Raw genomic sequence first — 56550 nt, 5'->3', positions numbered from 1 at the left:
CAACGTCGAGATCGGTGGCAAGGGTCTGGTGCTGGCGCCAGTCTACGGCCCGCCCTTCGTGCGCGACAACGAGGGCGGCCGCCGCTATGCCACGATGGAGGACTTCCGCAACTTCGTGAAGCTGGGCTACATGTCCAAGTGGCTGCACCACTCGGGCGGGACGGTGTGCGAGCCGACGGACATCGCGGTGAACAAGCGCCACCTGGACATGCTGATGGCGCACATGACCCTGTCCGACAAACCCTATATGGGATCGGTCACGGAACCCGTGCGGGCCGAGGATTCGGTCAAGATGTCGAAGATCCTGTTCGGCGACGATTTCGTCGAACAGAACACCGTCATGACCTCGCTCATCAACATCAACTCGCCGCTGACCTTCGACAGCACGATGATGGGCGCGCTGGAGGTCTATGCGCGCCACAACCAGGCGGCGATCATCTCGCCCTTCATCGTCGGCGGTGCGATGGCGCCGGTCACGGTCGCGGGCACGCTGACCCAGGTGCTGGCCGAGGTTCTGGCCGGCGTCGCCTACAGCCAGTTGATCCGCAAGGGCGCGCCGGTGATCTTCGGGGCCTTCGTCACCTCGATCGACATGAACTCGGGCGCGCCGACCTTTGGCACGCCGGAAGCGGCGCACATCACCTATGGCGCGGGCCAGCTGGCGCGGCGCATGGGGCTGCCCTACCGCTCGGGCGGGTCGTTCTGCGGCTCGAAACTGCCCGACGCGCAGGCCGCATACGAGACCGCGAACTCGTTGAACATGGCGTTGCTGGCGGGCGTGAACTTCATGCTGCACGCCTGCGGCTGGCTCGAGGGCGGGCTGGTGTCGTCCTACGAGAAATTCGTGCTGGACGCCGACCAACTGGGCACGCTGCACCACCTGGCCAAGGGCATCTCGATGGATGACAACGGCCAGGCGATGGAGGCGATCCGCGAGGTCGGCCCGGGCGGCCATTATCTGGGCTGCGCGCATACCCAGGCGAATTTCAAGACCGCCTTCTGGCGGACGGATGTGCTGGATTACAAACCCTTCGAAACCTGGGAAGAGGAAGGCGCGCGCGACAGCGCGACGCTGGCCGATGTGCGGGTGAAGAAGCTGCTGCGCGACTATCAGGCGCCGGCGCTGGACCCGGCCATCAACGAGGCGCTTGCCGCCTATGTCGCCCAGCGCAAGGCGTCCGAGCCCGACGCCTTCGGCTGACGCGCGGGCGGTCACGGCACACCGCGAGGCACTGGAACGGGGGGCTCTGGCCCCCCGTTCGCGTGTCAGTTCCCGGGCAGCAGCTTGCCGGGGTTCATCAGCCCGTCCGGGTCCAGCGCGGCCTTGATCGCGCCCATGACGTCCCAGCCGTCGCCGTGTTCCTTGCGCATGTATTTGGTTTTTCCCAGGCCGATGCCGTGTTCGCCCGACACGGTGCCCCCCAGCCTGAGCGCGCGTTCGGCCATGTTCCCGGCCAGCCGCTGGGCCGTCGCCCATTCCGCCGCGTCGCCCGCGCGCGGCAAGAGCAGCGCGTGGAAATTGCCGTCACCCACATGTCCGACGATCGGCCCGGGAATGCCCGAAGCGGCGATCTCGGCCGCGGTTTCCTCGACCGCCTCGGCCAGGCGCGAGATCGGCACGCAGATGTCGGTCGTCACCGGGTCCGATCCCGGGAACGCCTGCAAGGTAAAACGATAGGCGTTGTGCCGCATGGCCCACAGGGCCGTGCGTTCCTCGGCCTTGGCCGCCCAACGGAAATCCTGCGCGCCGAATTCGGTGGCGATCTCGGCAAAGCGCTGCACCTGTTCCTCGACCCCCTGGGTCGATCCGTGGAATTCGACCATCAGGTGCGGGGCGTTCGGCCAGCCGGTGCTGGCCGCGCGGTTGAAGGCGGCGGCGGCGGCGGCATCGACGAATTCGATCCGCGCCATGGGAATGCCCGACTGGATCGTCGCGATCACCGCGTCCACCGCGCCCGCCATGCTGTCAAAGGCGCAGACCGCGGCGCGCACGGCCTCGGGCTGGCCATGCAGCTTCAGCGTGACCTCGGTAATCAGGCCCAGCGTGCCCTCGGCGCCGACGAACAGCGCCGTCAGGTCATACCCGGTCGAAGATTTCGGCGCCCGCGTGCCGGTGCGGATGACGCGGCCGTCGGCCAGCACCACCTCGAGCGCCAGCACGTTCGCGCGCATCGTGCCGTAGCGCACCGCGGTCGTGCCCGACGCCCGGGTCGAGGTCATCCCCCCGAGCGAGGCGTTCGCACCGGGGTCGATGGGAAAGAACAGGCCCGTGGACCGCAGTTCGGTGTTGAGCTGTTCGCGCGTGACCCCGGGCTGGACTGTGACCACCATGTCCTCGGGGGCGATGTCGAGCACGCGATTCATGCGGTTGAAATCCACGGTAACGCCGCCCCGGGGCGCCAGCGCGTGCCCTTCGAGCGAGGTCCCGGCGCCCCAGCCGATCAGCGGCAGGCCGGCGGCGGCGCAGATCCGCACGATCGCGGCCACCTCGTCGGTGGTTTCGGGATAGACCACGGCATCGGGGGGCATGTCGTTGAAATGGCTTTCGGACCGCCCATGCAGATCACGATCGGATTGCGAGCGATTCAGGCGTTCGCCCAGAAGCGTGCCAAGCGCGGCAAAGGCGTCGTCGGCGGTCGTGGTCATGTCGGTGCCCCCCAAGTGTCTGTCGGGGAAGCCTAGCGCGCAGCGGTTCCGCGCGCCAGCCGGTCGCGTCGCTCAGCGGCCGCAGAGATAGCCATAGGATACCGCGTCACGCCCCGGCGCGGTAAAGGCGATATGATCGAGCTGCGCACCATAGCTGACCAGCTCGATCGGCACCACGCTGTCGGGAGCGATGCGCATTTCAACGGTCTTGCCCTCGATCCGGTAGCTGACCGGCAACGCGACACCGCCGGTTTCCAGTTGCAGGAACAGACCGTAATCCAGCGTCACCGGGTCGCTGCATTCGGAGGGCGCGGTGCCCGGGCTCAGGCGAATCGGTTCGGGGCGCAGGGTCCAGCGGCCGACCAGGAAATTCGGCGGGGCCTGGTGGAAATCCTCGTAGTTGTTCAGGATGCGGTATTCGGTGAGGAACGTATCGAAGCCCTGCGCCTCGCGCACCTGCGTCAGATAGAGCGCCGGATCGCTTTGGCGCAACTGGCGGAAATAGGCCTCGGCCCGGCCATCCATGGCGTGCAGCGTGCCGAAATAGACGACGCCCGCCAGCAAAAACACCCCCGCCGACAAGATCTGAACCCGACGCGGGCGCTTCAGGCGCAGGGATTGCGGGGTCTTCATGTGCTCTCTCCGGTTCCGGTTTCCTGGGCCGCGGGGGGCGCCCGTCCGTCAGACCCTTTGCATCTTCGGCCGCAAAGGCGTAGCTGAAAGGCATGATGTCCGGGGCGGTCGGCGGCCAGCCTGACGGGACCATAGCCCTTACCGCCGAAAACGACAATTGCCGGACTCTGCCGATGACCGATAGCACGACCAAAGACGCCGACGCCCTGTTGCACGGTCCGGACGACGACCAGCGGCGCGTGTCCGTCATCGCACTGAGCCTGATCGCGGTCATCATCGGCGTCGTGACCGGCATCGGCGCGATCCTTCTGCGCTATCTGATCTCGGTCATTCACAACTTCTTCTTCCTGGGGATCTTCTCGTTCAGTTACGACGCCAATATTCCCACGCCGCCTTCGCCCTATGGGCCGCTGGTGATCCTGGCGCCGGTGGTGGGCGGGGTGATCGTGCTGTGGCTGGTGCGCAACTTTGCCCCCGAGGCCAAGGGCCACGGTGTTCCCGAGGTGATGGACGCGATCTATTACCGTGGCGGCCATATCCGCTGGCCGGTGGTGATGGTGAAATCGCTGGCCTCGGCGCTGTCGATCGGGTCGGGCGCCTCGGTCGGGCGCGAGGGGCCGATCATCCAGATCGGCTCGGGGATCGGGTCGGTGCTGGGGCGCGCCTTTCGTCTGCGGCGCTGGCAGGTCATCACGATGGTCGCCGCCGGCGCGGGCGCCGGTATCGCCGCCACCTTCAATACACCGCTGGGCGCGGTGATGTTCGCCGTCGAACTGATGCTGCCCGAATTCAGCGCGCGCACCATGCTGCCCGTGGTCATGGCCACCGGCACCGCAACCTATGTCGGGCGCCTGGCCTTCGGCATGGAGCCGGCCTTTCAATTGGCCGCGCACCAGCGCCCCGATCTGTTCGTGCCGCTCAGCGTGGACATGCTGCCGCTTTACGTGATCTTCGGCTTCATCGCTGGCCTGGCGGCATGGCTGTTCGTCAAGGTCCTCTACCGGACCGAGGACCTGTTCGACAGCTGGAAGCTGAACCCCTACGTCAAGAACGTCATCGGGATGCTGGGGCTGGGCGTGCTGTTCTACGTCTTGTTGCAGACCACGGGGCAGTATCACACCGAAAGCGTCGGCTATGCCACGATCGAGTCGATCCTGACCGGCCAACTCGCCGCGCCCGGCTTCCTGCTGCTGCTGTTCGCGCTGAAACTGCTGGCGACGTCGGTGTCGCTCAGCGCCGGGGCGTCGGGCGGGGTGTTCTCGCCGTCGCTGTTCCTGGGCGCGGCGCTGGGCGGGGCGTTCGGCGGGTTGCTGGACCTGGCCTTTCCGCACCTGGGTTTTCACACGGTGACCTTCGCGGTGATCGGCATGGCGGCGATTGTCGGGGCCTCGACCGGGGCTGCGCTGACCTCGATCATGATGATCTTCGAGATGACGGGCGATTACACGATCACCGTCGCCGCGATCATCGCCGTGGTCTGCGCGCTGGGAATGCGGCGCAAACTGTCCGAGGACGACATCTACACCACCAAGTTGACCCGCCGCGGCCACCACATTCCCCGCGAAAGCCGGTCGCACAGCTTCTCGATCCGCATCATCCGGGAACTGATGCAGCCCGTGGTCGCAGTGCTGGAACGCAGCGAACTGGGCGACAGCGGGCAGGTCGATACCGATCTGGGCCCCGAGCGCGTCTATGCCGTGGTTACCGAGGGGCGCAATGTCGTCGGCATCGTGCGCGTCCACCCCGAGGACCCGACCAAACGCCACGGTCCGATCATCGCGCCCGTCGGCTACGCGCAGGAGTCGAGCTTTCTGCAACACGCCATGACCCGCATGGCCGACCGCGATCACGCCGCGCTGCTGGTGTTGCCGGCCAAGGCGATCCCGCGCCCCGAGAACGTCATCGGCGTTCTGACGCGCGATGCCATCGCGGCCTCGGTGTTGCGCGACTATCGCACCTGACCGTCTGCGGCGCCGGGCTGGACGAATCGCCGGGCGTCGCTTCTAACTGGCAGTGAAAACCCCGGAGCGTGGATCCGGGCCGGTGCAGGGTTGGGGTCATGGTTCGGTCATTCGTGCGTCTTGCCAGCCCTGGGGGCCACTTCCGGCGATGAAGTTGCCCCTGACCGAGTCCGCCTGGCCCCATCGCCCGACCCTGCGCCAGACCTGGCGCACGCTGCGCCACAGTGGTCCGGCGCAGGCGCGGTTCTGGTTCATCGCGCTGATGATCGGCGGCCTGGCGGGGCTTGCCGCGCTGCTGTTCCGGCTGGGGATCGAGCGTCTGCAACGCGTGATCTACAACACCCAGGACGTCGCGCATCTGCACAGTTTCGCGGCCACGCTGCCCTGGTATCACCTGGTGTGGCCGCCCGCGCTGGGGGGGCTGGCGGTCGGACTGATCCTGCACCGGTTCACCCCCGACGGCCGGGTGCGCGCGGTCGCCGACGTGATCGAGGGCGCGGCGCTGCGCAATGGCCGGGTCGAGATCCGCGAGGGGGTGGCCTCGGCGGCGGCGTCGCTGATCACGCTGGGCACGGGGGGATCGTCGGGGCGCGAGGGGCCGGTCGTGCACCTGGCGGCAACGATCTGGACCTGGGTTGCCAGCCGTATCGACGCGGACGGCATCACCGGGCGCGACCTGCTGGGCTGCGCGGTGGCGGGGGCGGTGTCGGCGTCGTTCAATGCGCCCATCGCCGGCACGATCTTTGCGATGGAGGTGGTGCTGCGCCACTATGCGCTGCACGCCTTCGCGCCGATCGCCATTGCCTCGGTCATGGGCACGGTGGTGAACCGGCTTCAGTTCGGGGACGTGGCCGAGTTCACCTTGCCGGTCAACACCATGCTGGCCTTCTATTGGGAATTGCCGGCGTTTCTGATCCTGGGGCTGGTCAGCGGTGTCGTGGCGGTGGTGATGATGGTCGCGATCTTCTGGGTCGAGGACATCGGCGACGCCGTGCAGGCCCGCACCGGACTGCCGCGCTGGCTGCGCCCGGCGGTGGCGGGGCTGCTGGTCGGGGTGCTGTCCCTCGTCTCGCCGGCGGTGATCGGTATCGGCTACGAGGTGACGACCTGGGCCCTGACCGGGCAGTTGACGCTGGCGGCAGCCGTGGGCATTGCCGTGGCCAAGGTGGCGGCGGTGTCGATCACGCTGGGCGGGCGCATGGGGGGTGGCATCTTCTCGCCGGCGCTGGTGGTGGGGTCGCTGACGGGGCTGGCCTTTGGCCTGATCGCCACCGACCTGATCCCCAGCTTTTCCGGCAGCGCCACGACCTATGCCCTGGCCGGGCTGGGCGCGGTGGCGGCTTCGGTGCTGGGGGCGCCGGTTTCGACCACGCTGATCGTCTTCGAACTGACCGGCGACTGGCAGACCGCGATCGCGGTGATGGCGGCGATCTCGACCGCGACGGCGGTTGCCAGCCGCTTTGTGAAACGCTCGTTCTTTCTGTCGCAACTGGCGCGGCGCGATGTGCGCATCGCCGAGGGGCCGCAGGAATATCTGCTGCAAATGGTCGGCATCGCGCATGTCACCCACCGGCCGGGCACGCCCGGCACGCCCGACCTTGCCGCCTTGGCCGAGATGGTCGCGCAAGGCCTGTCGCTGGATTCCGGCGCCCGGCTCAAGTCGGCCCTGCGCCTGTTCGAGGACCGGGGCGCGACCTTGTTGGCGGTCACCGTCGCCGGGCCCGAGGGCACGCCGGTGCCGATCGGCAGCCTGAGCCACGTGGACGCGCTGAAAGCCTTCAACCAGGCGCTGGCCGCGACGGCAGCCGAGGAACACTCGTAACCGCGCCTAGTCACGGGCGAGCGGGTGGTGATCCATCACCAGCGCGCGCAGGCGGTCGTCCAGAACGTGGGTATAAATTTCGGTCGTGCCCAGGTCCGCGTGCCCCAGCAGGGTCTGGATCACCCTGAGATCCGCACCGCCGGCCAGAAGATGCGTGGCAAAGGCGTGGCGCAGCACATGCGGGCTGACGCGCTCGGGGTCCAGACCGGCGCGGGCCGCGACCTCTTTGACCAGGCCGTGAAAGCGAACGCGGGTCATGTGCCCCTCGGCGCCGCGCGCGGGGAACAGGAATTTCGACGCGGCGCCGCCTCTGGCGCGAAGCGCGGCCTCGGCCGCGTCGCGATGCGTCAGCCAGACGGCGGCGGCGGTGCGCGCGGGATCGGACAGCGGCACCATGCGGTCCTTGCCGCCCTTGCCGCGCACCATCAGCATTTCGGGCGCGCCGCGCAGTGCCGCATGGGGCAGGCCGACCAGTTCGCTGACCCTGAGCCCGGCGGCATAAAGCAGTTCGAACAGGCAGGCGTTGCGGGCGCGGGTGGCGGGGTCCGCGCCATGGTCGCGCGCGCAGTCCAGCAGCCGCGACACTTCGGACTCGGTCAGGGTTCCGGGCAGACGCCGGGCCCGACCCGGCCCGTCAATGCGCAGCGCCGGGTTGTCGGCGCGCGTGCCCTCGTCATGGGCGAAGCGGTAGAATTGCTTCAGGGACGACAGCCGTCGCGCCCGGGTCGCCCGGGCCATGCCCTCGGCATCCAGCGCGACCAGGTAGGATTCGAGATCGTCCTGTGTCGCGGTTTCCAGCGTGCGGCCGCGATCCGCCAGCCAGTCCGAGGCATGGCCCAGATCGCGCCCATAGGCCAGAAGCGTGTTGCGCGCGGCGCCCTTTTCGGCGGCGATCGCCTCGAGAAAGGCCGAGATCCATCGCGAGTCGCCGGCCCCCGGCATCAGCCGCGCCGCTCCAGCAGCAGGCTTTGCAGCGCCACCTGCCGCGCCGCATCCTCGAGCCCCATTGCCCTGAGCGCGGCCAGCCCCTGCGCCAGCAGGCGCGGGTCGCCGGGCCCGCCCAGATCGGCCAGCGTGCGCAGGATTTCTTCGCCCAGGCGGCCCTGGGCCAGACGGTCGGCCAGGCCATCGGGAAGGGGTGGTTCGGGGCCAAAGGCCAGCGCGACGGCCTCGGCCAACTCGCCCGGCATTTCGCCCGCGCGCGCCGGGTCCGTCCCGCGCGCAAGGGCCGCCAGAAAGGCGTCCTCAGGGCTGGCGCGCCCGGGGTCGAGACCCAGCGCCACAAGCTCGTAATCGTTGGTCAGCAGCCCCATGCGAAAGGCGATCGCGCGCGCGTCGGGCGGCAGGGCCATCTGCCCCAGGGCGCGCCCGAACAGGTCGGCGGCGGCGACCTCGAGCTCGCCGGCCTGGATCAGCGGCCAGGCGGCGACCAGTGCGCGGCCTGCGGCCTCGGCGTCGTTCGCGCGCAGGGCCGTGTCCAGCGCCTGAACCGCGCTGACCCGTTCCCAGATCCCGCCCGACGCCGCCGCCCGCCGTTCGGTATACAACCCCAGCAGGCGGTTGGGGGGCAGCGCGCCGGCCCGCACCAGGCGTTCGGCGCTTTCGATCTGCGCGCGCCAGCCGATGGTGCCGCGCAGGTCGGCATGGGCATAGGCCACCGGCAGGCCCAGGGTCGGGATCGCGTCGCCCGTCGCCTCGCGCAGGCGCCAGGTCAGCGGCTCGGGCGTGCCCGCCGGCGGAGGAAGCAAGGTGACCGCGCCGGGCAGACTGTCCTCGTCGTTGAGGAACTGCGCCAGCAGGTCGGCCAGATAGGGGGCGATGCGGCCGCTTTCGGTCGCCGCCACCAGGCGCGCGTCGGCGGCATCCCATTCGCCCGCACGCGATAGGCAGAACACCAGCGCCGCGTCGTCACCGATCGGAGGTTCGGGGCGCAGGACGGGCGGGCAGGCCGCGTGTTCGTCGCCCAGAAGCAGGCCGATGTCGAACCGCCTGAGCCTGAGCACGGGCTCGGGCGAATCCAGCGTGTCGAGCAGCGCCGCCGCCTGGTCGAGCGCACCGAATTCCACCAGCTTGTCGATCCGCGCCAACAGGAAATCGGGCGAGGCGCTGAGCGCGCCCGCGGTGGGCAGCGGCGCGGTGAATTCGGCCAGCAGCAGGCGCAGGCTGAGGTCGCGCAGCGCCGGCAGCATGTCGGTGGGCAGGTCCAGGATCAGGTCGGCCAGCGTCCCGGCGGGGGTGGGGCCCCAGATCGCCTCGGGCAGGCCGACACGGGCGGCGGGATAAAGGCCGACGGCCTCGGGCCGCAGGGCGTCGAGCGCGCGCACCGAGATCGCGCCCGCGTCGGCGCCCGCGTTGGGCGGCGTCACCGGATAGGCGCCGGGTTGCGGCGCGCTGCCGGACTGGCGCAGCCAGTCGATGGCGGACAGCGGCGATCCGCTTTGCGCCAGGCCCATGCCGGGCGCGCAGAGCAGCGCCACCGCCACCAGGGCGCAAGCCGAATCGACCAGGGTGCCCAGGCGCGCCATCGGCATCAGCCCTGCGGCAATTCGACCGGCAGGCTGCGCGGTTCGGGTTGGCGGCTGAGGTCGCCGAAATAGGCGAAGGCCAGGAACCCCACGCCACCCAGCAGCACCAGGAGCAGCACCAGGCGCAGCAGGTAGCCGATCACGCCGGGGCCGTCGTCGTATCGGGACATGGGGGTCGTATCCTTCGCTCTTGGTCCTCGTTCGGGCATGCACGCCACCCGTTCACGCGTTTTATAACTGGAACTCGGCGCGAGATCACGCCATTCAGGGACACAAAGCGAAAAATCGCCCGCTTGTGATGCGGGTCCGGGACGGGGTCATGCGTGCGACGCTGAAAAAGACGGTGGTCATGGTAGGGATGATGGGGGCCGGAAAATCCGCGGTCGGCAAGGCGCTGGCGACGGATCTGGGGGTGCCGTTCCTCGATTCCGACGCCGAGATCGAGCGCGCCGCCAATGCCACCATCGCCGAGATCTTTGCCCGCGACGGCGAGGCCTTCTTTCGCGACAAGGAGGCCCAGGTCATCGCCCGCCTGCTGGATGGCACGCCCTGCGTGCTGTCGGTCGGGGGCGGCGCATTCCTCAGGGCCGAGACGCGCGCGCGGATCTCGCGCGACGGGGTGTCGGTCTGGCTGAAGGCGGATATCGAAACGCTGTGGCAGCGCGTGCGGCGAAAGGATTCGCGCCCGCTGCTGCGCACGGCCGATCCCCGGCGCACCCTGGCCGAACTGATGCAGGCGCGCGAGCCGGCCTACGCGCAAGCCGACCTGACCGTGCTGACGACAGCCGATTATGCCATTGAAACCACGTCGCAAAAAGTGATCGAGGCGCTGGCCTCGCGCGCCGATGTGCTGACCCTGACCTGACCCCGGAGACCCGCCATGACCGCCCCCGCCGTCGATACCGTGCCCGTCCGATTGGGCGAGCGGTCCTATGAGGTGCGCGTGGGCCAGGGGCTTATCGCCCGCGCCGGGGCCGAGATCGCGCCGCTGCTGCGCCGCAAGCGGGTGGCGATCGTGACCGAGGAAACGGTCGGCGCGCTGCACCTTGCGCCGCTGCGCGCCGCGCTGGCCGAGGCCGGCCTCGCCGCCGAGGCGCTGGTGTTGCCTCCCGGCGAGGGGACCAAAAGCTGGTCCCATTTCGAACGCACGGTCGAATGGCTGCTGGAATCCAGGATCGAGCGCAGCGACATGGTGGTTGCGCTGGGCGGCGGCGTGATCGGCGATCTGGTGGGATTCGCCGCGGCGGTGATGCGCCGCGGCGTGCGCTTCGTGCAGATTCCGACCAGTCTGTTGGCGCAGGTGGACAGTTCGGTGGGAGGCAAGACCGGGATCAACACGCGACAGGGCAAGAACCTTGTCGGCGCGTTTCACCAACCCAGCCTGGTGCTGGCCGATATCGACGCGCTGGACACGCTGCCGGCGCGCGATTTCCTGGCGGGCTACGGCGAGGTGGTGAAATACGGGCTGCTGGGCGATGCGCGCTATTTCGAATGGCTGGAAACGCATGGCCCGGCGCTGGCCCGCGGCGACAAGGCGCTGCGGCAAGAGGCCGTGCGCCACGCGGTGGCGATGAAGGCCGGGATCGTCGAGCGGGACGAGACCGAGCAGGGCGAACGCGCGCTGCTGAACCTCGGGCACACCTTTGGCCATGCTTTGGAAAACGCCACCGGCTACAGTGATCGGCTGCTGCATGGCGAGGGGGTGGCGATCGGCTGCCTGCTGGCGTTCGACCTGTCGGCGCGGCTGGGCCTGTGCGCGCAGGAGGCCCCCGAGCGCGTCGCCGCGCATCTGGCCACGATGGGCATGACGCGGCGGTTGCGGGACATCCCGGGCGATCTGCCGGGGCGCGAGGCGCTGATCGCGCTGATGGCGCAGGACAAGAAGGTTCAGGACGGCCGGATGCGGTTCATCCTGGCCCGGGGCATCGGCGAGAGTTTCGTCACCTCGAACGTGCCGCGCGATGCCCTCGCGGCGCTGCTGGACGAGGCGTTGGGCGCAGCCTAGCCCAGGGTGCCGGCCTCAGGCGCGGGGGCGGCGGTTGATGAGGACAAGGCCGCCGATCAGCAAGGCCAGCGCGACAGGCGTGGTCGTGCCGACCGCCTCGCCCAGAAGGAGCCAGCCGAGCAGCGCGCTGAGCACCGGCGTGAGGAAGCTGAAGCTGGCGACGGTGCCCGCCTGGTAGCGGCCGATCAGCCAGAACCACAGCACGAAGCCGACGGTCACCACCCCCACCCCCTGAACCAGCAGCAGCACCGCCTGAAGCGCGTCGAAGTCGCGCACCAGTGGCAGGCCGAACAGCGGCGACAGCGCGCAGAGCAGGGGTGCCGAGATCACGACCTGCCAGAAGATCTGCGTTTCCGCCGCGCTCTGGCCGAAGCGGGTCTTGCGCGAGACGACGACGATGCCGGCCCAGGACATGCCGGCGACCAGCGCCGCCAGGTCGCCCAAAAGCCCGCCGTCGCCGCCGGTGCCGCCGCCGCGCCCGGTCAGCGACAGGACGACGCCGGCAAAACCCAGCAGGAAGCCCAGCAGGCGCACGGGGGTCAGCCGTTCGCCGGGGAACAGGAAATGCGCCGCCAGCGCCAGCCAGATCGGCATGGCGTAGAAGATCGACGAGGCGTGCACGACGCTGGTGTGATCGAGCGCGACGAAGAGAAACAGGAACTCGGACGAAAAGAGCAGCCCGGCCATCAGCCCCTCGCGCCACAGATCGGGGCGGAACGAGATCCCGCGCCAGACCATCCAGCCGCTGAGCGCCACCAGCGCCACGGCCGAGCGCGCACCCGCGAAGAAAGCCGGCTGCAAGCCGCCATTTCCCAGCTTGATCAGCACGTTGTTCACGCTGAACAGCACGGCGAGGCCGAGCATCATCCAGAAGCCGGCAGTATCGAGGGAGCGGCGCTGCAAAAAGGACCTCCTGGTGGTGAACCTGTGAATTATCGCCTCGACTGAACCGCGCGCGCGTGGCAGGGTCAAGCCCGTTTCGCCCGTTCGCGCGCCCCATGATCCAAGGACCACCGCCATGAATCGCCTGCAAGGCCCTTTGATGATGGTCCTGTCGATGGGGGGATTCGCGTTGCAGGACGCGCTGATCAAGACCCTCGCGCAGCGGATTCCCGCGGGCGAGATCTCGTTGACCATCGGTTTTGGCGGCGCGTTGGTCTTTGGCCTGATGCTGCGTCGCCGCCGCCTGCCCCTGGTGAGCCGGCAGGCCGTGCGCGGGGCCGTCCTGGTGCGCAACCTGGCCGAGGTCTTTGCTGCGACGTGCATGATCCTGGGTGTGGCGCTGGTGCCCCTCAGCGTCGTGTCGTCGATCCTGCAGGCGATGCCCCTGACCGTGACGCTGGGCGCGGCGGTGTTTCTGGGCGAGCCCGTCGGCTGGCGACGCTGGAGCGCGATCGTCGTCGGGCTGGTGGGTGTGCTGATGATCCTGCGCCCTGGGGCCGGCGGTTTCGACCAACTGGCGCTGATCCCGCTGGCTGCGGTCTTCGTTCTCAGCGCGCGCGACATCGCCACGCGCAAGGTGCCGCCCGGGGTGGCGTCCCTGCAATTGTCGTTCTGGGGGTTTCTGGCGCTGTTTCCCAGCGGCCTGCTGCTGCTGGCGCTGCGCGGCGAGGGGCTGGTCGCGCCCGACGCGCTGGAATGGCTGATGCTGCTGGGCGCGACGGTATTCGGGGTTCTGGCCTATGCGGCACTGGTGATGGCGACGCGCACCGGCTCGATCGCGGCGACCACGCCGTTTCGCTATGCGCGGCTGGTCTTTGCCATGCTGCTGGGGGTGCTGGTCTTTGGCGAACGCCCCGATGGATGGATGCTGGCCGGCGCTGCACTGGTGGTTCTGGCCGGGCTTTATACGCTGATGCGCGAGATCGCGGTGAAGCGGCGCTAACGGTGGCGGTAACCGGCGCCCGCGCCCTTTTATCGCCACAGTGCACGCAGTATAGAGGCGCCAAACCACAGCCATGAGGGGCGCCAGAATGACCACCATCCTCGATATCATCGGCCGCGAGATCCTGGACAGCCGGGGCAACCCGACGGTCGAGGTGGACGTGATCCTGGAAGACGGCACCATGGGCCGCGCGGCGGTTCCGTCGGGGGCCTCGACGGGGGCGCATGAAGCGGTCGAGCGCCGCGACGGCGACAAGGCGCGCTACATGGGCAAGGGCGTTCTGCACGCGGTCGCGGCCGTCAACGGCGAGATCGCCGAGGCGCTGGTCGGCATCGACGCGACCGAGCAGGTCGCCATCGACCGCGCGCTGATCGAACTGGACGGCACCGAGAACAAGGGGCGTCTGGGCGCCAACGCGATCCTGGGCGTCTCGCTGGCGGTGGCCAAGGCGGCCGCGGATGCGACCGGCCAGCCGCTCTATCGCTATGTCGGCGGCACCTCGGCCCGCGTGCTGCCGGTGCCGATGATGAACATCATCAACGGCGGCGAACATGCCGACAATCCGATCGACATCCAGGAATTCATGATCATGCCGGTGTCGGCGGACAATATCCGCGACGCGGTGCGCATGGGCTCCGAGGTGTTCCACACGCTGAAGAAAGAACTCAGCGCGCAGGGCCTGTCCACGGGGTTGGGCGACGAGGGGGGCTTTGCGCCGAACCTGTCCAGCACCACCGCCGCGCTGGACCTGATCCTGAAATCGATCGAAAAGGCGGGTTACAGACCGGGCGAGGATATCCATCTCGCGCTCGACTGCGCCTCGACCGAGTATTTCAAGGGTGGCAAATACGAGATGAAGGGCGAGGGGCTGAGCCTGACCTCGGCCGAGAATGTCGAGTATCTGGCGAAGCTCTGCGCCGCCTATCCGATCATCTCGATCGAGGATGGCATGGCCGAGGACGATTGGGACGGCTGGAAGATGCTGACCGACGCGCTGGGCGGCACGGTGCAACTGGTGGGGGACGATCTGTTCGTGACCAACCCCAAGCGGCTGAAGCGCGGGATCGATGCCGGCGTCGCCAATGCGATGCTGGTCAAGGTGAACCAGATCGGTTCCTTGACCGAAACCTTGCAGGCGGTCGATATGGCCCATCGTGCGCGCTACACCAACGTCATGTCGCACCGTTCGGGCGAAACCGAGGATGCGACCATCGCCGATCTGGCGGTGGCGACGAACTGCGGGCAGATCAAGACCGGCTCGCTGGCGCGCTCGGATCGTCTGGCCAAGTATAACCAGTTGATCCGCATCGAGGAAATGCTGGGCGAGGTTGCCGAATACGCCGGCCGGTCGATTCTGCGCGGCTGATCCGCTGCCCGGATCGGGTGAAGAAAGCCTGAGGGGCGCGTCCGCGGGCGCGCCTTTTTTCCATAAAATGCTATGTGTTAAGAGGGAGTTAAGCGAGCGGCGCTAGGATTGGATCGTGATCCATCCACGAGGTTCGCCATGACCAGCCTCCTGTCCCCTGTTTCGCCCGTTGGCGCGGTGTCGCGCGACAGCCCCGCGCCCTCGGTCACGCAAGGCGCGCCCCGGCCCGCCGCGCCGCTGGAAAGCGCCCGCGCGCCCCGGCCCGTCGATCCCGCGGGCTTGTCCGAAAAGGCGCGCAACCAGAATATGCGCGACCGTCCCGTGGGGCCGCCCCCCAGTTTCGATGTCAACGTGCTGGAGGATATTCGCGCCCGTCTGGCCGACTCGGCCGCGCAGGCGCCCGGGTCACGCTGGCCCGCCGACACCGGGACAGCCAGCGCGGATGACGCCGCGCTGGAACCGGCCGGCGACAGCATCGACGCGCCGCCGCCGCATCTCCAGGCGCAAACGACGCCGCCCCCGCGTCACCTGGACAAGAAGGTCTAGCACCCGCGCCGGTTTCAGGCGGCGGCGCCCCTCCCCGCGCGGTGGGGGCGGCGAGGGGCCGGCGGGTCAGGGTGCGCGGACATCCACGGACACGTCCATGGAAAGCAGGTCGCTGGATCGGCCGTGGAAGCTGCCCGTCACGGGTGCGACCTGCTGGATCCTTCGCGCGACGGCGACGGGGATGAGATTGGTGGACCCGACGGACCGGTTGGTCGGGTCGAACGGGATCCAGCCCGCGCCGGGCACGAACACTTCGACCCAGGCGTGGGTTGAGCCTGCCCCAGCCGAGCCGACCCAGGCCCCCGAGGGGTTGAACAGATAGCCCGAGACCAGCCTCGCACCAAAGCCGAGCGTGCGGGCGGCCTCGGCGAACAGCACGGCAAAGTCGCGGCACGATCCCCACCCCCTGTCGAGGGTCTCGAGCGGGCCCTGCGTGCCCTCGGTGTCGCGGCTCTGGTAGGAAATCCCGGCCGTGATGCCGTTGCTGATGTCTTTCAGCAAGGCCAGCGTGTCCGTCGGCCGCGCCATGACAAACCGTTCGACCCAGCGCGACAACCGGCCCGTGTCGTCGGCATATTGGGGCATGACGAGGGCGCCCAGGTCGGTCAGATCGTCGGGGGCATAGACGAACGGATACGTCGCCGCGTCGGCGGCGATCGGGAACACGGGCCAGACCGGCGCGCGCAGATCCACGCGGGTGCTCGACCGGATCGACAGCATCCTTGTGGGGACGGCGAACTGCGCCGTCGCAATCGCGTTGCCGGCCACGTCGTGCGACCAGTCGATGCGGGCGTCGGGCCGGATATCGAGGTCAAAGGACGCCAGGCTGAGATCGCGGGTCTCGCGCGGGCGCAGCATCAGCCGGTGCGGCCCCAGGGGGACCTCGGTTCTGTAGCGATACGTGGTCGCGTGCGTGATCGTGACAGAGGGCATCGGCGCGACCTAGGCCCCCCGTCCGCCCGCGCGGCGCCGGCCCTGTCCGCTGCCCTCGGAAACCGACGAGCGCCAGGCCATCGTCCCCTTGCACCGGGAACAGATCCGCTGGCCGAAGCCTTCGCTCCAAAAGCTCGCGCGGCATTTCAGGCAGACTCGTTCGGCGGCGACGTCGGCCGCCGCCCGGGTCACCCCAAAGGGGGTGTCGGCTGATCTGGTCGTCATGTCCGCTCCTCGCGTTTTCGCAGTCGTTCCATGTCGCCCAAGGCGCGCTGGATGAGTTTCTGAAGGCGTTCCTCGCGGGCCTCGGGCGTCGTCGCGTAGCGTTCCAGAAGAAAGCGCCATTTTTCCAGGACTTCGGCCCAGGTCCGCGCAGGCCCCGCCCCCATATGGTGGTCCAGCCTGTCCAGACCCGGTTGCGGCCCCAGCGGTTCCGGGCTGTTCGCGGGGCGCCGCCGCTGTTCGGTCCGGTGCCGTTCGGCGGCGGACCTGTGGCCGTCCAGGGGGATCGGGTCGTCGGTCATTCGCCGATCCCCGGCCGCGCACTTCCATAGCGCGGGTCCCCGGTTCCGGCGTCCATCCCGCGCCGGCGCGCGCGCACCGGGTGATCCGACGGGGGGGCGTAAAGGTCGCGCAGGTCCCGTTCGGCCACGTCGTCCGCCTGCATGACAAGACGGATCATCGGGTCCGCCAGCATTTCCTCGAGAAAGAAATCCCTGAGCGGCTTGCCGGTCAGCTTGTCCCGGGCGACCGCGTGCTCCAGGTCGGCAAGCGGCACGGTCAGCGTCCGGCTGAGCCCGGGATGCGAGGCGCGCGGCGGCAACCGGACCACCACGGACGAGGCCCATGCGCCCGGCCCGATCCAATCCGCAGGTTTCAGCCGCTGGGTCTCGATCTGGTATTCTCCGGCGGGAAGGGTCTCGTTGAACCGCGACAGTTGAAAGGGGCGCAGGAAGACAGCGGTCGTCTGGATCGTGGGGGGCATGTGGGCTCTCCAGAAGAAGGGGGGACCAGGTCGGCGGGGCGCAAACGCCGACCCACGAGGCCGACCGCGCGCCTGGATCGGGACGCGCTATCGCCCAAGCACGCAGGCTTCGCCCGCGCGTTGAAAGCCGCGATCACAGCGCCAGCGGTTCCCGGATTGTTCGAGATGCGCGTTTTCCGGCAGGTCGATCCGCACGCAGGTGTTGTCCACGGGTTCAAACCCCCGCTCACAGCGCCATCCCGGCCCATACGAGACGGGGTCCAGAAAGGCGTTCTCGGGCAGCGCCACGGGATCGCAGCGGCCCGCGATCTCGAAAAAGCCCCGCTCGCAGGCCCAGGCGTCGCCGTAATCGGCATTGGTGAGATAGCCGTTCTCGGGCACGGCGATCGGAACACAGGCGCCGGAACTGGCCGTGAAACCGCGCTCGCAGGTCCATCCGGTGCCCGAGGGGTCGTCGGTGAGATAGGCGTTGTCGGGCAGGGCGATGGGCACGCAGGCCTCGCGTTCCTGACGGTAGCCGCGCTCGCATTGCCAGTCATAGCCCGAGGCCCGCAGGAACGCGTGTTCGGGCAAAGGGATCGCCACGCACGCGGTTCCCCGGACGTCTTCATACCCGCGCCGGCAGGCCCAGCCCGATCCATAGGACCGGCCCGTCGCATAGGCGTTTTCCGGCATCGCAATGGCGACGCAGGCGGCATCGCTGACCCGGTAGCCCAGCGCGCAGACCCAGCCGCCGCCGTAACGCTGCGGCTCGGCGTGATCCGGCACCGCGCCGGTGCCGTCCTGCGCAAGCGCCGGGCCCGCCAGCGCGATCACCAGACCGGCCGCCGCCCACATCAACCGGCTGCGGCCCCGCTTCGGTATCCGCGCGCGGTCAGCGGCCGAGACACCGCTCATCCGTTGTCGCCCGTGGCCTGCGGATCGGGAACGGCATCGACATCGAGCGAAGCCAGGCAGGCCTGTGCGAGGTCGCGGTTCGGTGCGTCGGTGCCGGGCATCGTGGCCCAGCCGGTCGCCATCAGCACGTCGCGACGCCGGTATGCCTGGGCCTCGCGGATGCCCGCAAGCGCCGCGGCGCGGTCCGGGTCGGCCCGCGACAGGTCCAGACAGACCGGCACCATCGCCGCGACGACGTTGTCGCGCGACATCGCCACCGCCCTGTCATGCGCCGTGCCGCCGGTCACCCAGCCGCCCCAGCCGAAGCCGACGATGCCGAAAATCGCGGCGCCGATCACGGCGCCATAAACGCCGGGTTTGACCCATTCAGGGGTTTTCATAGGACTAGTCCTCCTGCGGAGAAAGCGCCGCCTCGCTGTGAAAGCTGGCCCGGGTCGCAGTCAGCTGCCGGTGCAGCGCCGTCCTTGTCGTCTGACGCAAGGGGCCCGAGGCCTGCCGTCACGCCGCCATTTGACCCCCGCGGCCCGGGGACCGCCGGCGCGGCCGCTTCTTGGCCTGCGGTTTCGGCGCGCCAGAGGTCCTTGCCTCCCACGGATGGCCGCCGGCGATCTCGACCCGGGTGCCCAGCACCTTTTCAATGGCCTTGAGTTCGCTCACCTCGTCGGCGGCGCAAAAGGCGATCGCGCGGCCGCTCTGGCCGGCGCGGGCCGTGCGCCCGATCCGGTGGACGTAGTTTTCCGGCACGTTCGGCAGGTCGTAGTTGTAGACATGCCCGACGCCGGGAATGTCGATCCCGCGCGCCGCGACATCGGTCGCAACCAGCACGCGCACCGACCCCGCCTTGAACGCGGCGATGGCCCGGTCCCTTTGTCCCTGGCTCTTGTTGCCATGGATCGAGGTGGCCGCGAACCCGGCGCGGTCCAGGTGCTTCATCAACCGTTCGGCGCCGTGTTTCGTGCGCGAAAAGACCAGCGCCCGGTCGTTGCGGTGCGCGTCCAGCAATTCGATCAGCAGGTCCTGCTTTTGGTCCTTGGCGACAAAATGCACCGAATGGGTGACCTTGTCCGCGACCTTGCCCGCGGGCGAGACCTCGACCCGGACGGGATTGTTCAGGTATTGACGCGACAGGTCGGCCATCGCTTTCGGCATCGTGGCCGAAAACATCATGGTTTGCCGGTCCTTGGCGACCATCGTCGCGATGCGGCGCAGCGCGTGGATGAATCCGATGTCGAGCATCTGGTCGGCCTCGTCCAGCACCAGGAACCGGGTCTGGCCCAGATCGACGGCGCCACGGTCCATCAGGTCGATCAGCCGGCCGGGCGTCGCCACCAGGATATCGGTGCCGCGTGCCAGCTTGTCGGCCTGCGCGTTGATCGACTTGCCGCCAACGACGAGTGCGATGCGCAGATCGGCCGTCATGCCCTGAAGGCTCTGGACGATCTGGCTGGCCAGTTCCCGGGTCGGTGCCAGCACCAGTCCACGGGTCGAGCGCGGCGCCGGCCGCTCTTGCTGTTTCGACAGCGCGACGATCAGCGGGATGCCGAAGGCGGCGGTCTTGCCCGTCCCGGTCTGCGCGATCCCGAGAATGTCGTTGCCCTGCAACGCCTGCGGAATGGCCTGTTCCTGGATGGGTGTCGGTTGGGTCAGCCCCAGGGCTTCGAGCCGCGAGACCATGCGGGCGCTGAGCCCGAGTTCCGTGAAAGTCATGTCGATCCTTGACCGGACCATGCGTCCGGCGTCGCCGAAACGCGCGGCTGCGCGTTCGGTCGGGGTGCACCCGGGGCGAACACTCCGGCACCGCATTGTGCCCAGAGCCGCCTTGGGCGGCGTCCCCCCTTCGTGATGTGGGAAAACGGTGCGTCACGGCCGGGGGCGGAAGTGAACCCGCCTGCTCACGCGGCAGAGCGATAACGCAAGGTCTACATGGTGACCCATCGACCCATTGTCAATGGCGCAGCGCCCGCCGCGCCGGTTCGGGGATGAATTTTCGCGCTTTCGCGGGCACACCCCTTGCAACGGCGGGGCGCAGGGCCCATGTGAGCCGCGTAATCGTTTTTCTCTGCGACCTTCTGCTTCCGTTCAACCGGCTTCAGTCGTTCTCTCAGTCTGACTTTGCCGGGCTGCCGCATCCTGTGGGCAGCATCTGAACAGGAGACCACGGATATGGCCAATGGCACCGTGAAATTTTTCAATTCGCAAAAAGGCTTCGGCTTCATCGAGACGGACCGCGGTGGCAAGGATGTGTTCGTGCACATCTCGGCCGTGGAACGCGCTGGCCTGACCGGCCTGGCCGACGCGCAAAAAGTGACCTTCGACGTCGAAACCGGACGTGACGGCCGCGAAAGCGCGACCAACCTCGCCCTCGCGTGAGGGATCGCGGTCGGTGGGCGCCGTCTGCGCGCACCGTCCGCCATCTGCGTGACTCACACAGGTCAGGGCCTTGGACCGTGCCAAACGGCATGGCCCTGACCGATCCCCGGGGCGCCGAATGGGCAGGCCGGGATGAACCGGCCGGCGCTCGCCGCCGCGTCTGAGCAGGGCACGAGGGTCGAACCCCGCCCTGGTGGGCCGATCCGACAAGGCCCCGATCTGACAAATCCGCGCACGGACCAGGTCCCGGCGACTGTCGCCGCAGGGCCCGTTTCGCGTGGCCCGGCGCGTCCCGCGATCATGGGCGCCTGAACATCCGGGCCGCCGTTCCCCCCGAAAGTTGTAAGGAAAAGGCAACAGGTCCCTTGTCAGCTAGGTGGATTGCTTTAGCCCCCTCTCGCCTCGATTGTGCAAGGCGGAAGTTCCGTAACGGACATCAAGACAACCAACTCAGGGAGGAGATCATGCGTATCTTGACGACCGTGGCCGGTATCACCGCCGCCTTATTGGCAGCGGGTAGTGCCACGGCCCAGGAACCACAGCACGGCGGACAACTCGTCGTCGGCGTGGTGCAGGGCGATCCCGATACCTTCGACTGCCACGCGACCCGTTCGATCGGTTCGCTTTACCGCCTCGCGCCGCACTACTCGACGCTTCTGCGCTACAGCTCGGTCAATTGTCCGGCCATCGAGGGCGACGTTGCCGACAGCTGGGAGGTTTCGGCGGACGGTCTGGTCTATACGTTCCACATTCGCCCCGGCGTGGTGTTCCACGACGGTTCGAGCCTGGATGCCCATGACGTCGAAGCCAGCCTCAACCGCGTGCGCAATCCCCCGGCCGGCGTCGTTTCGGCCCGCCAGGCGCAGTTCTCGGCCGTGGCCTCGATCGAGGCGACCGACGACCAGACGGTGGTCGTCCAACTGTCGCACCCGGATTCGGCGATGCTGGATATCCTCGCCGGTCCGTTCAACTGCATCTATTCGGCCGAACTGCTGGAAAGCGATGCCGACTATCCGGCGCGCCGGGTGATGGGCAGCGGGCCTTTCGTGTTCTCGGATTATCAGGCCGGGGCCTCGTGGACCGGAACGCGCTTTGACGGATATTACGACCCGGGCAAGCCCTATCTCGACAGCGTGCAACTGCTGAACATGGCGATGCCGGCGGCGGTCAACGCCATGGCGGCGGGTCAGATCGGCACCATCGTGCCCAGCCTCAGCCAGGCCGATGTGGACCGCATTGCCCAGATGCAGGGCGACAATGTGGTGGCCTATCCCGCCATCGACACGACGGTCTTCTTCAACGCCATCATGAACACGCAGCGCGCGCCCTTCGACGATGTGCGGGTGCGCCGGGCGCTGAACCTGGCCATCGACCGGCGGGCCGGGGCCGCAGCCCTGTCGCGCACCACCTCGGCCAGCGGCTACGGCGGCTGGATGCGCCCCGGTTCGGAATGGGAACGTCCCCAGGCCGAGCTTGAGCAGCTTCCCGGGTTCAACCCCGATATCGAAGCGGCGCGGGCCGAGGCGCGGGCCCTGCTGGCCGAGGCCGGTCAGGAGAACCTGAGCTTCACCTACCTGAACTGGAATCGTTACACTCCGATGGGCGTGTTCCTGATCGACCAGTGGCGCCAGATCGGCGTGACGGTCACGCAAGAGACCCTGGATGTGGGCGAATTCTTCGGCCGGCAAAACCGCGGCGATTTCGACGTGACCCTGATCGCCATCGCCGAATATTCGGACGATCCGACGCTGCGGTTCTCCAGCATGTTGTCGCACAGCCAGAACCCGCGCAACCTGACTTTTGCCGACGATCCGGCCTTTGACGCGCTGTTCCAGGCCCAGGCGATCGAAACCGATCCCGCCGCCCGCCGCGACCTTGCGCTGCAAATCGAGAACGAGATCATGGACCAGGCGCTCTATATCCCGCTCTTCTGGTCGGTTCGTCCGATGGTCGTGCGCGCCGATGTGCATGGGTTCGAGGTTCCGAATATCGCCTCGAACTATGTCGGGCTCGACTTTGGTTCGGTCTGGCTGAGCCAGTAACCCCAAGGCTGCGCGCCGGCCAGTCCGGCGCGCGGCCCTCCCTCGCCGTCCCTTCCCATCTTCCTTCCAGTCGGACGTGGCGCCCCCGGGCCGCCAGACTGCCCCGTCATGTCCGGTCCCCCCCCCCTTGCAGCAGACAAAGCGGCACAGGCGCATGAAACTCTTCGGCGACACACCAGAGGCTTCGGTCCGGCTGAGCCAGGACGCCCCTGGCGTCCTGCGGGTGACCCTGCACCAGCCGGCGCTACGCAACGCCATCGCCGCCGGCATGTGGCGCGGACTCGGGCAGGCGCTCGAGGCGCTGCGGTCCCGGCACGATCTCAGGGTGGTGATCCTTTGTGGCGCGGGGCGCGACTTTTCCTCGGGCGCGGATCTCAGCGAATTCCTGACGCTGCGCCGCGATCCGGCCGCGACCGAGGCCTACAATTTCCATGTCCGCGCCGCGGTCGCGGCCCTGGCCGCCCTGCCGGTGCCGGTGGTGGCCGAAATCCGCGGGGTCTGCATGGGTGCCGGGCTGGCGCTGGCCGCTCAGGCCGACCTGCGCTGCCTGGCCGAGGACGCGCGCCTGGCCATTCCCGCCGCACGGATCGGCGTCGCCTACGATCCCGACTGGGTGACGCGCCTGGTCGCGGCCAGCCGGGCCGAATGGGTGGGCGAGATGATCTATGCCGGGCGCGCCTATGGCGGCGCCGAGGCCGTGGCGCAGGGCTTTGCCGCCCGCGCGCTGCCAGAGGCGTCGCTGGCGGGCCATGTGCAGGCGTTGGCGGCCGACATCGCCCGGGGGGCCCCCCTGACGATGCGTGCGACCAAGCTGGCGCTGGCACCCGCGGCCCGCACGCCCGAGGGCGCGGCCCGGGCCCGGGCGGCGGCGCGCGCCTGTGATGACAGTGACGATTACCGGCGGGCTATCGACGCGCTCGGCCGCAAGGAAAAGGTGGAGTTCAAGGGACAATGACCATCGAGCAATCCGATCTGGCCGCCGATCCCTGGACCGGCAATCTGGCCAGCTTGCTGGAGGCCCGCGCCGCCCTGCAACCCCAAAGCGTCGCCTTGATCGAGGGCGCGCGCGTGCTGAGCTACGCGGCGCTGGTGGCGCTGGTCGGCCGGCTGGCGAAGGCCCTGGCCGCGCGTGGCGTGACCGCCGGCGACCGGGTCGCCGCGCGTTGCGAGAAATCGCCCGAGGCGATCGCGCTGTTCTTTGCCGCGCTCAGGCTGGGGGCGGTCTATGTGCCGATCAACACGGCCCTGACCCCCGGCGAGCGGGCGTATATCCTGGACGACGCCGGTCCCGTGCTGGTGGTCGCCTCCGCGCCCGAAGGGGACGAGGTCGCGCTCTTTGCCCTTTCCGCGCACCCCGAGGACGGGCCGCTGCCGGCGCCCGCGCCGGGCGGGCGGGCGCCTTCGGTCATGCTCTATACCTCGGGCACCACGGGGCGGCCCAAGGGTGCCGTGCTGTGCCACAGCAATCTGGCCGTGAACTTTGTCCTGCTGGCCCAGGCCTGGGGCATCACCCCCGAGGACGAGGTGCTGCACGTCCTGCCGGTGTTCCATGGCCACGGCCTGTTCCTGTCGGCGGCCTGCCCGCTGGTGGCGGGAGCGCGGCTCAGGCTGTTGCCGAAATTCGACGCCGAGGCGGTGATCGACCTGTTGCCCGGCACCACCGTGCTGATGGCGGTGCCGACGATCCACGCCAGGCTTCTGGACCATCCGGGGTTCACGCGCGCGGCGGTGTCCGGTGTCCGGCTGGTCACCTCGGGCTCGGCGCCGCTGCCGCTGGATGTGGCCGACGCCTTTGCCGAACGCACCGGAATGGTCCTGCTCGAGCGCTACGGCTCGACCGAGGGGGGGATGATCGCCTCGAACCCGCTGCACGGCGAGCGCCGGCGCGGCTCGGTCGGGCCGGCCTTTCCGCTGGTCGAATGCCGGATGGTCGATGCCCAGGGCGCCGAGGTGCCGGCGGGCGAGGTCGGGCGGCTCCTGGTCCGCAGCCCCTATGTCGGCCTGGGCTATTGGGCGGGCGACAAGGGACTGACGCCGATCGCCGACGCCGACGGCTGGTTCGATACCGGCGATCTGGTGAAACGCGACACCGAGGGGTATCTGTTCATCGTCGGGCGCGACAAGGACATGATCATCTCGGGCGGGTTCAACGTCTACCCGCGCGAGGTCGAGATGGCGCTGGAAACCCTGCCCGAGGTGGCCGAAGTCGCCGTGGTCGGCGTGCCCCATCCCGATTTCGGCGAAGCGGTGCTGGCCATCGTCGCGCTGAGGCAAGGCAGCGGGTTGCAGGCCCCGGCGATCCAGGCGCATCTGGCCGGTCAACTGACCGGCTACAAGCGGCCCAAACGCATCGAGATCCTGGACGCCTTGCCCCGCAACGCCATGGGCAAGATCGTGAAACGCGAGTTGCGCGACCGCTTCCTGGGGGTGTTTCAGGCGCCCTGAGCGGCGGCTTGAAGCACCTCGACAAAGACCGCGATCTCGCGCGCCGCGCGGCTGCCGGGGGCGACGATCTGGTGGATCGGCAGGCTGATCGGCGGTTCCACCGTCGTCAGCTCGACCAGTCGCCCGGCCCGCACAAGATCCATGACATAAAGCGCCGGGCCGCACATCAGACTGTCGCTGCGCGCCGCGACCTCGCCGATCATGGTTCCGTCCTGGATCTGCGCCGCGACCCGCAGGTTGCTCAGCCCGTGCTCGGCCATCGAAACGGCGACCATATGGGCGAAACGCTCGTCCTTGCGGGTCACCAGGAAAGGCCATTCCCCCAGATCGGCGATATGCAGGGGACCGCGGCGCAGCGCCGGGTGGCCCGCGGCGCAGAAAAAACCCAGCCTTTCGTGGCCGACGATGGTGCTGTCGGGGATCGGCGCGCCCTCGCTCGAGATGACATAGCCCAGGTCGGTGCGGTCGTTGGCGACCGCGTCCAGCACGTCCTCGAAATTTCCGGTCTCGACCACCAGTTCGATGGCCGGGTGCGCCGTGGTGAAACGCGCCACCGCATCGCTGAGAAAGGTCCGCGCCAAAAACCGTTGCGAGGTCAGGATCAGGCGCCGGCGGCGGTTGTCGCGGTTGGGTTGCAGCTCTTCGGCCAGCAGCGCGACCTGCTTCATCAGCTCGCTGCCGCGCAGATGCACCCGGTGCCCGGCCTCGGTCAGGCTGACCCCGCGGCCGCGGTCGCGCACGAACAGGGGCACCCCGATCCGGGTTTCCAGCGCCTTGATATGGTTCGAGACCGAGGCGCTGGAGATCGAGAAACTGTCGGCCGCCCCGGCGAAACTGCCGGTGCGGACCACTTCGAGAAAGACCTCGATCTGTCGAAATGTCGATTGCAGCATATTGCCCCCCGGGGTCCGGCCTTTATGCCCGTCCGCGGGGGGCTGCGAAAGAGGGTGTCAGCGGGCGACCCGGGTGACGAAGCGGGTGACCAGGAAGCGTTCGACCGCCTCGGCGCCGCCCTCGCTGCCCATGCCCGAGGCCCCGATGCCGCCGAACGGATGCTCGACCGGCCCCAGCCCGTGGTGGTTGATCGACAGCATCCCGCTCTGCACCTCGGCCGCCAGCCGGTTCGCCATCGCCTCGGACCCGGTATAGGCATAGGCGGCCAGGCCATAGTCCAGGCGGTTGGCCTCGGCGATGGCCGCGTCGGGATCGCTGAAGCGGTTGATCAGGGCGAGGGGGCCAAAGGGCTCGTCGTTCATCGCCAGCGCATCGGTCGGCACGTTGCCCAGCACGGTCGGCGCGTAGAAATAGCCCGCGTTGCCGATCCTGTGGCCGCCGGTGTGAAGCGTCGCGCCCCGGGCAACGGCATCCTCGACCAGGGCGGCCACGGCATCGACCCGCGACCGGGTGCTCAGCGGCCCCATCTGACTGGCCGGGTCCATCCCGTCGCCGACCCTCAGCGCCTGGGCGGCCTTGACCATCCCGGCGAGGAACCGGTCGTGGACGCCGTCCTGCACCAGGAACCGTGTCGGCGCGATGCAGATCTGGCCGGCGTTCCGGAATTTGGTCATGCCGAGGATGGCGATGGCCTTGTCGATGTCGGCGTCGTCGAAGATCAGGACCGGCGCGTGGCCACCCAGTTCCATCGTCACCGGCATCATCTGGGCCCCGGCCCTGGCCGCCAGCAGCTTGCCGATGCGGGTCGATCCGGTGAAGGTCAGCGCCTTGATCGCGGGGTGGGCGATCAGCAGGTCCGACACGTCCGGCGGGTTGCCGAAGACGAGGCTGAGCGCCTCGGCCGGGACCCCCGCGTCCAGCAGCGCGGCGACCACCATCATGGTCGATGCCGGCGCTTCCTCGGGGCCCTTCAGCACCACCGAACACCCGGCCGCAAGCGCCGCGCCCAGCTTGCGGGCGGCATGGTTGACGGGCACGTTCCAGGTCGAGATGGCCAGCACCGGGCCGACCGGGTCGCGCAGCACGGTCTGGATCGCACCCGGCACCCGGGGCGGAACCGAGCGTCCGAAGATGCGGCGGGCTTCCTCGGCGAAGAAGTCCAGCACCTCGGCCCCGACCAGGCATTCCATCGCCGTGTCGCCCAGCGGCCGGCCCTGTTCGCGCGTCAGGGCCTCGGCGATGGTGGCCTTGCGGTCGCGCAACAGGCCCGCCGCACGGCGCAGGATGGCGCTGCGCTCGATCGCCGGGACGCTGCGCCACAGATCAAAGCCCCGGGCGGCGGACTCGGCCGCGTGCCGCAGGTCCTCGGCGCTGGCCAACGGCACGCGGCCGACCGGCAGGCCGGTGGCAGGGTTCAGCACGTCCTTGTGGCAGGCGGTCTCGGCCACCCAGCCGCGCCCGCCCAGATGCAGCCGGATTTCGGGATACGAGGTCATGCCGCGGCGCTCCGGTTGGCGCCGGGGCGGGCCAGCGCGATCAGACGGTCAAGCTGATGATCGGCGTCGCCAAAGCTGGCGGCGTTGACCAGCAGGCGCTTGAAGAACCCCCCGGCCGGATACTCTGCCGTCATCCCCATGGCGCCGTGCATCTGGATCGCCTCTTCGCCGATCCGCCGCCCGCTGTCGGCGGCTTGCAGGCGGGCCGATGCCAGCACCCGGTCGCGTTCGGGGCCCTCCAGCATCTCCAGCGCGCGGGCGCTGGCGATGGCCATGGAGCGGGCCAACTCGTGCGCCAGCTTCATGTCCACAAAGCGGTGTTGCAGGGCCTGAAAGGCGCCGATAGACTTGCCGAACTGGCGGCGCGTCCTGAGGTATTCCGCCGTCATCGCCATCAGCGCGCTCATCGCGCCGACGCTGTCCGCCACCAGACCCGCGTCGATCCGCGCCACCATGTCGGCCAGCAGCCGCTCTGCCGCCGGACCCGAGGCCAGCACCGCGCCCTCTGTCGCGCCGTCAAGGGCCAGTTCGGCGCCGCCGCGCCCGTCCAGCGTGGCAAAGGGGCGGCGGGTCACGCCGGGTGCGGCGAGCGGCAGCACTACAAGCACCAGTTGCTCATGGTCATCGCGGGCCGACACCAGCGCGTGACTCGCCACGTCGCCGCCCATGACCGCGACCTTGCGGCCGTCGAGCCGCCCGTTCTGCAATGTGGTCAGGGCGGGGGTCAGGTCATAGCGGCGGCCGGGTTCATGGAGCGCGGGCGCCAGGATCGCGGTGCCCGCGGCGATCTCGGACGCCAGCGCGGCGGCGGCGGGTTGGCCCGCCAGCGCCCGGGCCGCGCCCAGATGGGTGTGGACATAGGCCTCGTTGACGCGGGCCTGGCCCAGGGCCTCGGCCACCAGAACGCCTTCGGCGATCATCGGCTCATCGGCATCGAGACCCAGCGCGGTCAGCCCGAATTCCGCCAGACGGGCGCGGCGCGCGGCGGGGTCGAACCCGGCGATGTCGGCCCCCAGACGGCTGACGGTATCGAAGAGAATGCGTTGTTCCTCGGTCAGGATCAGGTCCATCTGACTTACCTCATGCGCCCGAGGGCGGCCTGCGCCAGCACCTCGCGCTGGATTTCGTTCGAGCCGCCGTAAATCGAGATCTTGCGGTTTTCCAGATAGTTGGCGGCCAGTGTCCCGGCGTGGGCCGGTCCCATCGGCGCGCCTTGCCAGCCGGGATGCAGCACCTCGTCCAGATAGGGGATCGCGCCCTGACCGGCGGCGTCCAGCGTCATCGCATAGATGCGCTGGCGCAATTCCGTGCCGCGGATCTTCAGCAGCGAGCTTTCCACCCCCGGGGACTTGCCGGTGCTTTCCTGCACCAGCCGGATCGCGGTGAATTCCAGCGCCATCAGATCGGCCTCGGCGCGGGCCACGCGTTCGGCCCAGCGGGGCGCATCCGCCAGCCCCTCGGCCGCCAGCACCCGTTTCAGCCGGTCCATCTGCCGTTTGGTCAGGCCGATCCCGGCGATGCCGAACCGCTCGAATCCCAAGAGGAACTTGGCATAGGTCCAGCCCATGTTCTCTTCGCCGACCAGGTTGGCGGCGGGGATACGGACATTGTCCAGAAAGGTCTGATACAACTCGCCCGAGCCGTCGATGGTCATGATCCGCTGGATCGAGACCCCCGGCGCGGTCATCGGGATCAGCACCATCGAGATGCTTTCCTGTGGCTTGCCTTCGGGTTTGGTGCGCACCAGCGCGAACATCATGTCCGCGTAATTGGCCTGGGTGGTCCAGATCTTGGTCCCGTTCACCACATAGTCGTCGCCCTCGCGCCAGGCCCGGGTGCTGAGCGATGCGAGGTCCGAGCCCGAGCCCGGCTCGGAGAAACCCTGCGCCCACCACAGTTCGCCGCGCCGCATCCGCGGCAGGTAGGTGGCCTTTTGCGCCTCGGTGCCGAACTGGATCAGCACCGGGCCGATCATGTTCATGCCTCCGGTCACGGGCGGCGCGCCGGCGAGGTAGCACTCCTCCTCGAAGATATAGCGCTGCAAGGGCGTCCAGTCCGTGCCGCCGTGTTCCCGTGGCCAGCCGGGCGTGATCCAGCCCTTGGCATGGAGGGCCTTGAACCAGTCGGTGTAATCGTCCTTGGTCAGCCGCAACCCTTCGGCGGCGCGCTGTCTGGTGCGAGGCGACAGATTGGCCTCGACAAAGCTGCGGACCTCGGTTCGAAAGGTCTCGAGGTCGTCTGAGAAACGGAAACTCATGAGGGCTCCTTACTGCGGCGCCGAATGGGTGACGATCAGCGCGTCGAGCGCGAGGACACCCTCGCCCGCGGGCCTGACGATGACCGGGTTGAGGTCGATCTCGGTGATCTCGGGGCAGGCCAGCATGACCGCGCCCAGCCGTGCGGCCACCGCCGCCGCAGCGTCGAGGTCCACCGGCGGGTCGCCACGATAGCCGGTCAGCAGCTTCGCGGCCTTTAGGCCCAGCAGCGCCTGGCGGAACCCTTCGGGCCCGGTGCCGGCAGGGATCAGCGCCATGTCCTGGAACAGTTCGACCCAGACACCGCCCATGCCGATCATCACCATCGGGCCCCAATCGGCGTCGCGCTTGGCGCCGATCACCAGTTCGGGGCCACGGGCGCCCATCTTCTCGACAAGGATGCCATCGACGGGCTGGCCCGGTCGCGCGGCCTCGACATTGCGCAGGATGCGGGTGAACCCCTCGCGGACGGCCTTGGGGGTTGCCAGCCCGACCAGCACCCCGCCCACGTCCGATTTATGGGCGAGGTCGGCGTGCTGGACCTTCAGCACCACGGGGAAACCCAGCGTTTCGGCCGCGCTGGCCGCCGCGTCCGGCGTCGTCGCCAGATGCGAGAGGGGCACGGGCAGGGCGATCGCCCGGGCAAGCCAGGCCTTGGACAGATGCTCGGGGATCGTGCCGGCGCCGGGCAGGGGCGGGGGGGTGAGCGTCGCGACCGGCGTGCCGGTGACCATCGGACGGGCCAGGCGCAGCACATCGGCGACGGCGCGGATCGCCCGCTCGCCCGATTGGGAAAGCGGGACGCTGGCCTCGGCCAGCACGCGCTGGGCGCCGGGTGGCACAGGGGCGCCGCTGCCGATGAAGACGCAGCCGACGGCGGCCCCGGTTTCCTCGGCCAGTTGCGCGACGGCGCGGGCCTTGGCCTCCATCACCTCGGGCTTGCCGGGCATCTGGCAGACCAGCAGCGCATCGACGGCCCCGTCCGCCAACATCAGCCGCCCGCAATCGCCATAGATCCGGTCCAGGTTCATCATCGCCTGACCCGTCACGTCCAGCGGGTTCGATCCCTCGACATAGTCGAAGGTCGCGGCGCGCAGCTTGTCGTAGGTTTCCGGCTTCAACTCGGGCAGCGACAGGGCCAGATCGTCGGCGGTGTCCAGCGCCAGACCCTTGAACGCGCCCGAATCGGTGATGATCCCCAGACCCCGTTTCGGCAGGCTGCGGAACTTCGAGACCATCTCGGCCACGTCGATCAGCCGGTCCATCCCGTCCACCAGCAGGACGCCCTCGGCCCGGACAGCGGCCTCCATCGCCCTGAAATTGCTGGCAACCGCGCCCGTGTGCGACAGCGAGGCCTCTTGCGCCCGGGCGCTGCGCCCGGAATGCAGCAAGATCACCGGCTTGCCCAGGTCCCGCGCGCGGCGGGCCGATGCCAGGAACCCCTGCGGGTCGCGGATATGTTCGGCAAACAGGGCAAAGGAACCGATGGCCGGGTCCCCGACCAGCGCCGCGAAATAGTCGGTCACCCCCAGCGCGGCCTCATTGCCGGTCGATATGGCGTGCGACAGCGGGATGTCGCGATCTTCCGAGGCGTTGATGATCGCCCCCATGATCCCGCCCGACTGCGCAATGACGGCCAGACCCGGGCGACCGCGCCGGTCGATCGGATGCACCGGACCCGAGGTCAGGGGCACGCCCGCGTCGAAATTCACCAGGCCCAGGCAGTTGGGGCCGGCCAGCGCCAGGCCGCCGGCGCGCGCCATGGCGGCAAGCGCGTCCTGCGCGCGGCGGCCGTCGGGGCCGGTCTCGGCGTAGCCCGCCGAAAAGATCACCGCCCCGCCCAGACCCCGGGCGATGCCCTGGGCCAGGGCCTCGGCCACGGCGGGCTGGGGGATGGCAAAGATCGCGGCGTCCACCCCTTGGGGCAGGTCGGCGACCGTCGGCACGCAGCGGATGCCGTCGATCGCCTCGGTCCGGGGATTCACCAGATGGATGTCCCCCGCATAGTGGAAACGACGAAAGGCGCTGAGCGCCCGCGCCCCCATCGAGGCCGGGTTGGCCGAGGCACCGATGATCGCCACCGACCGTGGCGCCAGAAGGCGCCGGATGTCCGGCGCCCCCTTGGCCGTCGCGCTATCGCGCCCCGCCGCCATGGTTATTCCTCTTCGATGCGGTAGGTGCCGAGACCGGGCTTGTAGCTCTTGTCGTCCAGGAACTGGCTGATGCCCTGCATCATCCCCTTGGTCGGATCAAAGAGCGTGGCCTGCGCCGCCTTGGCCGAGAGGTAGTCCTCGGCGGTTTCCCAGTTCATCTCGTCGGCGTGCTTGTAGGCGAGTTTCGCGGCGTTCAGGACCACCGGGTTCTTGGCCATCAGGATCTTGGCCAGTTGAACGGTGCGCTCGCGCAGCTTGTCGGCCGGCAGAACCTCGTTCACCAGGCCCATTTCCTTGGCCTTGCGGCCGTCGAAGGGCTCGCCGGTCATGATGTAGTAAAGCGCATCCGCCTGGTTGACCTTGGCGGCGAGCGAACGGGTGACGTTGCCGCCCGGAATGATGCCCCAGTTGATTTCCGACAGACCGAATTGCGCGTCCTCGGCGGCCAGCGACAGGTCGCAGCTCACCAGCGGCACGAAGGCCCCGCCAAAGCACCAACCGTTGACCATCGCGATGGTGGGCTTGAGGTAATACATCAGCCGCTTGCGCTGCCAGTGGAAGGTCTGGTTTCGGATGCGCTGCTGCTGGATTGTCGGCAGCGGCATCACCTCGCGGAAGAATTCCTTCAGGTCCATGCCGGCCGACCAGGCGTCGCCCGACCCGGTGAGCACCAGCACCTTGCAGCGGTCATCGCCTTCCAGCTTGTCCAGGACCTCTTCCATCTCGCGGTTGAGGCTGGGGCTCATCGCGTTGCGCTTTTCGGGCCGATTGAAATAGACCCAGGCGATGCCGTCCTCGAATTCGACCTTGACCAGCTCGTTGCGGTAGACCGGCAGGGTCGCGTCAGGCGTGTCGTTCATGATGTTCCTCCGTTGAAATCGGGACCGTCGGGTCGCCGGCGCTTGTCGCCGCCCCTCCGCGATTGACTGCACCCTAGAGAGCGCCGGCCAATCCCGGCAACCCGTCAGTTGTCTATCCAAGGTGTAATGTCGGGGCTACAGGCTGGGCGGTGCGCCCCGATGCGCGCGGGGTCGTAGCCTTTTGGCTATCTGAAGCTTAGCGCCCTGGTGCATTGCGCTGGCGCGGCCCGGGCTGGAATGCTGTCCCGGTCAGCTAGGGCCCGGCTTCGATCCACCGGGCACACCGCGAAAGGAAGGATGACCATGGCCATCACGCAGGAAGACAACGATCTGATGACCCGGGTTGACGGCGAGGCGCCGCTGGGCCGGATGTTGCGTCAACATTACTGGCTGCCGGCGATTCCCGGCGACAAGCTCGAGCGCGACGGCCGGCCCTACCGCGTGCGCCTGTTGGGTGAAAACTACGTGGTCTTTCGCAACACGGACGGCGCGGTCGGTATTCTGGACGAGCAATGCCCGCACCGCCGCGCCTCGCTGGCGTTGGCGCAGAACCGCGACAACGGGCTGCGCTGCATCTATCACGGCTGGAAATTCGACGTCGAGGGCAACCTGGTGGATGCGCCCAACGTGGAAAACAACGCCGCGCAGTTCTGCAAATCGGTCAAGCTGAACCGCTACAAGGCGGTCGAACGCGGCGGCATCGTCTGGGCCTGGCTGGGGCAAGGCGACGAGGCGCCGCCTTTCCCGGCGCTGCCCTTCGTCGATCTGCCGCCCGAGAACCGTTCGGTCACCTCGGTCGAGATTGCGACGAATTACCTGCAAGGGGTCGAGGCTTCGATGGACACCACGCACGTGTCCTTCCTGCATTCGTCCACGACCGAAATGAGCGGCAACACCCAGCGCAAGAACATGCTGAAAAAGACATCGGCACGGCTGGAATTCGAAGACCGGCCCTATGGGTTCCGCTACGCCGCGATCCGCGAGTTGGGCGAGGACCAGTTCTATGTCCGGGTCAACAACTTTGTCATGCCCTGGTATGCGGTGGTCTGCCCGCCGGAAACGGATGGCCCCTCGACCGTGTTCTTCTCGGTGCCAATCGATGACACCACGCACCGCGCCTGGTTCGTGCATTTCAACCCGGTGCGCCCCCTGGGCCTGACGGTGATGAGCGCCACGCCCGACACCTGGAATTTCCCGCCGATCCCGCCGGGCACCCCCGACGAGAACTGGGGCCAGGACCGCGCGCTGATGAAACGCGGCCATTTCACCGGCTTTCCCCAGCACTTGGGGACCGAGGATTTCGCCATGTTCCTCAGCCAGGGGCCGATCTACGACCGCACCAAGGAACAGCTCTGCGCCTCGGACGGGGCGTTGATGCGGGTGCGCCACCAGATCCTGAAATCGGTGCGCGAGTTCATGCAGGGCCAGACGCCCAAGCTGGCCCAGAGCAGCGAGGAGGACTACGGCCGCGCCGTGTCCGTCGGCGATGTCGTGCCCGACGGCAAGGCCTGGAAATCGCTGGTCGCCTGAGGTCTTCCCAAGACTGCGAGGGTGTCGGGCCGTCCGGCATCCTCGCGCCTTTTTCACGGAACGACAAGGAAGTGCCATGGCGCCGTCCGCTGACACCTTCATGGCGCGGGTGACCGCGGCCACCACCCCCGCACCGGGTTTGCGGGTCATCGAACTGGCCGCGGCCGAGGGCGGGCAATTGCCGGGCTTTCCGCCGGGCGCCCATGTCTCGGTCCGCATTCCGCCGCGCGGGCCCGAACGCCCGCAAGAGATGTGGCGCAGCTATTCGCTGGTCGCCTTTCCCGACGAATTGCCACCGATCGAGGGGACGCCGCGCACGCTCTACCGGCTGGGCGTGCTGCGCGAGGCGGCGGGCAAGGGCGGCTCGCGCTACATGCACGACGAACTGCGGGTGGGGGATTTCCTGACCTTGCGGCTGCCGCCCAACGGTTTCCCGCTACAGGCGCCGCGCGACGGGATCCACCTGGTCGCGGGCGGGATCGGCATCACGCCCCTGGTGACGATGGCCTCGGCGCTGTCGAATGCCGGGGTGGATTGCGTGTTGCACTACACCTGCCGGCAGGCCGCGCATCATCTGTTCACCGACCGGCTGGGCGCGCTGGCGGGGTGCAACGTCAGGCTCTATGCCGACGAGGACCCGGCCGGGGCCTTTTCGGTGGCGGGGTTCCTGGACGGGCTTGCGCCCGCGACGCCGCTTTATATCTGCGGGCCCGCGGGATTGATCGACGCGGTGACCCAAGGCGCCCTGGCGCGCGGCTGGGACCCGGCAAGCGTGCATTCCGAGGTCTTCGCCGAGGCCACCCCCCTGCCGGGTGACGCGCCGTTCCAGGTGCGTTTGGCGTCGTCCGGGGCGGTGCTCGATGTGCCGGCGGACAAGTCGCTGCTGGACGTGTTGATCGCCGAGGGGGCCTTTGTCATGTATGATTGCCGCCAAGGGCATTGCGGGCTGTGCTCGGTCCCGGTGCTTTCGGGGCAGGTCCTGCACCGCGACATCTTCCTGGCCGAGGATCAGCGCGCAGCCGGCGACGTGATGCAGGCCTGCGTCTCGCGCGGGGTGGGGCTGATCGAGCTGGATCTCTGACACGCGCCCGGGCGCCCGGCCGTATCGCCGGGCCGCCTGCGTCCCGGCGTCCTATCCGACCCAGGCGGTGAACGCGCATTGCACCCGCACCGGTGCCTTCAGCGCGCCGTCGAATGTCTGCCGCGCCGGGCGCAGGTCCGCATCGGGCCACATCGCCAGCCATTCGGCGTCGAGCACGTCCTTGGCACCGCGATCGGCCATCCAGACGCTCAGCTTCACCACATGCTCGGGTCCCGCGCCCGCCGCCGCCAGAATGGCCCGCAGATTGGCGAACATCTGCGCGCATTGCGCGGCGAGATCCTCGGGCACCTCGCGGGTCGCCGGGTTCACCCCGACGATTCCGCCGGATTCGATCAAGGGACCGCGGCGGGCCGCGTTGGGGATGGGCGGCGTGTGGTGCAGGCCGGGGACATGGATCGCTTGGGGCATGGGAACCTCAGAACTTGAATTTGGGGTCGAGCCAGTCGCGCAACGCATCGCCATAGAGGTTGAAGGCGAACACCGAAAGCGAGATGGCAAGGCCTGGAAAGATGATGGCCCAGGGCGCGGTCATGAAGAACTGGGTGGCGTTGCCCGACAGCATCAGGCCCCAGGCGGGCGTCGGCTCGGTCACGCCGAGACCCAGGAATGACAGGGCGGCCTCGAGCAGGATCGCCTGCGCGACATAGGCGGTGAACAGGATCAGGAACGGCGCGACCAGATTGGGCGCCATATGCCGCAAGATGATCCGGCTGTGCGAGAAACCCAGCGCGCGCGCCGCGTCCACATAGGGCATCACCGCGACCTGCAAGGCGGCGGCGCGGATCACGCGCGCGGATTTGGGGATCATCGGGATGGCGATGGCGACGACCAGGTTGAGGTCCACGCCGGCCACCGGGAACCGCCCCAGCACCGCCACCACCACCAGCGCCAGCACGATGATCGGAAAGCTCAGCAGGATGTCCATGACCCGCTGGATCGCAAAGTCGATCCGCCCGCCGAAATAGGCCGACGCCATGCCCAGGATCGCCCCGGCCACCACCCCCAGAGTCGAGGCCGACAGCGAGATGATCATCGCCGTCCGCGCCCCGTAGATCAGCCGCGAGAGGATGTCGCGGCCAAATTCGTCGGTGCCGGCCCAGTGCTCCCACGACGGCGGGGCAAAGGTGGCGAAATAGTCGATTTCCAACGGGTCATAGGGCGCCACCCATTCGGCGAACAGGCCTGACAGACCGATCGCGACGATGATCAGGGCCCCCAGCGTGCCAAAGGGTTGCTGGCGCACGAACTGGCTGGCGGCCAGCCAGGCGCGGGCGGTCAACGGCGGCGGGTTCAGTAGGTCGGACTGGCTGGACATGGCGGTCTCACTTCAGCTCGATACGGGGATCGAGAGCGGCATAGAGCAGGTCCACCGTCAGGTTGACCAGCATGAAGAACACGGCGGTGACCATCACCAGCCCCTGGATCAGCATGAAATCGTTGTGCTGCACGGCGTCGATGAAAAGCCGCCCGATGCCGTTCAGGTTGAACACCTGTTCGGTCACCACCAGCCCGCCGATCAGCAACGCGAATTCGATGCCGATGACCGTGATCGCCGGCAGCAGGGCGTTGCGCAGCGCGTGGCGGCGCACCACCAGCGCCTCGCGCACGCCCTTGGCGCGGGCGGTGCGGATGTAATCCTCGTTCATCACCTCCAGCAGCGACGAGCGGATCATCCGCGCGATCAACGAGGCCAGCCGGTAGCCAACCGAAACGGCGGGCCAGATCAGCAACGACAGATTGGCCACCGGGTCGCGGTGGAACGAGACGAAATTCAGCGGAGGCGCCCAGCCAAAGCCGATCAGCAGGAACATCAGGATCAGCATCCCCAGCCAGAAGGACGGGATGGCGATGCCGCCGATGGTCAGAACCCGCACCGCCTGGTCGATGATCGTGCCGTTGTAGATCGCGGCGAGGGTGCCCAACGGGATGGCCACCACCACGGCGATGACGATACTGAGGATCGCAGTCTGGATGGTGACCGGGAAGCGGGCCATGATCTCGTCCCAGACCGGCCGTTCGGTCCAGAGCGACGTGCCCAGATCCAGCGTCGCCAGCCCCACCAGCCAGTCCCCCATCTGCACGATCACCGGCTGGTCCAGCCCCAGACGGGCGCGTTCGGCGTCGATGATTTCCTGCGGGACCGACGACCCGGTCGAGTTGGCGTATTTGATCTCGATGATGTCGCCAGGCATGACACGGACCATCAGGAAGATGATGATCGCCACGCCCAGCAGCGTGGGAACCATCATCAGCGCGCGTTTGGCAGCGTATTTCAGGAACATCTCAGCCTCTCAGACCTTGAAACAGGCGACTTGCCGGCCTTGGCCGTCGTCGGCCAGCCGGGGCGACGAAAGGCGGCAGGCCTCGTCCGCCAGCGGGCAGCGGGGGGCAAAGCGGCAGCCCTTGGTGTTGACCAGCGGCGCGCTGATCTCGCCCTTGATCGTATCGGCATGGCGGCGCTGTTCGACCATGGGGTCGGGGATCGGCACGGCCTCGAGCAAGAGCCGCGTGTAGGGGTGGGCCGGCGCGTCGAAGATCGCGTCCCGCGTGCCGATCTCGACGATCTCGCCCAGATACATGACCGCCACCCGATGCGAGATGTGCCGCACCACGGCCAGGTCGTGGGCGATGAACAGATAGGCGATGCCCAGGGTCTCGCGCAGATGTTCCAGCAGGTTGATGATCTGCCCCTGGATCGACACGTCCAGGGCCGAGACCGCCTCGTCGCAGACGATGCAGTCCGGCTCCATCGCCAGGGCCCGCGCGATACCGATCCGCTGGCGCTGCCCGCCCGAAAGCTGGTGCGGATAGCGCTGCGCGAATTGCGGTGGCAGTCCGACCTGTTCCAGCAGTTCGGCGACCCGTTCGGCCCGGGCGCGCCGGTCGGGGCGCAGCCGGTAATAGGCCAGCGGTTCGGCGATGATCTGCCCGACGGTCATGCGCGGGTTCAACGAGCTGAACGGGTCCTGAAAGATCACCTGTAGCTTTTGACGCACACGGCCCAGTGCCCGGCCCCTCAGGTTGCCGATGTCGGTTCCGGCATAGGCGATGCGGCCCGTGTCGGGGTCGGTCAGGCCCAGGATGATCCGGCCGACGGTGGACTTGCCGCAGCCGGATTCACCCACCAGCCCCAGCGTCTCGCCCTTGTGGATGGCAAAGCTCACGCCGTTGACCGCCCGCACCGCGCCATAGGTCTTTTGCAGGCCCGTGACCTCCAGCAGGACCGGCGCTTCGCCCGGGTCGTCCGCGTTCGCCGGGGCCGCGTCCTGTTCGGGCCAGGGCAGGCCCCCGGCCTCGATCTCGGCCAGTCGGTGGCAGGCGGATTCCCCCCCGCCCTGGGTCGCCTGCAACGCGGTCGGCGCGCCGCAAGCGGGCAGGGCATGGGGGCAGCGTTCGGCGAAACGGCAGCCGGCGGGGGCCTTCAGCAGGTTCGGCGGCAGGCCCGAGATGGTCGCCAGCTTGTGCTTCTTGTCCTCGTCGAGACGGGGCACCGAATGCAGCAGACCCATCGTGTAGGGGTGGCGCGGGCGGTGAAAGATTTCCTCGGCGCTGCCCGTTTCGGCCAGCTTGCCCGCATACATCACGTTCACCCGGTCCGCATAGCGCGCCACGATCCCCAGGTTGTGGGTGATGAGGATCAGCGCGATGCCCAGTTCGCGCGACAGCCGCTTCATCAGGGCCAGGATCTGCGCCTGGATCGTCACGTCCAGCGCCGTTGTCGGCTCATCCGCGATGATCAGCTTGGGGTTGCAGGCCAGGCCGATGGCGATCATCACCCGTTGCCGCATCCCGCCCGAGAATTCATGCGGGTATTGTTTCAGCCGCGTCGGCGGGTCCGAGATGCCGACCAGCGCCAGCAATTCCTCGGCGCGGGCGCGGGCGTCCCTGCCCGAGAGGCCCAGGTGGATGATCAGCGGCTCCATCAACTGGTAGCCGATGGTCATCATCGGGTTGAGCGAGGTCATCGGCTCCTGAAAGATCATGCTGATCCGGTGGCCGCGGATCTTCTGCATCGCCGTGTCGTCCAGATCGAGCAGATTCCGGCCGTCGAACAGGATCCGCCCGCGGGGCACCCGCGCGTTGCGCTTGGGCAGCAGCCGCATGATCGCCAGCGCGCTGACCGATTTCCCCGAGCCGGATTCGCCGACGATGGCCACCGTTTCGCCCGGCGCCACGCTGAACGAGACCGATTCGACGGCCTTCAGCGTCCCGGCGGCGGTCTCGAATTCCACGTGCAGATCCTCGACCCGCAGCAGCGGTTCGGCAGGCGCACCCTGCAGCGCCGGCGTCGCATCCTGTTGCACAGCGACAGTTTCGCGCATCCCCAAGTCATCCCTCCCTGATGCCTCGCCGGGCGCCGCGGCGCGATCCCATCCGTTCCCGGGATTCCGGCACCTCTGGCAGACCGGCGCACGGCCTTTTCCGATGGCTCGGGGATGGAACCCAAACCTACAGCCTGACTAAAGACCGGATGCAGTTTGGCTTGCAACGGCTCATGTGACTATCATAGGTGTAGTTTCAAGGTTTCAGCTTCGGAGGAGGGCTGACCCATGATACCCCTGACGTTTCGCCGGCTCGAAGTGTTCCTGGCGGTGGTCGATGCGGGCAGTTTCGTCGGTGCCGCCGACAAGCTGAACATCAGCCACCCGTCGGTCTCGAACCACATTCGGGCGCTGGAAGACATGATGCGCTGCGAGTTGTTCCAGCGTCGCCGCGGCACCGTGTCCAGCCTGACCGAACAGGGGCGACGCCTCTATGAGCGCGGGCAGGAGTTGCTGCAACAGGCGCGCCGCCTGCAAGATGACATGCTGCTGGACACGCCGCCGCAAAGCCGCCGGCCGCTGCTGATTTCCTGCCAGCGCTCGGTCGCGATGTCCTGGCTTTGCCGACCGATGGCGGTCTATGCACAGGAAAATCCCAATGTCGAATTCCGGGTCGAGGTGGGCGGCTACGAAACCGCCGTCTCGGACGTGCTGTTGCAGCGCACCGACCTCGGGTTCCTGATGTCCTATGAGAAGATCCTCGATTTCGCCGCCGAACGGATCGGCCGCGCGAGCTTTTCCTTCTATTGCGCCGCCGATCATCCGCTGGCCCGGATGGGTAGCGTGTCCATCAAGGAGCTGAAGTCCTATCCGTTGATCTCGACCAAGCGCGAAAGCCGGTTCGGCCTGATGGAAATCAACATGATGGCCGATGCCGGGATCACCGATTTCGCGCCCACGCACCAGATCCAGGAAGGCACCATCGTGCAAGAGCTGGTGATGCTGGGGCTTGGTGTGTTTTGCGGGCTGGACCGGATCGCGGCGCGGCACGTGGCGGCGGGGTCGCTGGTCAAGGTCCCGGTCGAGGCCCCGCCCATGGCGATGGACGTGCATTTCGCCTTTGCCTCGAACAAGCGGCAGAGCAAGGTCGCCAAGCAATTCATCGATTTCCTGCGCGCCTATCCCCACGACGAGGACTGATCAGCCGCGCCGCCGCGCCGTCGCCAGCAGCAGCGCCACCGACTGCGCAGCCAGGACGATCGCGACCACCGCCCCGACCGAAGGCGTCGCCACCAGCAGCGTCCCCAGCCCCGCGCAGGCCATGTTGATCGCCCCCATCAGCGCCGCCGCCGTGCCGGGGCTGTCCGGGGCGCTGTTCATCGACAACGCGGTGGCGCTGTTCATCGCCATCCCGTGGCCGGCCGTCAGCAGCAGGGCGGGCAGGAACACGGCCGCCGGGCCGGGCGGAAAGACCGCCCAGCAGGCCAGCATCGCCGCCGCGCCCGTCGTGCTGACCAGGCTGCCGGCGCGCAGCATGCGGGCGGCGTCATGCACGCGCAGCAACCGCGAGCTGAGCGCGTTGCCGGCCAGATAGGCGGCGGGCATCAGCGCGAACCAGCGGCCGAATTCGGCGGTGCCCATGCCTGTGGCGGCGGTCAAGGCGATGGGCATGCCCGACAGAAAGCTGAAATAGGCGACCGCAAAGGCGCCGGCGTTCAGGGTGTAGCCCATGAAGGCCCGGTTGCCGATGAGCCCGCGATAGATCCTGGGATACGCACCCAGCGGGCGCCGGGCGCCGGGCGGCGCCGTCTCGCGATAGAGCAGCGCCAGCGCGGCGAAGACCGCGGTTCCATAGGCGCCCAGCACCCACAGGATCGACCGCCAGCCCAGCCAGTCGGCCAGATAGCCGCCCAGAACCGGCGCCACGATCGGCACCAGCGCCGAGATCATCACCACCTGCGTAAGAGCGCGCGCCACCTGATCGGCGGGAAAGACGTCCTTGATGATCGCCCGTGCCAGCATCGCCCCGGCTGCCCCGCCCAGCGCCTGCAACATGCGCCCGGCCAGCAGCGACTCGAGACTGCCGGCGGTGGCGCCGATCAGGCTGCCGGTCGCGAACAGCGCCATGCCGCCCAGCGCCACCGGCCGGCGACCCAGCCGGTCCGAAAGCGGCCCGCCCAGCAATTGCCCGGTCGCGAAAATCAGGAAATAGAGCGACATGGTCAATTGCACCCGCGCCGGCGGGGCGTGCAGGTCGGTCACGATCCGCGGCAGGGCGGGGGCATAGGCGGTCAGCGCCATCAGCCCGCAAGCGGTCAGCGCCGCCAGCAGCAGGTTGGGCGGAGGCGCCGCCCGGGTCGGCGCCGTGTCCCGCATGTTCAGTCGCGTCCCTCGACGCTTTGCAGCCGGTGATAGCCAAAGGCGGCGCGCGCCTCGGTGATCGACTGGCCGGCGCGCACCGCGTCGCGGATGCCCTCTTCGGCACGCGCGATGGCTTCGGCGGCGGCCAGGACCGCCTCTTCATGGGCGCGCGGGATGACGACCACGCCGTCGCGGTCCCCCCTGAGGATGTCGCCCGGCGCCACGCGGGCACCGCCCACGGTGACCGGAACCTGTTCGGCTTCGACCTGCACCCGGTCCTTGCCGGTGCGCATCCAGGCGCCGCGGGAAAAGACCGGATAGCCCAGGTCCACGCAGACCGCGCTGTCGCGGCAGATCCCATCGATCACCGTCCCCGCGATCCCCTTGATCGAGGCGAGTTCGGTCAGGATGTCCCCCCAGACCGTGCAATCGTCCCGGCCGGCGTTGTCCAGCACCACAACCTCGCCGGGCTGCACGCGGTCGATGTAGTCGCCCACCGTCCCCGCCGGCTTGGCGGCCGGGGCGTAGAGCACGGTAAAGGCGCGGCCGGTCATGCGGAACCCGGGGTCACGCGGCGACACGCGGTAGCATTGGCCGAGGATCGCCAACTTGTCCAAGGCGTCGGACAGTGTCGCGGTGTCGAGGGCGGCGGCGCGAGCGACGGCGGCATCCATCAGAAGCAATCCCCGAACAGTTTCACGGCATTGTCCTGGAACACCGCCCTTTGGCCGGCCTCGTCCAGCAGCGACTGCACCACGGGCTTGATGTCGTCGAAATCGCGGCCCGTGGCGGGATTGGCCGCGGTGCCGGTGCCCGGGCGTTCCGTGCCAAAGACCAGCCGGTCGGTGCCCATCACCTCGAACAGCAGGCGCAGCGCCTGTTCCGAATACAGCGTCGTGTCGAACCAGATCTTGCCCAGCCGTTCCAGAAACAGGCTTTCCTGCTTGCGGCGGATCGACCAGGAATGGAACCGGCCCATCTGATAGGGGATCGCGCCGCCACCGTGCGGCACGATGATCTTCAGCGTCGGGAAATCCTCGAACACGGTGCTTTCGATCAGGCTGATCGTGGCGATGCTCTCTTCGTTGATGAATTTGAGCGTGTAGCTTTCACGCGGGTGCTGCGACGAGGCCGAATGCACCAGCGCCGGCACGTCCAGCTCGACCAGCTTTTCATAAAGCGGATACCAGTATTTGTCGCCCAGGCCGGGCGGAGGCAACTGCCCGCCTTCGCCCGGATCGGGGTTCAGCAGGCAGCCGATGAAGCCCAGCTCGCTGACCGCGCGTTCCAGTTCCTCGATCACCGGGGCCAGGTCCAGGTTGCGGTGCTGCGGAAGGCCCGCCATGCCTTTGATGCGGTCGGGGAACATGGCGACCTGCCTGGCGATGGCGTTGTTGTTGTAGCGCACCCAGGCTTGCGTCACCGCCGCCGGATCGACTGAATGAAGCTGCATGAAGGGCCGGGGCGAGATGATCTGCACATCCGTGCCGACCTTGTCCATGGCGGCGACATGCCTGGCCATGGGCTCGCGCAGCATCTCGTCGGTCACGGGGGTGCGCGGGCCGCCAGTGGTGGGGTTGGCGCGGCTGGCGACCAGATCGGCCACATAGCCGTTGATCGCGCCCGGAAAGACCGCATGGGCGTGGGTGTCGATGATCTTCATTCTCTCGGTCCTTGTTGCCCCGCCTGGGGGAGGTCGTAGATGGCGAGCGTCGTCTCGCCGGCCCTGAGCCGGGTCAGGATGGCCTGTTCCCTGGCGTCGCGCTGGCGCGCGCGCGCCAGGGTCGCCTCGGCCTCGTCGGGCCGTAGCGCGATGACCCCGTCCGCGTCGGCGACGATCAGATCGCCGGTTTCGACGGTGACGGCGCCGATGGTGACCGGGCCGCCGATCGCGCCGCGCGCGGTGGGCGACTTGCCGGTGCCGCGGATGCACAGCGTCCGCGCAAAGACCGGAAAGCGCAGCGCGGCGATCGCGTCGCGGTCGCGGACGCCGCCGTCGATCACCAGCCCGGCGAGGCCCCGGACCTGGGCGGCGACCGTCATGATCTCACCCCAGTAGCCGGCCTCGTGATGGCCGGAACACTGCACGACCAGCACGTCGCCCGGCTGCGCCCGGTAGATCGCGTGATGCAGCCACAGGTTGTCCGCCGGCGGCGACTGCACGGTCAGCGCCCGGCCCGTGACCTGCGCCCCGGGCCAGATCGCCGCGATGGCCGAGGGCAGGGCGCCCCGGTGGGTGCTGGCCTCGAACAGCGAGGCGGTGCCCGGGCTGCTCATGACTCAAGCATCCGTTCGTAGGTCCCGGCCATCACGTCCGAGACCTTCAACCCGCGCTCCAGCGCCGCGATCATTGCCGCCTCGCGCGCTTGCAGGCTTTCGGCCTTGGCGACGATCTCTTCGGCGCGGGCGGCGGGGACAAAGACCACGCCGGTTCCATCCGCCAGAACGTAATCGCCCGGAGTGACGGTGATCCCGTCCACCGTGATCGGGGTCGCGTATTCCGTCTCGATGATCCGGCCCCGGGCGGTGCGGGGGATGCCGCCCTTGCCAAAGACCGGGTAGCCGAACTGCTCGGCCTCGTCGATGTCGCGGGCCATGCCGTCGATGATGGTGCCCGACAGCCCCTTCAACGCCGCCGCCTTTGACAGGATGCCGCCCCAGCCGGCACAATCCGCGCGCGCGTGGTGTTCCACCACGATCACGTCGCCGGGCGCGGCGGCGTCTACCGCCGCCGTGCACAGGTGGCGAGGCGCCGTCCGGCCCCGCGCTTCCTCGAGTTTGACGGTCATCACCCGGCCCGCGACCTTGCGGGTGGTGGCGAGGCGGTTCAGCCCCTCGGCAACGCCGGTGACGCCCAGCGCGTCAAGCGCGTCGGACAGCACACAGGTATCCAGCGCGGCCAGCCGTTCGGTCAGACTGCTCATGGCTCAGGCCCATTTGGCAAAGGCAAGACCCACGCCGGTGCCGGCGGGCGAGCGATAGCCCGGAACATACTCCAGCCAGTCCACGGGCAGGTCCCCGACCGCGCCATGGACGCAGATCCAGTTCAACGTCTCGGAGGTGCCGTCGATATAGTTCTTGCGATGCAGCGACAGCAGGTCCTTTTCGTTCTTTTCCTTCAGGGCCTTGATGATCCTGGCGTCGAAAACCTCGTCAACCATGAAATGGCTCAGGCCGCCCGATGCGATGATGCCGATCCGCTTGTCGCCCGGCACGGCCTCGACCGCGGCGCGGATCGCCTTGCCGATGGCCAGCGCCCGCTGCGGCGTCACCTGGTTCGGCTTGTAGAACGTGTTCAGCAGCACCGGCACCACCGGGATCGGCCTGTCTTCGTTCATGATGTAGCTGTGAACATAGGCAAAGGCGTGCCCTTCGCCCGCGCCATGCGGGTATTCGCTGACCGCGCCCACGTCAAAGCCGTTTTCGGTCATGTGTTCGATGACGTGCAGCGCCAGCGCGCTGTCGGCGGGATAGGTCTTTGACGGCTGCGCGTAGAAGCGCGAGCGCAGTTCGACCAACCAGTCCATCATGCCGGTCATGTCCGGCGGCCAGGCGTTGACGGCGGTATCGCCGTGGTAGATCGCCAGGCTGGGCCGGTTCTTGGCTGTGAACATCTCGTTCTGGTCGTCGCCGATGATGATCAGCGCGTCCAGGTTGGCGGCCTCCAGGTCCTGGGCCAGGCGCCTGGTCGCCGCGCGGCACTGGGCGGCCCGTTCCAGCATCTTTTCGGGCGTGGCCTTGGCGGCGATGGCGGGATCGGCGCGTTCCAGCACCTGGGCGTATTTGATGCGATTCCCGTCCTCGTCGCGGAAAGGCAGCATGTCCGCCTGATCGCGTTCGACCAGTCGGGGCAGTTCCTCGTCCTTCGCCAGCAGCATCGGCGAATGCGAGGTGGCGAGCCCCAGAACGATTTTCGACACGGCAATCTCCTTCTGTTGGTCGCGCCGGACAGCCAGGGCCCGGCGGCTTGCTGTTCCATTTTCGGCCGCTGCCGCCCGCCGTGGCAACACATCAGCGGGCTATCGAGGGTGTAGCGTTTCGCTTACCACCCCCGCCGCGTCAGGCGAGTTTCATCGCCACCGTCTTCAGCTCGGTGAAGGCCAGGACCCCCTCCTTGCCGTTCTCGCGTCCCCAACCCGAGTTCTTCATGCCGCCAAAGGGCAGCGCCGCGTCCAGCGCGGGCCCTGCATTGACCTTGACCGTGCCCGAGCGGATGCGGCGGGCCAGCCGGTGGGCCCGGGACAGGTCGCGCGTCCAGATCGAGGCCGAAAGTCCGTATTCCGTGGAATTTGCGGCCCTTGCAAGCTGCGCCACATCCGCGTCATCGCCAAAGCGGCTGGCGCAAAGGACCGGGCCAAAGATCTCTTCGCGCATGATCGCCATGTCCGGGCTGGTATCGACAAAGACCGTGGGCGCGACGAAATACCCCTGTTCGCGCGCCTTGTGTCCACCGGTGACCAGCCGCGCGCCGGCCCGCGATCCGCTCTCGACATAGCCCAGAACCCGGTCGAGCTGGGTCTGCGAGATGACGGGGCCGAGGTCGCTGTCCGGTGCCGTTCCCGGCCCCAGGCGTAGCCCTTCGGCTATGCGGGCGACGCCTTCGACCACCTTGTCGAACACCGCCTCGTGGGCGAACAGCCGCGAGCCCGCCGCGCAGACCTGCCCGGTGTTGGCAAAGATCCCCATGGCCGCGGCCGGGATCGCTTGCGCAAGGTCGGCGTCGGGCAGGATGAGGGTCGGCGACTTGCCCCCCAGTTCCAGCGAGACCCGTTTGAAATTCCCCGCGGCCGCCGTCAGGATCGCCCGCCCCGTCGCCGTCGATCCGGTGAAGGACACCTTGTCCACGCCGGGGTGGGCGACCAGCGCCGCGCCGGCCTCGGACCCCAGGCCGGTGACCAGATTGACGACCCCCGGAGGGAAGCCGGCCTCTTCGCACAGTTCGACCAGGCGGATCGTCGTCAGCGGCGTCTGTTCGGCGGGCTTCAGCACCACGGTGCAGCCCGCCGCGATGGCCGGGGCCAGTTTCGCCACCGCCATGGTAAAGGGCACGTTCCACGGCACGATCAGCCCGGCCACGCCGACCGGTTCGCGCAAGGTATAGGTGTGCCATTCGCCGGGCAGGGAATCGGGCAGCGTCTCGCCGGTGATCTTGGTGGCCCAGCCGGCGTTGTAGTGCAGCCCCTCGATGGCGAGGTTGATGTCAAAGGCGCGCGCCACGCCATAGGGCTTGCCGTTGTCGCGGGATTCGAGAAGCGCCAGCATCTCGGCGTCGCGCGTCACCAGATCGGCCAGGCGCCGCAACAGGCGGGCGCGTTCGCGGGGCGGGGTCCCGGGCCAGGGGCCTTCGTCCAGCGCCCGTCGCGCGGCGCCTACGGCGCGGTCGATGTCGGCGGCGGTGCCCCGGGCGAAACGGGTCAGGGGTTGGCCGGTCGCCGGGTCCTCGGTCGTCAACAGGCCGCCCTCGTGCGCCGCGGTCCAGGCGCCATCGACGAAAAGCCGCCCGTCGCGGTTCAGAAAGGCGGCGACGGCGCGCTGGGCGACTTCGGGCAAGTGGGGGGCGTTCATGCTGCGGTTCCCTGGCGTGTGTCGGCGAGGATCATCTCGGCCCCTTTTTCGGCGATCATCAGGGTGGGGGCGTTGGTGTTGCCGCCGATGATCGTCGGCATGATCGAGGCATCGACCACCCGCAGCCCCGCGATCCCGTGCACCCTGAGCCGCGGATCGACCACCGCCAGCGGATCATGGCCCATCCGGCAGGTGCCGACCGGGTGGTGGGTGATCGCCACGTGCTGGCGCAACGCCGCGTCCAGGTCGTCATCCGACACATGCGCGCCGCCGGGGATCAGTTCCTCGCCGGTGAGGTCGCCTTGCGGTTCGGTGCGATAGATCCGGCGCACCGCGCGGACGGCGCCGCGAAAGGTCTCGCGGTCTTCGGGCCTGTCCAGCAGGTTCATGCGGATCACGGGTTTCGCCGTCGGATCGGCCGAGCGCAGGGTTACGGTGCCGCGGCTCTTTTGCCTGAGCAGGCAGACGGTGATGTAGAACGCATGCGTCCCGGCCTTGCGCCAGCCGGGGAACCACAGGTCGGCGGTCAGGGCGATAGGGTTGCACAACAGCTGCACGTCCGGACGATCGAGGTCGGGCCGGGTGCGCAAGAGGATCGTGCCGGTGCTGATCTGGTTGGCAAAGGCGCCCTTGCCCCGCAGCGCCCAGTTCAGCACATGCCGCACCGCCCGGTCCAGCCGCAATTCGCGCAGGAAGGTCACGGGCTTCGTCGCCTTGAACAGCATCGCCATACGGGGATGTTCGATCAGGTTGCGGCCGACGCCGGGCAGGTCGTGGACGGGCGCGATCCCCAGCGCCTGCAACTCGGCCGCGGGGCCGATCCCGGACAGCATCAGCAGTTGGGGCGAGTTGTAGGCCCCGCCCGACAGGATGACCTCGCGCCGTGCGGTGACGCGGCGGGTCTGCCCCTTGTGGTCGAACGCCACGCCCGTCGCGCGCGCGCCCTCGACGATCACCCGCCGCGCCAGGGCTTGCGTCAGGATCGTCAGATTGGGCCGTCCGACGATCGGGCGCAGATAGGCCCGCGCCGAGGAATCCCGCCGGCCCTGCGGGTCGATCGCCACCTGGCCACGGGCAAAACCCTCGGCCTTGGCGCCGTCGTAATCCTCGGTCTCGCCATAGCCGGCGGCGACGGCCGCCTGGCGCAGCGGGGCCTCCAGCAAATGCGTGGTGTCGATCTCGCGCACATGGATCGGGCCGCTGCCGCCGTGGTATTCGGTCTCGCCGCGGAAATTCGTTTCCGAGCGTTTGAAAAAGGGCAGGACGTCGGCGTAACCCCAGCCCTCGCAGCCGAAGTCGTCGCGCCATTCGTCATAGTCGGCGCGGTGGCCGCGGATGTGGAACATGCCGTTGATCGAGGACGATCCCCCCAGCAGCCGGCCGCGCGGAACCGGCAGCACGCGGCCGTTCAGATGCGGCTCGGGCTCGGTCTGAAAGCCCCAGGTGAACCGCGGCTTGCCCAGCGCCTTGAGGAACCCCAGGGGCATGCGGATCAGAAAACTCCGGTCGTCGCCGCCGGCCTCGAGCAATAGCACCGTCGTCGCCGGATCGGCGCTCAGCCGGTTTGCCAGGGCCGCACCGGCCGTCCCCGCACCGACGATGACAAAATCGAACTCTGCATCCCTCATCGCCGCATTGCCCCTTCGCAGCCTCCGGTTCTGGCGGCACGTTCGGCAATCCGCAGCAGTAAGGCAATGCAGGACTAGCGCACCTGAGCTGTTGGTTGCACGCTACAGGATCAGGGCCCGGGGCGCGTCGCAGGCAGGCGCCTGGACCGTCGGCGTCGCCAGGGCATGGCGGCGACGCTGCCTGTCGGTTTTGCCGCCATCCTGCCAGGACCGGAAGCGATGCATCGGAACGCCTGAAGCGCAAGATTGATCGTAACCTGCCGTTTCCGGGCAGATTGCGATCAATCTGGGGCGCACGGGGGCGAATTCCTGGTAGGCCCGGAGGGACTCGAACCCCCAACCAAGGCGTTATGAGCGCCCTGCTCTGACCATTGAGCTACAGGCCCGACCGGAAAAATGGGTAGATAGCGCGCGCTTGGGGGTCAAGGGGAAAAGGGCGGCACGGGCAGGGGCGGCAGGGCGGCCTGCACCCGCTTTGGCAATCCCGCGCGGATCAGGCGGTAGCTGGCGGCGATCCGGTGGCGCAGCTCGTCGGGGGCGGTGTCGGGGGGCAGATAGACCCAGCTGCGGTGCAGATAGGGCGCGCGCTCGGCGATGCCGGCGTCGATCAGCATCTGCGCGGTCTCCTGGCTATCGGTCTTGACACTGACCCCGTCGCGCCGGGCCCCGACCGACGCGAACATCCGGCCGCCCAGCTTCCAGGCATCATGACCTCCGCCCCAGGGATCCGAGACCTCGGCACCCGGCAGGGCGGCGCAGAACGCGTTGATCTGGTCGCGGGGACTCATCGGTCGATGGTGCCCGATGGCGGCGGCACGATCAAGCCATCCGCATTGAACCCCGCGCCGCGATAAGGTAGGGCCAGCGCAAACTTTGGACGGCACGGTTTCGCCGGGGGTGCGCCATGACCATCAAGAACGGACTGACCTATGCGCAGGCGGGGGTCGATATCGACGCGGGCAACGCCCTGGTCGAACGGATCAAACCCGCGGCCAGGCGCACCAGCCGGCCGGGCACGATGTCGGGGCTGGGCGGGTTCGGCGCGCTCTTCGATCTGAAGGGCGCGGGCTATACCGACCCGGTGCTGGTGGCCGCGACCGACGGCGTCGGCACCAAGCTGCGCATCGCCATCGACACCGGCGTGGTCGATACGATCGGCATCGACCTGGTGGCGATGTGCGTCAACGACCTGGTCTGCCAGGGCGCGGAACCGCTGTTCTTCCTGGATTATTTCGCGACCGGCAAGCTCGAGGTCGATCAGGCCGCCCGCATCATCGAGGGCATCGCGGACGGCTGCGCGCAATCGGGCTGTGCGCTGATCGGCGGCGAGACGGCGGAAATGCCCGGCATGTATCACGCGGGCGATTTCGACCTGGCGGGCTTTGCCGTCGGCGCGATGGAGCGCGGCGCGGACCTGCCGGCGGGCGTGGCAGAGGGGGACATGCTGCTCGGGTTGGCCTCGAACGGGGTGCATTCGAACGGCTATTCGCTGGTGCGCAAGGTGGTCGAAAAGGCCGGGCTGTCGTGGTCCGATGCCTGCCCCTTTGGTCCCGGCACCGTGGGCGAGGCTCTGCTGGCGCCGACTCGGCTCTATGTGAAGCCCGCACTCGCGGCGATCCGCGCGGGCGGCGTGCACGCGCTGGCGCATATCACCGGCGGCGGCCTGACGGAAAACCTGCCGCGCGTCCTGCCCGAGGGGTTGGGCGCGACCATCGACCTGACCGCGTGGCCCCTGCCGCCGGTCTTTGCCTGGATGGCGCAGGTTGCCGGGTTCGACGAGCCCGAGCTTCTGAAAACCTTCAACAGCGGCATCGGCATGATCGCGGTCGTCGCCGCCGACCGCGCCGAGGCCCTGGCCGAACTGCTGGTGGCCGAGGGGGAAACCGTGCACCGGCTGGGCCATGTGACCCGGGGCGCGGGCGTCGCCTATCGCGGGCATATCCTGTGAAACGGGTCGCCATCCTGATTTCGGGGGGCGGTTCGAACATGGTGGCGCTGGCGCGGTCGATGACGGGCGAGCACCCGGCGCGGCCGGTTCTGGTGCTGTCGAACGACGCAGAGGCAGGCGGGCTGACCCGCGCCACCGCGCTGGGTATCCCGGTCGCCGCGGTGGATCACCGCCCGTTCCGGGGCGACCGCGCCGCGTTCGAGGCCGCCTTGCTGGCGCCCTTGCTGGCGGCACGGCCCGACGTGATCTGCCTGGCCGGATTCATGCGCATCCTGACGCCCGGGTTCACCCAGCGATTCGCGGGGCGGATGCTGAACATCCACCCCTCGCTCTTGCCGAAATACCCGGGGCTGCACACGCATCAGCGCGCGCTGGATGCGGGCGACGACCAGGCGGGCTGCACCGTGCACGAGGTCATTGCGGATCTCGACGCCGGGCCGATCCTGGGGCAGGCGCGGGTGCCGGTGCTGTCTGGCGACGATGCCGACAGCCTGGCCGCGCGGGTCCTGGTGCAAGAGCACCGGCTCTACCCCGCGGTGCTGCGCCGCTTTGTGGACGGCGACCGCACGCCCGTCATGATGTGACCCGCCAGGGCACGGCAGCCATCAGCGCCAGCGCCACCAGCGCCAGGGCCGCCGTCAGCCCCAGCGTGATCCACGGGCCGGCCAGCGCCAGCGACCCCGCCATCGCAAAGGGCGCGATCGCGGCCACCAGCATCCTGAGGCTGGCCAGCCGCCCCAGTCGCGCCGCGTAACCGCGCAGCCCGAACAGGGCCAGCGGCACCGTGCCGCGCACCGTCGTCGCCAGCCCCTGGCCCACGCCGAACAGCACCGCAAAGACGGCGGCCGACGCAAATCCGACCGGCGCCAGCGCCAGCAGCACCACCGACAGCGTCAGGCAGGCCAGCGCGACCAGCGCGGTCATCATCGGATGGCGGTGGTGGGCAATGAGCATCTCCAGCACCCGCGCCGCCACTTGCGACGGTCCCATCAGCGCCCCGGCCGCCACTGCGGCGGTCTGGCTCAGCCCCAGCGCCCCCAGGACCGGCACCCATTGCGCGCTGAACGCCGACATCACCGCCCAGGACAGCGCCAGCGCCAGCGCCAGCAGCACCATGGCGCGGCGGTGCAGCGGCGCGGGCAGGGGGGCAAAGGGCGGCGCGCTGCGGGTTTCGGCCCGGCCCCTGTCGCCCCCGGGCAGGGACAGGTGCAGGGGCAGGCACAGCAGCAGGTGCAGCGCGGCAAAGGTCAGGTAGGCCTCGCGCCAGCCCCAATTCTGTTGCAGCGCCAGCGTCAGCGGCCAGAACACGGTCGAGGCAAAGCCGCCCAGCATGGTCATCAGCGTGATCGCCCGCCGCGCGCGCCCCTCGCCGACCGCCTGCGCCAGCGCCGCAAAGGCCGCGTCATACAGGACCAGCGGCGCGATCATCTCGATCAGCACCAGCGCCCCGGTCAGCCCCCAGGCGCCCCCGACCTGCGACAGCAGCGCGAAACCCGCCGCCACCACCATGGACCCCGCCGCCATCATCCGCCGCGCGCCCAGCCGATCGATCAGTGCTCCGGCCCAGGGCGCGGTCAGGCTGCCGGCCAGCAGCGCGGCGGACAGCAGGCCATAGGACAGCGTCGTGGTCAGGCCCAGATCGGCCGACATCCGCGCCACCAGCACGCCAAAGGCGTAATAGATCGTGCCGAAGCCGACGATCTGCGTCAGGCCCAACGTTAGCACCGGGCGCAGCACGCCGCCCTCCAGGATCGACGGGGGGGCGGCGCGCCACCGGCGGGGCCCGGGGGCGGAATCAGGGGGGGGCGGGGGCGCGTTGCCGGCCATGGAATCGAACCTCGCGAACGGGGCGATCACGCTGCCCCGCATTGTGATCACACTTTTCTAGGCTGTGATCACAAATCAAAGAATTTCCTCTGATCGCGAAGTTTTGCACGATTAAATCGTTTGTGCCACGCTGGTTTCATGGCAAGACGGCCCAAATTCGCAGCAACGGGGGCAGTTCCGTGAACATCCATGAATACCAGGCGAAGGCCCTGCTTCGCAGCTACGGCGTGCCGGTCTCGGACGGTCGTGTCGTCCTGAGGGCGGAAGACGCCAAGACGGCGGCGGGCGAGCTGGACGGGCCGCTCTGGGTCGTCAAGGCGCAAATCCACGCCGGCGGACGCGGCAAGGGCAAGTTCAAGGAAGCCGAAGCCGGCGAGAAGGGCGGCGTTCGCCTGGCCAAGTCGGTCGAAGAGGCCGAGGCCATGGCCAAGCAGATGCTGGGCCGCACGCTGGTCACGCACCAGACCGGCCCCGCCGGCAAGCAGGTCAACCGCATCTACATCGAGGACGGCTCGGACATCGCGCGCGAGCTTTACCTGGCGCTGCTGGTGGACCGCGGCACCTCGCGCGTGTCGTTCGTCGTCTCGACCGAGGGCGGCATGGACATCGAGGAAGTCGCGGCCAAGACGCCGGAAAAGATCCTGTCGTTCAGCGTCGATCCGGCGACGGGTCTCAGCGACTTCCACGGCCGCCGCGTGGCCTTTGCGCTGGGGCTCCAGGGTGGCCAGGTCAAGCAGTGCGTCGCGCTGATCCGCAATCTCTATCGCGCCTTCGTCGAGAAGGACATGGAGATGCTGGAAATCAACCCGCTGATCGTCATGACCGACGGCAACCTCAAGGCGCTGGACGCCAAGGTCGGCTTTGACGGCAATGCGATCTATCGCCACGCCGACATCGCCGCGCTGCGCGACGAGACGGAAGAAGACCCCAAGGAACTGGCCGCGTCCAAGTTCGATCTGAACTACATCGCGCTGGACGGTGAAATCGGCTGCATGGTGAACGGCGCGGGCCTGGCCATGGCGACGATGGACATCATCAAGCTCTATGGCGCGGAACCGGCGAACTTCCTGGACGTCGGCGGCGGCGCCACCAAGGAAAAGGTCACCGAGGCGTTCAAGATCATCACCTCGGACCCGAACGTGAAGGGCATCCTGGTCAACATCTTCGGCGGCATCATGCGCTGCGACATCATCGCCGAGGGCACGATCGCCGCGGTGAAGGAAGTCGGGCTGAAGGTTCCGCTGGTCGTGCGTCTGGAAGGCACGAACGTCGAACTGGGCAAGAAGATCATCAACGAAAGCGGACTGAACGTCATCGCCGCCGACAATCTGTCGGACGCCGCGCAGAAGATCGTGAAAGCGGTGAAGGGGTAAGAAGCCATGGCCATTCTCGTCAACGAAAACACCAAGGTCATCTGCCAGGGCTTCACCGGCTCGCAGGGCACCTTTCACTCGGAACAGGCCATCGCCTATGGCACCAAGATGGTCGGCGGCGTGACGCCGGGCAAGGGCGGCACCAGCCACCTGGAGCTTCCGGTCTTCAACTCGGTGCACGAGGCGAAGGCGGTCACCGGCGCCAATGCCAGCGTGATCTATGTCCCGCCGCCCTTCGCCGCCGATTCGATCCTGGAAGCGATCGACGCCGAGATGGAGCTCATCGTCTGCATCACCGAGGGCATCCCGGTGCTGGACATGATGAAGGTCAAGCGCGCGCTGATCGATTCGAAATCGCGCCTGATCGGGCCGAACTGCCCGGGCGTCATCACGCCAAACGCCTGCAAGATCGGCATCATGCCGGGCCACATCCACCAACGCGGCAGCGTCGGCGTGGTGTCGCGGTCGGGCACGCTGACCTATGAGGCGGTCAAGCAGACCTCGGACCTGGGGCTGGGCCAGTCCACCGCCGTGGGCATCGGCGGCGACCCGATCAAGGGCACCGAACACATCGATGTGCTGGACATGTTCCTGAACGACCCCGAAACGCAGTCGATCATCATGATCGGCGAAATCGGTGGCTCGGCCGAGGAAGAAGCGGCCGAATTCCTGGCCGAACAGCGCAAGAAGGGCCGCTGGAAGCCGGTCGCCGGTTTCATCGCCGGCCGCACCGCGCCCAAGGGGCGCCGCATGGGCCACGCGGGCGCCATTGTCTCGGGTGGCAAGGGCGACGCGGAATCCAAGATCGAAGCGATGAAATCGGCCGGCATCATTGTCGCAGACAGTCCCGCCTCGCTGGGCGAGGCCGTGATGAAGGCGATCAACGGGTGATGTCACCGCTGCATCGGAAGAACCGCACGATGGGGCGTGGGGCGCGTTGCCCCCGTCCGTTCGGCGTTTTTTCGCTGCTGCTGGCGCTGGCCCTTTCCGTTGGTCCGGCGCGGGCCGATGCGCGCGGCGACGCGCGCGTTGGTCTTGCCGCCTGTCTTGAGGCGCCGACCGATACCGCCAGTGCCCGCGCCACCTTTGCCGCCCTCGGATGGACCGAGAGTGTCGAGCGCGCGCGCATCGCCGACGCCATCGCCATCGCTCTGCCCTTGCAAACCGACCTTCCCGCCGAACAGGTCGTCGATCGGGCCGACACGCTTTACCGCGACGCTCTCGGCCTGGCAGCCGAGATCGCCGGCGGGGCCGTCGTCTTTCGCGCGCAAAGCGGGGCCGAGGTGGCCGTTCAGATCGACGCCTTTGGACCGGGTGTTTCGGTTCTTTGCCATATCGCCGCCCCGCCGGGTTCAGACCCGACCGGCTTCGTGGACGCACTTCCCGGCGATCGCGTGACCGAAATCACAGGCGCATTGGCCTTTCATGTCGCCCGTCCGCAGGGCGGCGAGGGCGTGATGGTCAATACGGCCACCGTGATCGTTCCCGATCAGCCCCGCTATGATGCCGTCAACCCGGATCGGCCCGATATTCCGGCAATTCTCATCACCTCTGTCCTTGTCAGGAAATAGTGACATGACCGACCAAACCCCCTCTGCCGCCTTTTCCGCGTCGTCTTTCCTGGACGGTGCCAACGCCGATTACATCGATCAACTGGCCGCCCGCCACGCGCAGGATCCGTCCAGCGTCGATGCCGCCTGGGCGCAGTTCTTCGAGGCCGCCGGCGATGATTTCGTCACCGCCACCCGCCTGGCACAGGGGCCGAGCTGGGCACGCAAGGATTGGCCGCCGGAACCGCAGGACGAGCTGACCTCGGCGCTGACCGGCCTGTGGCCGGCCGCCACCGCCAAGGAAGGCAAGGCCGCCGGCGAGAAGATCCTGGCCAAGGCCGCCGAAAAGGGCGTCGAGCTGTCCGACGCACAGGTGCAGCGGGCGGTTCTGGACAGCCTGCGGGCGCTGATGATCATCCGCGCCTACCGCATCCGCGGCCATCTGATCGCCGAGCTGGACCCGCTGGCGATGCGTCACGAGAACACCCACGCCGAACTGGATCCCGCCTCCTACGGCTTTGCCGACGCCGACATGGACCGGCCTATCTTCATCGACAACGTGCTGGGGCTTCAGGTGGCCTCGATGCGGCAGATCATGGAGATCCTGCGCCGGACCTATTGCGGCACCTTCGCGTTGCAGTTCATGCACATCTCTGACCCGCAGGAGGCCGGCTGGCTGAAAGAG

General features: G+C 68.4%; 52 protein-coding genes, 1 tRNA gene and 1 pseudogene (1 of these 54 running past the window's edge). 21 read left to right on the top strand and 33 right to left on the bottom strand.

Annotation, left to right across the window (positions count from 1 at the left end; all coding sequences use genetic code 11):
* The coding region (locus H6900_16870; GenBank protein ID MCC0074951.1) for a trimethylamine methyltransferase family protein at positions 1–1201 on the top strand (1201 nt) is incomplete at its 5' end.
* Between the two features lie 65 nt (positions 1202–1266).
* Here the strand turns inward: H6900_16870 and H6900_16865 are convergent.
* Complete coding sequence (locus H6900_16865; protein MCC0074950.1) at positions 1267–2646, bottom strand: FAD-binding protein; 1380 nt, start codon at positions 2644–2646, stop codon at positions 1267–1269.
* Between the two features lie 72 nt (positions 2647–2718).
* Positions 2719–3279, bottom strand: coding sequence for a hypothetical protein (locus H6900_16860; GenBank protein ID MCC0074949.1), 561 nt, complete (start codon positions 3277–3279; stop codon positions 2719–2721).
* A gap of 239 nt (positions 3280–3518) precedes the next feature.
* Between H6900_16860 and H6900_16855 the strand changes: the two genes are divergently transcribed.
* Positions 3519–5240 (top strand): chloride channel protein, encoded by a 1722-nt coding sequence (locus H6900_16855; protein MCC0074948.1) that lies wholly within the window; start codon positions 3519–3521, stop codon positions 5238–5240.
* Between the two features lie 148 nt (positions 5241–5388).
* Positions 5389–7062 (top strand): chloride channel protein, encoded by a 1674-nt coding sequence (locus tag H6900_16850; GenBank protein ID MCC0074947.1) that lies wholly within the window; start codon positions 5389–5391, stop codon positions 7060–7062.
* 6 nt (positions 7063–7068) lie between these two features.
* Here the strand turns inward: H6900_16850 and H6900_16845 are convergent, their stop codons facing one another.
* From H6900_16845 to H6900_16835, 3 genes are read right to left on the bottom strand one after another with little or no spacing between them, the layout of a single operon-like run.
* Positions 7069–8004, bottom strand: a complete 936-nt coding sequence (locus H6900_16845; protein MCC0074946.1) for a tyrosine recombinase — start codon at positions 8002–8004, stop codon at positions 7069–7071.
* Positions 8004–9593, bottom strand: coding sequence for a hypothetical protein (locus tag H6900_16840; protein MCC0074945.1), 1590 nt, complete (start codon positions 9591–9593; stop codon positions 8004–8006). Before H6900_16840 ends, H6900_16845 begins: the two co-directional genes overlap by 1 nt.
* Positions 9593–9757 (bottom strand): hypothetical protein, encoded by a 165-nt coding sequence (locus H6900_16835; protein MCC0074944.1) that lies wholly within the window; start codon positions 9755–9757, stop codon positions 9593–9595. The genes H6900_16840 and H6900_16835 overlap by 1 nt, the downstream gene beginning before the upstream one ends.
* 128 nt (positions 9758–9885) lie before the next feature.
* Between H6900_16835 and H6900_16830 the strand changes: the two genes are divergently transcribed.
* Positions 9886–10452: a shikimate kinase gene (locus H6900_16830; GenBank protein MCC0074943.1), complete on the top strand. Its 567-nt coding sequence runs from the start codon at positions 9886–9888 to the stop codon at positions 10450–10452.
* Positions 10453–10467: 15 nt separating this feature from the next.
* Complete coding sequence (locus tag H6900_16825; protein ID MCC0074942.1) at positions 10468–11592, top strand: 3-dehydroquinate synthase; 1125 nt, start codon at positions 10468–10470, stop codon at positions 11590–11592.
* Between the two features lie 15 nt (positions 11593–11607).
* Here H6900_16825 and H6900_16820 read toward each other — a convergent pair whose 3' ends face one another.
* Positions 11608–12459 carry a DMT family transporter gene (locus H6900_16820; protein MCC0074941.1) on the bottom strand — a complete coding sequence of 284 codons (852 nt, stop codon included), beginning with the start codon at positions 12457–12459 and terminating at the stop codon, positions 11608–11610.
* A gap of 151 nt (positions 12460–12610) precedes the next feature.
* Here H6900_16820 and H6900_16815 point away from each other — a divergent pair, with 151 nt between their 5' ends.
* The 3 genes from H6900_16815 (at position 12611) to H6900_16805 (ending at position 15389) form a co-directional block, all read left to right on the top strand.
* Entirely contained in the window at positions 12611–13477 is an 867-nt protein-coding gene (locus H6900_16815; protein MCC0074940.1) for a DMT family transporter, read from the top strand.
* A gap of 88 nt (positions 13478–13565) precedes the next feature.
* Entirely contained in the window at positions 13566–14843 is a 1278-nt protein-coding gene (gene eno / locus H6900_16810; protein MCC0074939.1) for a phosphopyruvate hydratase, read from the top strand.
* Positions 14844–14981: 138 nt separating this feature from the next.
* Positions 14982–15389, top strand: coding sequence for a hypothetical protein (locus tag H6900_16805; GenBank protein MCC0074938.1), 408 nt, complete (start codon positions 14982–14984; stop codon positions 15387–15389).
* A 66-nt stretch (positions 15390–15455) separates the two neighbouring features.
* Here the strand turns inward: H6900_16805 and H6900_16800 are convergent, their stop codons facing one another.
* The 6 genes and pseudogenes from H6900_16800 to H6900_16775 all read right to left on the bottom strand — a co-directional run bounded on the left by H6900_16800 (position 15456) and on the right by H6900_16775 (position 19911).
* Positions 15456–16322 carry a transglutaminase family protein gene (locus H6900_16800; protein ID MCC0074937.1) on the bottom strand — a complete coding sequence of 289 codons (867 nt, stop codon included), beginning with the start codon at positions 16320–16322 and terminating at the stop codon, positions 15456–15458.
* Positions 16323–16543: 221 nt separating this feature from the next.
* Positions 16544–16846, bottom strand: coding sequence for a hypothetical protein (locus H6900_16795; GenBank protein MCC0074936.1), 303 nt, complete (start codon positions 16844–16846; stop codon positions 16544–16546).
* 95 nt (positions 16847–16941) lie between these two features.
* Positions 16942–17307: pseudogene (locus H6900_16790) on the bottom strand (hypothetical protein).
* Between the two features lie 87 nt (positions 17308–17394).
* The gene (locus H6900_16785; GenBank protein MCC0074935.1) at positions 17395–18204 is read right to left on the bottom strand and encodes a hypothetical protein; all 810 of its coding nucleotides are present in this window, start codon (positions 18202–18204) and stop codon (positions 17395–17397) included.
* On the bottom strand, positions 18201–18584 hold the full coding sequence (locus H6900_16780; protein MCC0074934.1) for a hypothetical protein: 384 nt from the start codon (positions 18582–18584) through the stop codon (positions 18201–18203). Before H6900_16780 ends, H6900_16785 begins: the two co-directional genes overlap by 4 nt.
* 118 nt (positions 18585–18702) lie before the next feature.
* Positions 18703–19911, bottom strand: coding sequence for a DEAD/DEAH box helicase (locus H6900_16775; protein MCC0074933.1), 1209 nt, complete (start codon positions 19909–19911; stop codon positions 18703–18705).
* Positions 19912–20367: 456 nt separating this feature from the next.
* Here H6900_16775 and H6900_16770 point away from each other — a divergent pair, with 456 nt between their 5' ends.
* From H6900_16770 to H6900_16755, 4 genes are all read left to right on the top strand, one after another.
* Positions 20368–20574 carry a cold-shock protein gene (locus H6900_16770; protein MCC0074932.1) on the top strand — a complete coding sequence of 69 codons (207 nt, stop codon included), beginning with the start codon at positions 20368–20370 and terminating at the stop codon, positions 20572–20574.
* A gap of 464 nt (positions 20575–21038) precedes the next feature.
* Positions 21039–22616: an ABC transporter substrate-binding protein gene (locus H6900_16765; GenBank protein MCC0074931.1), complete on the top strand. Its 1578-nt coding sequence runs from the start codon at positions 21039–21041 to the stop codon at positions 22614–22616.
* Positions 22617–22770: 154 nt separating this feature from the next.
* A complete protein-coding gene (locus tag H6900_16760) occupies positions 22771–23571 on the top strand; it encodes an enoyl-CoA hydratase/isomerase family protein (GenBank protein ID MCC0074930.1) in 801 nt (266 codons plus the stop codon).
* On the top strand, positions 23568–25061 hold the full coding sequence (locus tag H6900_16755) for an AMP-binding protein (GenBank protein MCC0074929.1): 1494 nt from the start codon (positions 23568–23570) through the stop codon (positions 25059–25061). Before H6900_16760 ends, H6900_16755 begins: the two co-directional genes overlap by 4 nt.
* Here the strand turns inward: H6900_16755 and H6900_16750 are convergent.
* The 6 genes from H6900_16750 to H6900_16725 are packed head-to-tail and all read right to left on the bottom strand — an operon-like array spanning position 25049 to position 32719.
* Positions 25049–25954 (bottom strand): LysR family transcriptional regulator, encoded by a 906-nt coding sequence (locus H6900_16750; protein MCC0074928.1) that lies wholly within the window; start codon positions 25952–25954, stop codon positions 25049–25051. The two genes, H6900_16755 and H6900_16750, sit on opposite strands and share 13 nt — an antisense overlap.
* Positions 25955–26011: 57 nt before the next feature.
* Complete coding sequence (locus H6900_16745) at positions 26012–27451, bottom strand: NAD-dependent succinate-semialdehyde dehydrogenase (GenBank protein MCC0074927.1); 1440 nt, start codon at positions 27449–27451, stop codon at positions 26012–26014.
* The gene (locus H6900_16740) at positions 27448–28521 is read right to left on the bottom strand and encodes a hypothetical protein (protein ID MCC0074926.1); all 1074 of its coding nucleotides are present in this window, start codon (positions 28519–28521) and stop codon (positions 27448–27450) included. The genes H6900_16745 and H6900_16740 overlap by 4 nt, the downstream gene beginning before the upstream one ends.
* Before the next feature lie 5 nt (positions 28522–28526).
* The gene (locus H6900_16735) at positions 28527–29708 is read right to left on the bottom strand and encodes an acyl-CoA dehydrogenase family protein (GenBank protein ID MCC0074925.1); all 1182 of its coding nucleotides are present in this window, start codon (positions 29706–29708) and stop codon (positions 28527–28529) included.
* Positions 29709–29717: 9 nt separating this feature from the next.
* A complete protein-coding gene (locus tag H6900_16730; GenBank protein ID MCC0074924.1) occupies positions 29718–31859 on the bottom strand; it encodes an acetate--CoA ligase family protein in 2142 nt (713 codons plus the stop codon).
* A gap of 2 nt (positions 31860–31861) precedes the next feature.
* On the bottom strand, positions 31862–32719 hold the full coding sequence (locus tag H6900_16725; GenBank protein ID MCC0074923.1) for a p-hydroxycinnamoyl CoA hydratase/lyase: 858 nt from the start codon (positions 32717–32719) through the stop codon (positions 31862–31864).
* 303 nt (positions 32720–33022) lie between these two features.
* Here H6900_16725 and H6900_16720 point away from each other — a divergent pair, with 303 nt between their 5' ends.
* The gene (locus H6900_16720) at positions 33023–34249 is read left to right on the top strand and encodes an aromatic ring-hydroxylating dioxygenase subunit alpha (GenBank protein MCC0074922.1); all 1227 of its coding nucleotides are present in this window, start codon (positions 33023–33025) and stop codon (positions 34247–34249) included.
* 76 nt (positions 34250–34325) lie between these two features.
* Positions 34326–35330 carry an oxidoreductase gene (locus H6900_16715; GenBank protein MCC0074921.1) on the top strand — a complete coding sequence of 335 codons (1005 nt, stop codon included), beginning with the start codon at positions 34326–34328 and terminating at the stop codon, positions 35328–35330.
* 51 nt (positions 35331–35381) lie between these two features.
* Here the strand turns inward: H6900_16715 and H6900_16710 are convergent, their stop codons facing one another.
* The 4 genes from H6900_16710 to H6900_16695 are packed head-to-tail and all read right to left on the bottom strand — an operon-like array spanning position 35382 to position 39673.
* Complete coding sequence (locus H6900_16710) at positions 35382–35759, bottom strand: RidA family protein (protein ID MCC0074920.1); 378 nt, start codon at positions 35757–35759, stop codon at positions 35382–35384.
* 7 nt (positions 35760–35766) lie between these two features.
* On the bottom strand, positions 35767–36666 hold the full coding sequence (locus tag H6900_16705) for an ABC transporter permease (protein ID MCC0074919.1): 900 nt from the start codon (positions 36664–36666) through the stop codon (positions 35767–35769).
* 7 nt (positions 36667–36673) lie between these two features.
* On the bottom strand, positions 36674–37633 hold the full coding sequence (locus H6900_16700) for an ABC transporter permease (GenBank protein ID MCC0074918.1): 960 nt from the start codon (positions 37631–37633) through the stop codon (positions 36674–36676).
* Between the two features lie 9 nt (positions 37634–37642).
* Positions 37643–39673, bottom strand: coding sequence for a dipeptide ABC transporter ATP-binding protein (locus H6900_16695; protein ID MCC0074917.1), 2031 nt, complete (start codon positions 39671–39673; stop codon positions 37643–37645).
* Between the two features lie 228 nt (positions 39674–39901).
* On the opposite strand from H6900_16695, the gene H6900_16690 reads away from it, so the two are divergent.
* Positions 39902–40813, top strand: coding sequence for a LysR family transcriptional regulator (locus H6900_16690; protein MCC0074916.1), 912 nt, complete (start codon positions 39902–39904; stop codon positions 40811–40813).
* Here the strand turns inward: H6900_16690 and H6900_16685 are convergent, their stop codons facing one another.
* The 10 genes from H6900_16685 to H6900_16640 all read right to left on the bottom strand — a co-directional run bounded on the left by H6900_16685 (position 40814) and on the right by H6900_16640 (position 49955).
* On the bottom strand, positions 40814–41989 hold the full coding sequence (locus H6900_16685; protein MCC0074915.1) for a multidrug effflux MFS transporter: 1176 nt from the start codon (positions 41987–41989) through the stop codon (positions 40814–40816). It lies immediately after the preceding gene.
* A gap of 2 nt (positions 41990–41991) precedes the next feature.
* Positions 41992–42648 (bottom strand): RraA family protein, encoded by a 657-nt coding sequence (locus H6900_16680; GenBank protein MCC0074914.1) that lies wholly within the window; start codon positions 42646–42648, stop codon positions 41992–41994.
* Entirely contained in the window at positions 42648–43637 is a 990-nt protein-coding gene (locus H6900_16675) for an amidohydrolase (protein ID MCC0074913.1), read from the bottom strand. Before H6900_16675 ends, H6900_16680 begins: the two co-directional genes overlap by 1 nt.
* Entirely contained in the window at positions 43634–44251 is a 618-nt protein-coding gene (locus tag H6900_16670) for an RraA family protein (protein ID MCC0074912.1), read from the bottom strand. The genes H6900_16675 and H6900_16670 overlap by 4 nt, the downstream gene beginning before the upstream one ends.
* Entirely contained in the window at positions 44248–44898 is a 651-nt protein-coding gene (locus H6900_16665) for an RraA family protein (GenBank protein ID MCC0074911.1), read from the bottom strand. Before H6900_16665 ends, H6900_16670 begins: the two co-directional genes overlap by 4 nt.
* A gap of 3 nt (positions 44899–44901) precedes the next feature.
* Positions 44902–45894, bottom strand: a complete 993-nt coding sequence (locus H6900_16660) for an extradiol ring-cleavage dioxygenase (protein MCC0074910.1) — start codon at positions 45892–45894, stop codon at positions 44902–44904.
* Positions 45895–46033: 139 nt separating this feature from the next.
* Complete coding sequence (locus tag H6900_16655; protein MCC0074909.1) at positions 46034–47539, bottom strand: aldehyde dehydrogenase family protein; 1506 nt, start codon at positions 47537–47539, stop codon at positions 46034–46036.
* Complete coding sequence (locus H6900_16650; GenBank protein ID MCC0074908.1) at positions 47536–49167, bottom strand: GMC family oxidoreductase N-terminal domain-containing protein; 1632 nt, start codon at positions 49165–49167, stop codon at positions 47536–47538. Before H6900_16650 ends, H6900_16655 begins: the two co-directional genes overlap by 4 nt.
* A gap of 310 nt (positions 49168–49477) precedes the next feature.
* A tRNA-Ile gene (locus H6900_16645) sits at positions 49478–49553 on the bottom strand.
* Positions 49554–49589: 36 nt separating this feature from the next.
* The gene (locus H6900_16640; GenBank protein MCC0074907.1) at positions 49590–49955 is read right to left on the bottom strand and encodes an MmcQ/YjbR family DNA-binding protein; all 366 of its coding nucleotides are present in this window, start codon (positions 49953–49955) and stop codon (positions 49590–49592) included.
* Positions 49956–50071: 116 nt separating this feature from the next.
* On the opposite strand from H6900_16640, the gene H6900_16635 reads away from it, so the two are divergent.
* Together H6900_16635 and H6900_16630 are read left to right on the top strand one after the other, a co-directional pair.
* A complete protein-coding gene (locus H6900_16635; GenBank protein MCC0074906.1) occupies positions 50072–51115 on the top strand; it encodes a phosphoribosylformylglycinamidine cyclo-ligase in 1044 nt (347 codons plus the stop codon).
* A complete protein-coding gene (locus tag H6900_16630) occupies positions 51112–51699 on the top strand; it encodes a phosphoribosylglycinamide formyltransferase (protein MCC0074905.1) in 588 nt (195 codons plus the stop codon). The genes H6900_16635 and H6900_16630 overlap by 4 nt, the downstream gene beginning before the upstream one ends.
* Here the strand turns inward: H6900_16630 and H6900_16625 are convergent.
* On the bottom strand, positions 51689–52852 hold the full coding sequence (locus H6900_16625) for an MFS transporter (protein MCC0074904.1): 1164 nt from the start codon (positions 52850–52852) through the stop codon (positions 51689–51691). The genes H6900_16630 and H6900_16625 overlap by 11 nt on opposite strands.
* Before the next feature lie 269 nt (positions 52853–53121).
* On the opposite strand from H6900_16625, the gene sucC reads away from it, so the two are divergent.
* The 4 genes in view from sucC to H6900_16605 are tightly spaced (at most 6 nt apart) and all read left to right on the top strand, a layout consistent with a single transcriptional unit that may run on beyond the window.
* Positions 53122–54315 carry an ADP-forming succinate--CoA ligase subunit beta gene (gene sucC, locus H6900_16620; GenBank protein MCC0074903.1) on the top strand — a complete coding sequence of 398 codons (1194 nt, stop codon included), beginning with the start codon at positions 53122–53124 and terminating at the stop codon, positions 54313–54315.
* A 6-nt stretch (positions 54316–54321) separates the two neighbouring features.
* The gene (gene sucD, locus H6900_16615) at positions 54322–55206 is read left to right on the top strand and encodes a succinate--CoA ligase subunit alpha (protein MCC0074902.1); all 885 of its coding nucleotides are present in this window, start codon (positions 54322–54324) and stop codon (positions 55204–55206) included.
* On the top strand, positions 55206–55886 hold the full coding sequence (locus H6900_16610; protein MCC0074901.1) for a hypothetical protein: 681 nt from the start codon (positions 55206–55208) through the stop codon (positions 55884–55886). Before sucD ends, H6900_16610 begins: the two co-directional genes overlap by 1 nt.
* Positions 55887–55890: 4 nt before the next feature.
* Positions 55891–56550 carry the 5' end (the start) of a 2-oxoglutarate dehydrogenase E1 component gene (locus H6900_16605; GenBank protein MCC0074900.1) on the top strand. The gene runs 2313 nt beyond the window's last position, so 660 of the gene's 2973 nt are visible here — the first part of the coding sequence; the start codon lies at positions 55891–55893; its stop codon lies beyond the right edge, outside the window.

The sequence above is a fragment of the Rhodobacter sp. genome, from assembly GCA_020637515.1.
Lineage (GTDB): Bacteria > Pseudomonadota > Alphaproteobacteria > Rhodobacterales > Rhodobacteraceae > Pararhodobacter.
This window is presented reverse-complemented; position numbering and strand designations above follow the sequence as displayed.

What these genes read in the sequence shown, in the direction of transcription:
- H6900_16865 (MCC0074950.1), bottom strand. Translation starts at nt 2,646, where the DNA reads ATGACCACGACCGCCGACGACGCCTTTGCCGCGCTTGGCACGCTTCTG.
- H6900_16860 (MCC0074949.1), bottom strand. Translation starts at nt 3,279, where the DNA reads ATGAAGACCCCGCAATCCCTGCGCCTGAAGCGCCCGCGTCGGGTTCAG.
- H6900_16850 (MCC0074947.1), top strand. Translation starts at nt 5,389, where the DNA reads ATGAAGTTGCCCCTGACCGAGTCCGCCTGGCCCCATCGCCCGACCCTG.
- H6900_16845 (MCC0074946.1), bottom strand. Translation starts at nt 8,004, where the DNA reads ATGCCGGGGGCCGGCGACTCGCGATGGATCTCGGCCTTTCTCGAGGCG.
- H6900_16840 (MCC0074945.1), bottom strand. Translation starts at nt 9,593, where the DNA reads ATGCCGATGGCGCGCCTGGGCACCCTGGTCGATTCGGCTTGCGCCCTG.
- H6900_16835 (MCC0074944.1), bottom strand. Translation starts at nt 9,757, where the DNA reads ATGTCCCGATACGACGACGGCCCCGGCGTGATCGGCTACCTGCTGCGC.
- H6900_16830 (MCC0074943.1), top strand. Translation starts at nt 9,886, where the DNA reads ATGCGGGTCCGGGACGGGGTCATGCGTGCGACGCTGAAAAAGACGGTG.
- H6900_16825 (MCC0074942.1), top strand. Translation starts at nt 10,468, where the DNA reads ATGACCGCCCCCGCCGTCGATACCGTGCCCGTCCGATTGGGCGAGCGG.
- H6900_16820 (MCC0074941.1), bottom strand. Translation starts at nt 12,459, where the DNA reads ATGATGCTCGGCCTCGCCGTGCTGTTCAGCGTGAACAACGTGCTGATC.
- H6900_16815 (MCC0074940.1), top strand. Translation starts at nt 12,611, where the DNA reads ATGAATCGCCTGCAAGGCCCTTTGATGATGGTCCTGTCGATGGGGGGA.
- eno (MCC0074939.1), top strand. Translation starts at nt 13,566, where the DNA reads ATGACCACCATCCTCGATATCATCGGCCGCGAGATCCTGGACAGCCGG.
- H6900_16805 (MCC0074938.1), top strand. Translation starts at nt 14,982, where the DNA reads ATGACCAGCCTCCTGTCCCCTGTTTCGCCCGTTGGCGCGGTGTCGCGC.
- H6900_16800 (MCC0074937.1), bottom strand. Translation starts at nt 16,322, where the DNA reads ATGCCCTCTGTCACGATCACGCACGCGACCACGTATCGCTACAGAACC.
- H6900_16795 (MCC0074936.1), bottom strand. Translation starts at nt 16,846, where the DNA reads ATGACCGACGACCCGATCCCCCTGGACGGCCACAGGTCCGCCGCCGAA.
- H6900_16785 (MCC0074935.1), bottom strand. Translation starts at nt 18,204, where the DNA reads ATGAGCGGTGTCTCGGCCGCTGACCGCGCGCGGATACCGAAGCGGGGC.
- H6900_16780 (MCC0074934.1), bottom strand. Translation starts at nt 18,584, where the DNA reads ATGAAAACCCCTGAATGGGTCAAACCCGGCGTTTATGGCGCCGTGATC.
- H6900_16775 (MCC0074933.1), bottom strand. Translation starts at nt 19,911, where the DNA reads ATGACTTTCACGGAACTCGGGCTCAGCGCCCGCATGGTCTCGCGGCTC.
- H6900_16770 (MCC0074932.1), top strand. Translation starts at nt 20,368, where the DNA reads ATGGCCAATGGCACCGTGAAATTTTTCAATTCGCAAAAAGGCTTCGGC.
- H6900_16765 (MCC0074931.1), top strand. Translation starts at nt 21,039, where the DNA reads ATGCGTATCTTGACGACCGTGGCCGGTATCACCGCCGCCTTATTGGCA.
- H6900_16760 (MCC0074930.1), top strand. Translation starts at nt 22,771, where the DNA reads ATGAAACTCTTCGGCGACACACCAGAGGCTTCGGTCCGGCTGAGCCAG.
- H6900_16755 (MCC0074929.1), top strand. Translation starts at nt 23,568, where the DNA reads ATGACCATCGAGCAATCCGATCTGGCCGCCGATCCCTGGACCGGCAAT.
- H6900_16750 (MCC0074928.1), bottom strand. Translation starts at nt 25,954, where the DNA reads ATGCTGCAATCGACATTTCGACAGATCGAGGTCTTTCTCGAAGTGGTC.
- H6900_16745 (MCC0074927.1), bottom strand. Translation starts at nt 27,451, where the DNA reads ATGACCTCGTATCCCGAAATCCGGCTGCATCTGGGCGGGCGCGGCTGG.
- H6900_16740 (MCC0074926.1), bottom strand. Translation starts at nt 28,521, where the DNA reads ATGGACCTGATCCTGACCGAGGAACAACGCATTCTCTTCGATACCGTC.
- H6900_16735 (MCC0074925.1), bottom strand. Translation starts at nt 29,708, where the DNA reads ATGAGTTTCCGTTTCTCAGACGACCTCGAGACCTTTCGAACCGAGGTC.
- H6900_16730 (MCC0074924.1), bottom strand. Translation starts at nt 31,859, where the DNA reads ATGGCGGCGGGGCGCGATAGCGCGACGGCCAAGGGGGCGCCGGACATC.
- H6900_16725 (MCC0074923.1), bottom strand. Translation starts at nt 32,719, where the DNA reads ATGAACGACACGCCTGACGCGACCCTGCCGGTCTACCGCAACGAGCTG.
- H6900_16720 (MCC0074922.1), top strand. Translation starts at nt 33,023, where the DNA reads ATGGCCATCACGCAGGAAGACAACGATCTGATGACCCGGGTTGACGGC.
- H6900_16715 (MCC0074921.1), top strand. Translation starts at nt 34,326, where the DNA reads ATGGCGCCGTCCGCTGACACCTTCATGGCGCGGGTGACCGCGGCCACC.
- H6900_16710 (MCC0074920.1), bottom strand. Translation starts at nt 35,759, where the DNA reads ATGCCCCAAGCGATCCATGTCCCCGGCCTGCACCACACGCCGCCCATC.
- H6900_16705 (MCC0074919.1), bottom strand. Translation starts at nt 36,666, where the DNA reads ATGTCCAGCCAGTCCGACCTACTGAACCCGCCGCCGTTGACCGCCCGC.
- H6900_16700 (MCC0074918.1), bottom strand. Translation starts at nt 37,633, where the DNA reads ATGTTCCTGAAATACGCTGCCAAACGCGCGCTGATGATGGTTCCCACG.
- H6900_16695 (MCC0074917.1), bottom strand. Translation starts at nt 39,673, where the DNA reads ATGCGCGAAACTGTCGCTGTGCAACAGGATGCGACGCCGGCGCTGCAG.
- H6900_16690 (MCC0074916.1), top strand. Translation starts at nt 39,902, where the DNA reads ATGATACCCCTGACGTTTCGCCGGCTCGAAGTGTTCCTGGCGGTGGTC.
- H6900_16685 (MCC0074915.1), bottom strand. Translation starts at nt 41,989, where the DNA reads ATGCGGGACACGGCGCCGACCCGGGCGGCGCCTCCGCCCAACCTGCTG.
- H6900_16680 (MCC0074914.1), bottom strand. Translation starts at nt 42,648, where the DNA reads ATGGATGCCGCCGTCGCTCGCGCCGCCGCCCTCGACACCGCGACACTG.
- H6900_16675 (MCC0074913.1), bottom strand. Translation starts at nt 43,637, where the DNA reads ATGAAGATCATCGACACCCACGCCCATGCGGTCTTTCCGGGCGCGATC.
- H6900_16670 (MCC0074912.1), bottom strand. Translation starts at nt 44,251, where the DNA reads ATGAGCAGCCCGGGCACCGCCTCGCTGTTCGAGGCCAGCACCCACCGG.
- H6900_16665 (MCC0074911.1), bottom strand. Translation starts at nt 44,898, where the DNA reads ATGAGCAGTCTGACCGAACGGCTGGCCGCGCTGGATACCTGTGTGCTG.
- H6900_16655 (MCC0074909.1), bottom strand. Translation starts at nt 47,539, where the DNA reads ATGAACGCCCCCCACTTGCCCGAAGTCGCCCAGCGCGCCGTCGCCGCC.
- H6900_16650 (MCC0074908.1), bottom strand. Translation starts at nt 49,167, where the DNA reads ATGAGGGATGCAGAGTTCGATTTTGTCATCGTCGGTGCGGGGACGGCC.
- H6900_16640 (MCC0074907.1), bottom strand. Translation starts at nt 49,955, where the DNA reads ATGAGTCCCCGCGACCAGATCAACGCGTTCTGCGCCGCCCTGCCGGGT.
- H6900_16635 (MCC0074906.1), top strand. Translation starts at nt 50,072, where the DNA reads ATGACCATCAAGAACGGACTGACCTATGCGCAGGCGGGGGTCGATATC.
- sucD (MCC0074902.1), top strand. Translation starts at nt 54,322, where the DNA reads ATGGCCATTCTCGTCAACGAAAACACCAAGGTCATCTGCCAGGGCTTC.
- H6900_16610 (MCC0074901.1), top strand. Translation starts at nt 55,206, where the DNA reads ATGTCACCGCTGCATCGGAAGAACCGCACGATGGGGCGTGGGGCGCGT.